Origin of the sequence: Microbacterium sp. 70-16 (assembly GCF_001898315.1) — a bacterium.
GTDB lineage: Bacteria > Actinomycetota > Actinomycetes > Actinomycetales > Microbacteriaceae > Microbacterium.
On sequence record NZ_MKTQ01000014.1, the window covers coordinates 509,106 to 564,441 of the forward strand.

The 55,336-nt window shown below is 69.6% G+C and carries 54 protein-coding genes and 4 tRNA genes (2 of these 58 only partly in view); 24 read left to right on the forward strand and 34 right to left on the reverse strand.

The features are described 5' to 3' along the window. Positions 1-654, reverse strand: partial view of an Rne/Rng family ribonuclease gene (locus tag BGO46_RS07375; RefSeq protein ID WP_292676272.1) — the 5' end (the start) only. 1,815 nt of this gene lie to the left of the window's left edge; the window shows 654 of its 2,469 coding nt (coding positions 1-654); its start codon is at positions 652-654; its stop codon lies off the left edge, out of view. Positions 655-950: 296 nt separating this feature from the next. Here BGO46_RS07375 and BGO46_RS07380 point away from each other — a divergent pair, with 296 nt between their 5' ends. Further along, positions 951-1,568: a vitamin K epoxide reductase family protein gene (locus BGO46_RS07380; RefSeq protein WP_292676270.1), complete on the forward strand. Its 618-nt coding sequence runs from the start codon at positions 951-953 to the stop codon at positions 1,566-1,568. A 366-nt stretch (positions 1,569-1,934) separates the two neighbouring features. Here BGO46_RS07380 and ndk read toward each other — a convergent pair whose 3' ends face one another. From ndk to ileS, 4 genes are read right to left on the reverse strand one after another with little or no spacing between them, the layout of a single operon-like run. Then, complete coding sequence (gene ndk, locus BGO46_RS07385) at positions 1,935-2,348, reverse strand: nucleoside-diphosphate kinase (RefSeq protein WP_292676269.1); 414 nt, start codon at positions 2,346-2,348, stop codon at positions 1,935-1,937. Position 2,349: 1 nt separating this feature from the next. Then, positions 2,350-2,778, reverse strand: a complete 429-nt coding sequence (locus tag BGO46_RS07390; RefSeq protein WP_292676267.1) for a DUF4233 domain-containing protein — start codon at positions 2,776-2,778, stop codon at positions 2,350-2,352. Further along, on the reverse strand, positions 2,775-4,127 hold the full coding sequence (locus BGO46_RS07395; protein WP_292676266.1) for a folylpolyglutamate synthase/dihydrofolate synthase family protein: 1,353 nt from the start codon (positions 4,125-4,127) through the stop codon (positions 2,775-2,777). The genes BGO46_RS07390 and BGO46_RS07395 overlap by 4 nt, the downstream gene beginning before the upstream one ends. Beyond that, positions 4,124-7,525, reverse strand: coding sequence for an isoleucine--tRNA ligase (ileS, locus tag BGO46_RS07400; RefSeq protein WP_292676264.1), 3,402 nt, complete (start codon positions 7,523-7,525; stop codon positions 4,124-4,126). Before ileS ends, BGO46_RS07395 begins: the two co-directional genes overlap by 4 nt. A gap of 233 nt (positions 7,526-7,758) precedes the next feature. On the opposite strand from ileS, the gene BGO46_RS07405 reads away from it, so the two are divergent. The 3 genes from BGO46_RS07405 (at position 7,759) to BGO46_RS07415 (ending at position 11,124) form a co-directional block, all read left to right on the forward strand. Further along, positions 7,759-8,208, forward strand: coding sequence for a hypothetical protein (locus BGO46_RS07405; RefSeq protein WP_292676262.1), 450 nt, complete (start codon positions 7,759-7,761; stop codon positions 8,206-8,208). A 77-nt stretch (positions 8,209-8,285) separates the two neighbouring features. Further along, entirely contained in the window at positions 8,286-10,874 is a 2,589-nt protein-coding gene (gene valS / locus BGO46_RS07410) for a valine--tRNA ligase (protein WP_292676258.1), read from the forward strand. A gap of 1 nt (position 10,875) precedes the next feature. Further along, positions 10,876-11,124, forward strand: a complete 249-nt coding sequence (locus tag BGO46_RS07415; RefSeq protein ID WP_292676255.1) for a hypothetical protein — start codon at positions 10,876-10,878, stop codon at positions 11,122-11,124. Between the two features lie 8 nt (positions 11,125-11,132). Here BGO46_RS07415 and BGO46_RS07420 read toward each other — a convergent pair whose 3' ends face one another. From BGO46_RS07420 to BGO46_RS07430, 3 genes are read right to left on the reverse strand one after another with little or no spacing between them, the layout of a single operon-like run. After that, the gene (locus BGO46_RS07420; protein ID WP_292676252.1) at positions 11,133-12,521 is read right to left on the reverse strand and encodes an MFS transporter; all 1,389 of its coding nucleotides are present in this window, start codon (positions 12,519-12,521) and stop codon (positions 11,133-11,135) included. After that, on the reverse strand, positions 12,518-12,640 hold the full coding sequence (locus BGO46_RS07425; RefSeq protein WP_292676249.1) for a hypothetical protein: 123 nt from the start codon (positions 12,638-12,640) through the stop codon (positions 12,518-12,520). The genes BGO46_RS07420 and BGO46_RS07425 overlap by 4 nt, the downstream gene beginning before the upstream one ends. After that, complete coding sequence (locus tag BGO46_RS07430) at positions 12,637-13,248, reverse strand: helix-turn-helix domain-containing protein (RefSeq protein ID WP_292676247.1); 612 nt, start codon at positions 13,246-13,248, stop codon at positions 12,637-12,639. The genes BGO46_RS07425 and BGO46_RS07430 overlap by 4 nt, the downstream gene beginning before the upstream one ends. 91 nt (positions 13,249-13,339) lie before the next feature. Between BGO46_RS07430 and BGO46_RS07435 the strand changes: the two genes are divergently transcribed. Further along, positions 13,340-15,397 carry a M3 family metallopeptidase gene (locus tag BGO46_RS07435; RefSeq protein WP_292676244.1) on the forward strand — a complete coding sequence of 686 codons (2,058 nt, stop codon included), beginning with the start codon at positions 13,340-13,342 and terminating at the stop codon, positions 15,395-15,397. 111 nt (positions 15,398-15,508) lie between these two features. Here BGO46_RS07435 and clpX read toward each other — a convergent pair whose 3' ends face one another. The 5 genes from clpX to BGO46_RS07460 form a co-directional block, all read right to left on the reverse strand. Beyond that, on the reverse strand, positions 15,509-16,777 hold the full coding sequence (clpX, locus tag BGO46_RS07440) for an ATP-dependent Clp protease ATP-binding subunit ClpX (protein WP_292676241.1): 1,269 nt from the start codon (positions 16,775-16,777) through the stop codon (positions 15,509-15,511). Positions 16,778-16,931: 154 nt separating this feature from the next. Further along, positions 16,932-17,609: an ATP-dependent Clp protease proteolytic subunit gene (locus BGO46_RS07445; protein ID WP_292676239.1), complete on the reverse strand. Its 678-nt coding sequence runs from the start codon at positions 17,607-17,609 to the stop codon at positions 16,932-16,934. 20 nt (positions 17,610-17,629) lie between these two features. After that, positions 17,630-18,214 carry an ATP-dependent Clp protease proteolytic subunit gene (locus tag BGO46_RS07450; protein ID WP_292676237.1) on the reverse strand — a complete coding sequence of 195 codons (585 nt, stop codon included), beginning with the start codon at positions 18,212-18,214 and terminating at the stop codon, positions 17,630-17,632. Between the two features lie 163 nt (positions 18,215-18,377). Continuing rightward, complete coding sequence (gene tig / locus BGO46_RS07455) at positions 18,378-19,904, reverse strand: trigger factor (protein WP_292676234.1); 1,527 nt, start codon at positions 19,902-19,904, stop codon at positions 18,378-18,380. Positions 19,905-19,976: 72 nt separating this feature from the next. Then, positions 19,977-20,050 (reverse strand) — tRNA-Pro (locus BGO46_RS07460). Positions 20,051-20,176: 126 nt separating this feature from the next. Here BGO46_RS07460 and BGO46_RS07465 point away from each other — a divergent pair. After that, a tRNA-Gly gene (locus BGO46_RS07465) sits at positions 20,177-20,250 on the forward strand. Between the two features lie 184 nt (positions 20,251-20,434). Here BGO46_RS07465 and BGO46_RS07470 read toward each other — a convergent pair. After that, positions 20,435-20,971 (reverse strand): gamma carbonic anhydrase family protein, encoded by a 537-nt coding sequence (locus BGO46_RS07470; RefSeq protein ID WP_292676232.1) that lies wholly within the window; start codon positions 20,969-20,971, stop codon positions 20,435-20,437. 179 nt (positions 20,972-21,150) lie between these two features. On the opposite strand from BGO46_RS07470, the gene BGO46_RS07475 reads away from it, so the two are divergent. Further along, positions 21,151-21,636: a DNA starvation/stationary phase protection protein gene (locus BGO46_RS07475; RefSeq protein WP_292676229.1), complete on the forward strand. Its 486-nt coding sequence runs from the start codon at positions 21,151-21,153 to the stop codon at positions 21,634-21,636. Between the two features lie 114 nt (positions 21,637-21,750). Here BGO46_RS07475 and BGO46_RS07480 read toward each other — a convergent pair whose 3' ends face one another. The 4 genes from BGO46_RS07480 to BGO46_RS07495 are packed head-to-tail and all read right to left on the reverse strand — an operon-like array spanning position 21,751 to position 25,514. Next, on the reverse strand, positions 21,751-23,214 hold the full coding sequence (locus BGO46_RS07480; protein ID WP_292676504.1) for an amidohydrolase family protein: 1,464 nt from the start codon (positions 23,212-23,214) through the stop codon (positions 21,751-21,753). Positions 23,215-23,264: 50 nt separating this feature from the next. Next, a complete protein-coding gene (locus tag BGO46_RS07485; protein WP_292676227.1) occupies positions 23,265-23,927 on the reverse strand; it encodes an FMN-binding negative transcriptional regulator in 663 nt (220 codons plus the stop codon). Positions 23,928-23,967: 40 nt separating this feature from the next. Further along, positions 23,968-24,972 (reverse strand): DNA-formamidopyrimidine glycosylase family protein, encoded by a 1,005-nt coding sequence (locus BGO46_RS07490; protein WP_292676224.1) that lies wholly within the window; start codon positions 24,970-24,972, stop codon positions 23,968-23,970. Continuing rightward, entirely contained in the window at positions 24,972-25,514 is a 543-nt protein-coding gene (locus BGO46_RS07495; RefSeq protein ID WP_292676221.1) for a ribose-5-phosphate isomerase, read from the reverse strand. Before BGO46_RS07495 ends, BGO46_RS07490 begins: the two co-directional genes overlap by 1 nt. A 57-nt stretch (positions 25,515-25,571) precedes the next feature. Between BGO46_RS07495 and BGO46_RS07500 the strand changes: the two genes are divergently transcribed. The 6 genes from BGO46_RS07500 (at position 25,572) to BGO46_RS07525 (ending at position 33,695) form a co-directional block, all read left to right on the forward strand. Next, the gene (locus BGO46_RS07500; RefSeq protein WP_292676218.1) at positions 25,572-25,937 is read left to right on the forward strand and encodes a metalloregulator ArsR/SmtB family transcription factor; all 366 of its coding nucleotides are present in this window, start codon (positions 25,572-25,574) and stop codon (positions 25,935-25,937) included. Further along, positions 25,934-27,622: a SulP family inorganic anion transporter gene (locus BGO46_RS07505; protein ID WP_292676215.1), complete on the forward strand. Its 1,689-nt coding sequence runs from the start codon at positions 25,934-25,936 to the stop codon at positions 27,620-27,622. The genes BGO46_RS07500 and BGO46_RS07505 overlap by 4 nt, the downstream gene beginning before the upstream one ends. Before the next feature lie 75 nt (positions 27,623-27,697). Then, a complete protein-coding gene (pepN, locus tag BGO46_RS07510) occupies positions 27,698-30,244 on the forward strand; it encodes an aminopeptidase N (RefSeq protein ID WP_292676212.1) in 2,547 nt (848 codons plus the stop codon). A gap of 179 nt (positions 30,245-30,423) precedes the next feature. After that, positions 30,424-31,515, forward strand: a complete 1,092-nt coding sequence (locus tag BGO46_RS07515) for a mechanosensitive ion channel domain-containing protein (RefSeq protein ID WP_292676209.1) — start codon at positions 30,424-30,426, stop codon at positions 31,513-31,515. Then, positions 31,512-31,982, forward strand: coding sequence for a globin (locus tag BGO46_RS07520; protein ID WP_292676206.1), 471 nt, complete (start codon positions 31,512-31,514; stop codon positions 31,980-31,982). The genes BGO46_RS07515 and BGO46_RS07520 overlap by 4 nt, the downstream gene beginning before the upstream one ends. A gap of 42 nt (positions 31,983-32,024) precedes the next feature. Then, positions 32,025-33,695: an FAD-binding dehydrogenase gene (locus tag BGO46_RS07525; RefSeq protein WP_292676204.1), complete on the forward strand. Its 1,671-nt coding sequence runs from the start codon at positions 32,025-32,027 to the stop codon at positions 33,693-33,695. A gap of 74 nt (positions 33,696-33,769) precedes the next feature. Here the strand turns inward: BGO46_RS07525 and BGO46_RS07530 are convergent, their stop codons facing one another. Beyond that, positions 33,770-34,441: a hypothetical protein gene (locus tag BGO46_RS07530; RefSeq protein ID WP_292676201.1), complete on the reverse strand. Its 672-nt coding sequence runs from the start codon at positions 34,439-34,441 to the stop codon at positions 33,770-33,772. A gap of 96 nt (positions 34,442-34,537) precedes the next feature. On the opposite strand from BGO46_RS07530, the gene BGO46_RS07535 reads away from it, so the two are divergent. Beyond that, positions 34,538-35,383: an acyl-CoA thioesterase II gene (locus tag BGO46_RS07535; RefSeq protein ID WP_292676502.1), complete on the forward strand. Its 846-nt coding sequence runs from the start codon at positions 34,538-34,540 to the stop codon at positions 35,381-35,383. Between the two features lie 14 nt (positions 35,384-35,397). Here BGO46_RS07535 and BGO46_RS07540 read toward each other — a convergent pair whose 3' ends face one another. The 4 genes from BGO46_RS07540 to BGO46_RS07555 form a co-directional block, all read right to left on the reverse strand. Beyond that, positions 35,398-35,874 carry a thioesterase family protein gene (locus tag BGO46_RS07540; RefSeq protein ID WP_292676199.1) on the reverse strand — a complete coding sequence of 159 codons (477 nt, stop codon included), beginning with the start codon at positions 35,872-35,874 and terminating at the stop codon, positions 35,398-35,400. Beyond that, positions 35,874-37,553 carry an energy-dependent translational throttle protein EttA gene (gene ettA, locus BGO46_RS07545; protein WP_292676197.1) on the reverse strand — a complete coding sequence of 560 codons (1,680 nt, stop codon included), beginning with the start codon at positions 37,551-37,553 and terminating at the stop codon, positions 35,874-35,876. Before ettA ends, BGO46_RS07540 begins: the two co-directional genes overlap by 1 nt. A gap of 77 nt (positions 37,554-37,630) precedes the next feature. After that, a complete protein-coding gene (locus BGO46_RS07550; RefSeq protein ID WP_366246804.1) occupies positions 37,631-38,125 on the reverse strand; it encodes a hypothetical protein in 495 nt (164 codons plus the stop codon). 73 nt (positions 38,126-38,198) lie between these two features. Beyond that, on the reverse strand, positions 38,199-38,798 hold the full coding sequence (locus BGO46_RS07555) for a single-stranded DNA-binding protein (RefSeq protein WP_292676192.1): 600 nt from the start codon (positions 38,796-38,798) through the stop codon (positions 38,199-38,201). Between the two features lie 240 nt (positions 38,799-39,038). Here BGO46_RS07555 and BGO46_RS07560 point away from each other — a divergent pair, with 240 nt between their 5' ends. Continuing rightward, a complete protein-coding gene (locus tag BGO46_RS07560) occupies positions 39,039-39,284 on the forward strand; it encodes a DNA mismatch repair protein (RefSeq protein ID WP_292676189.1) in 246 nt (81 codons plus the stop codon). Between the two features lie 7 nt (positions 39,285-39,291). Here the strand turns inward: BGO46_RS07560 and BGO46_RS07565 are convergent, their stop codons facing one another. Further along, on the reverse strand, positions 39,292-40,707 hold the full coding sequence (locus BGO46_RS07565) for a PLP-dependent aminotransferase family protein (RefSeq protein WP_292676186.1): 1,416 nt from the start codon (positions 40,705-40,707) through the stop codon (positions 39,292-39,294). A gap of 61 nt (positions 40,708-40,768) precedes the next feature. Here BGO46_RS07565 and BGO46_RS07570 point away from each other — a divergent pair, with 61 nt between their 5' ends. Continuing rightward, on the forward strand, positions 40,769-41,410 hold the full coding sequence (locus BGO46_RS07570) for a hypothetical protein (protein ID WP_292676183.1): 642 nt from the start codon (positions 40,769-40,771) through the stop codon (positions 41,408-41,410). A gap of 50 nt (positions 41,411-41,460) precedes the next feature. Here BGO46_RS07570 and BGO46_RS07575 read toward each other — a convergent pair whose 3' ends face one another. Together BGO46_RS07575 and BGO46_RS07580 are read right to left on the reverse strand one after the other, a co-directional pair. Further along, a complete protein-coding gene (locus BGO46_RS07575; RefSeq protein WP_292676182.1) occupies positions 41,461-41,670 on the reverse strand; it encodes a methyltransferase in 210 nt (69 codons plus the stop codon). 166 nt (positions 41,671-41,836) lie between these two features. Then, entirely contained in the window at positions 41,837-42,412 is a 576-nt protein-coding gene (locus BGO46_RS07580) for a diguanylate cyclase (protein WP_292676179.1), read from the reverse strand. Between the two features lie 96 nt (positions 42,413-42,508). Here BGO46_RS07580 and BGO46_RS07585 point away from each other — a divergent pair, with 96 nt between their 5' ends. Further along, on the forward strand, positions 42,509-42,991 hold the full coding sequence (locus tag BGO46_RS07585) for a MarR family transcriptional regulator (protein ID WP_292676176.1): 483 nt from the start codon (positions 42,509-42,511) through the stop codon (positions 42,989-42,991). Positions 42,992-43,017: 26 nt separating this feature from the next. Here the strand turns inward: BGO46_RS07585 and BGO46_RS07590 are convergent. Further along, a tRNA-Arg gene (locus BGO46_RS07590) sits at positions 43,018-43,089 on the reverse strand. Between the two features lie 60 nt (positions 43,090-43,149). On the opposite strand from BGO46_RS07590, the gene orn reads away from it, so the two are divergent. The 5 genes from orn to BGO46_RS07615 all read left to right on the forward strand — a co-directional run bounded on the left by orn (position 43,150) and on the right by BGO46_RS07615 (position 45,095). After that, positions 43,150-43,773 (forward strand): oligoribonuclease, encoded by a 624-nt coding sequence (gene orn, locus BGO46_RS07595; RefSeq protein WP_292676174.1) that lies wholly within the window; start codon positions 43,150-43,152, stop codon positions 43,771-43,773. A gap of 34 nt (positions 43,774-43,807) precedes the next feature. Continuing rightward, positions 43,808-43,883 (forward strand) — tRNA-His (locus BGO46_RS07600). A gap of 77 nt (positions 43,884-43,960) precedes the next feature. Then, the gene (locus tag BGO46_RS07605; RefSeq protein WP_292676171.1) at positions 43,961-44,302 is read left to right on the forward strand and encodes a metallopeptidase family protein; all 342 of its coding nucleotides are present in this window, start codon (positions 43,961-43,963) and stop codon (positions 44,300-44,302) included. Next, positions 44,293-44,601, forward strand: a complete 309-nt coding sequence (gene clpS, locus BGO46_RS07610; protein ID WP_292676500.1) for an ATP-dependent Clp protease adapter ClpS — start codon at positions 44,293-44,295, stop codon at positions 44,599-44,601. The genes BGO46_RS07605 and clpS overlap by 10 nt, the downstream gene beginning before the upstream one ends. Continuing rightward, a complete protein-coding gene (locus BGO46_RS07615; RefSeq protein WP_292676168.1) occupies positions 44,598-45,095 on the forward strand; it encodes a DUF2017 family protein in 498 nt (165 codons plus the stop codon). The genes clpS and BGO46_RS07615 overlap by 4 nt, the downstream gene beginning before the upstream one ends. A 31-nt stretch (positions 45,096-45,126) precedes the next feature. Here BGO46_RS07615 and BGO46_RS07620 read toward each other — a convergent pair whose 3' ends face one another. The 6 genes from BGO46_RS07620 to gatC all read right to left on the reverse strand — a co-directional run bounded on the left by BGO46_RS07620 (position 45,127) and on the right by gatC (position 50,711). After that, the gene (locus BGO46_RS07620; RefSeq protein WP_292676165.1) at positions 45,127-45,699 is read right to left on the reverse strand and encodes a hypothetical protein; all 573 of its coding nucleotides are present in this window, start codon (positions 45,697-45,699) and stop codon (positions 45,127-45,129) included. Further along, positions 45,683-46,003: a hypothetical protein gene (locus tag BGO46_RS07625; protein ID WP_292676162.1), complete on the reverse strand. Its 321-nt coding sequence runs from the start codon at positions 46,001-46,003 to the stop codon at positions 45,683-45,685. Before BGO46_RS07625 ends, BGO46_RS07620 begins: the two co-directional genes overlap by 17 nt. A 22-nt stretch (positions 46,004-46,025) precedes the next feature. After that, positions 46,026-47,285, reverse strand: coding sequence for a DNA polymerase IV (locus BGO46_RS07630; RefSeq protein WP_292676160.1), 1,260 nt, complete (start codon positions 47,283-47,285; stop codon positions 46,026-46,028). An 89-nt stretch (positions 47,286-47,374) separates the two neighbouring features. Continuing rightward, positions 47,375-48,904: an Asp-tRNA(Asn)/Glu-tRNA(Gln) amidotransferase subunit GatB gene (gene gatB, locus BGO46_RS07635; RefSeq protein ID WP_292676157.1), complete on the reverse strand. Its 1,530-nt coding sequence runs from the start codon at positions 48,902-48,904 to the stop codon at positions 47,375-47,377. Beyond that, positions 48,904-50,415 carry an Asp-tRNA(Asn)/Glu-tRNA(Gln) amidotransferase subunit GatA gene (gene gatA, locus BGO46_RS07640; protein WP_292676153.1) on the reverse strand — a complete coding sequence of 504 codons (1,512 nt, stop codon included), beginning with the start codon at positions 50,413-50,415 and terminating at the stop codon, positions 48,904-48,906. Before gatA ends, gatB begins: the two co-directional genes overlap by 1 nt. After that, positions 50,412-50,711, reverse strand: coding sequence for an Asp-tRNA(Asn)/Glu-tRNA(Gln) amidotransferase subunit GatC (gene gatC / locus BGO46_RS07645; protein ID WP_292676150.1), 300 nt, complete (start codon positions 50,709-50,711; stop codon positions 50,412-50,414). Before gatC ends, gatA begins: the two co-directional genes overlap by 4 nt. Before the next feature lie 90 nt (positions 50,712-50,801). Here gatC and BGO46_RS07650 point away from each other — a divergent pair, with 90 nt between their 5' ends. Next, positions 50,802-52,502: a long-chain-fatty-acid--CoA ligase gene (locus BGO46_RS07650; RefSeq protein ID WP_292676147.1), complete on the forward strand. Its 1,701-nt coding sequence runs from the start codon at positions 50,802-50,804 to the stop codon at positions 52,500-52,502. Here the strand turns inward: BGO46_RS07650 and ligA are convergent. Continuing rightward, positions 52,486-54,822, reverse strand: coding sequence for an NAD-dependent DNA ligase LigA (ligA, locus tag BGO46_RS07655; protein WP_292676145.1), 2,337 nt, complete (start codon positions 54,820-54,822; stop codon positions 52,486-52,488). The genes BGO46_RS07650 and ligA overlap by 17 nt on opposite strands. 59 nt (positions 54,823-54,881) lie before the next feature. Between ligA and BGO46_RS07660 the strand changes: the two genes are divergently transcribed. Beyond that, positions 54,882-55,336, forward strand: partial view of a GNAT family N-acetyltransferase gene (locus tag BGO46_RS07660; RefSeq protein WP_292676142.1) — the 5' portion only. Its footprint extends 109 nt past the window's final position; only the first 455 of its 564 coding nucleotides appear in the window; it begins with the start codon at positions 54,882-54,884; its stop codon lies beyond the right edge, outside the window.

Below are 55,336 nucleotides of genomic sequence, written 5' to 3' on the forward strand. Positions count from 1 at the left end.
CGTCGAGCCCTTGATGCGCTGCGGCTCGGTGATGAGCTCGACGGCGCGCTGGCGCGGCGGACGGCCGCCACGCTCGGTGCGCTCGGCCGCGGGCTGGTCCTCACTGTCGGATGCCGCGGCGGCGCCGCCACGACGACGGTTGCGTCGGCGGGCGCTCGACCCCGGCTCACCGGGCAGACCCGGCATCCCCGGCTCGTCGCGGTCGTCGCCACGTCCCGGACGCGCCGGGAGCGCGATGATCTCGGGCGCGTAGAACATGAGCTGCGTCGAGACCTGCGAGACGAACTCCTCGGGCAGCAGGCCCAGAGAGACGGCGGTCACGGGGGCTGTGGGGGCCTCCTCGGCTACCTCGCCTACCTCCACCTCGGCGGGCTCTGCGGCCTCGGCGATCGCGATTTCTTCCGCGACGACGACTTCCTCCGCAATCTCTTCCGCGACGACCGCGTCCTCCGCGACTTCCTCGGCGACAGCCGCGTCATCGACGATGCTCTCCGCATCGGCCACGACCTCGGCATCCGCCTGGTCCTCGCCGGCGACGATGGCATCCGCTTCGGCGACGACCTCTGACGCGGCGGCCGTGTCAGCCTCCGGAGTCAGAGGCTGTTCAGCGTCATCGTGGGCGAGTTCGACATTGTCATTGTGCTCATCAGCCATCACTGGCGTACTCCTTGCGAGTCGGCTCCGCGGGCCGGCCCGGGCAAATCTGGCGACGTCGCTCCGGTCCGGAGGTGTCGCGTACTCGTACGGTCTGCAGACTCACCCGCTCGTTGGCGGGGCTCGTACTGCGAAGGGCGTTCATCGCCCGAAGTCTTCGGTGATGCCGGGTCGCGGCGCGGCCGCGAGGGCATCGGCCTTCATTATCGCACTTTCCGCTCGCGTTTGTGCGAAGGTGCGGATCCCGCGCGCGTGACACTCGGGTTCGTGCGCCGCAGCGGTGCGATAATCGCGGAATGCCGCAACGCACGATCGACACCCGTCCGAACGCTCTGGCTGTGTGGCTGGTGATCGCGGGAGTCATCGGCTGGGTGGCTGCCTTCGCGCTCACGGTCGAGAAGTTCCACGCGCTCGCGAACCCCGATGCCGGACCCGCGTCGTGCGACTTCAGCGTCGTCGTGCAGTGCACCGAGAACCTCAACTCGCCGCAGGGCAGCGTCTTCGGGTTCCCCAACCCGATCCTGGGGCTCACCGGCTGGGTCGCGCCGATCGTCGTCGGCATGGCGATCCTCGCCGGGGCGCGGTTCGCCCGCTGGTTCTGGTGGGCCTTTGCGGCCGGGATCACCTTCGCCTTCGGGTTCGTCGTGTGGCTCATCGGCCAGAGCATCTACATCCTCGGCACGCTGTGCCCGTGGTGCATGGTGACGTGGCTCGTGACGATCCCGACGTTCTTCGCCGTGATGGTCCACCTGCTCCGCTCGGGCGTCGTCTCGCGCGCGCCGCGCGTGCGGGCGATCGGCGCTGCCCTCAAGCCGTGGGTGCCGCTCATGACGGTGCTGACCTACGCGCTCGTGCTGCTGCTCGCCCAGCTGCGCCTGGATGCCATCCCCCAACTGCTCGACATCATCTTCTGACGCCTGTGCGGGGGCGCGCGCTGCGCGGGTTGCGTGCTCTGCGAGGCATCCGCCCCGTACTGCAAACGAGGTGGCGCGGCCGACCAGTTGGATGCCTCTGAGCTGGTCCGGCGCGCCACCTCGATCTGCGGCGCGCAGACGAGGTGGCGCCGCAGACCAGATGGATGCCCCTGAGATGGTCCGGCGCGCCACCTGCGTCCGCGCCGCGTACCCCCTGGCGCACCCGAGATGGGTGGCGCAAATGAGCACATGGATGCCCCCGAGGGGCGCATTCGCGCCACCGATACCCGGGCGCTACCGAAACCCGGGCGCCACCCAAACCCGGGGCCCCGCCCAGACCCGCCCGGCGCTCACGCGCCGGCGGGCTCAGAACCAGATCGCGAGCTCGCGCGCGGCGGAATCGGGGCTGTCGCTGCCGTGCACGAGGTTCTGCTGCACCTTCAGGCCCCAGTCGCGGCCGAAGTCGCCACGGATCGTGCCGGGCGCGGCGGTCGTCGGGTCGGTCGTGCCGGCAAGCGAGCGGAAGCCCTCGATGACACGGTTGCCCGCAAGGCGGATCGCCACCGACGGCCCCGACATCATGAACTCGAGCAGCGGCTCGTAGAACGGCTTGCCCTCGTGCTCGGCGTAGTGCTTCTCGAGCAGCTCGCGGTCGGGCTCGACGAGCTTGATGTCGACGAGGGCGTAACCCTTCGCCTCGATGCGGGCCAGGATCGCGCCGGTCAGGCCGCGCGCGACGCCGTCCGGCTTGACGAGGACGAGGGTCTCTTCCGTGGGCATGTCAGTCTCCGTTCGTTGCGGCGCGTGCCGCGTTGCGGCGGTCGAGCGTTCCGCCTTTGATCGTCGCATACGCGTACATCGCACCGAAAATGACCGCCACGATCGCCAGCGCCGGCACGAGCAGCGCGCCCAGCAGGACGATCCCCTGCAGCACCCATCCGAGGACGATCCCCCAGCGGTGACGCAGCAGGCCCGTCGTCGCGATCATGAGGATGGCGAGCACGGTGCCCGCGACAATCCCCCACCACGGCTCGAGGCCGCCGGGCGTCTGGCGCAGACCGTAGATCACGAGCCCGCCGAGGAAGACGATGATCGACTCGAATCCCAGCACGATGGCGCCGAGCGACTCCGCCGCCCCGCGCGCACGCCGCTGACGCGGCGCAGCCGCGCCACCCTCCGGTGCCGAGCCCGGCTCAGACGACGCACTCACGCCTGCCACCCGTCCTTCCAATCCTCCGCGGCGGCAAGCTGCACGGCCTCGCCAGCAAGCACGACGCTACCGGCGATGACCACGGCACGACGATCGGATGCCGAGGCCCACTCGCGCGCCGCGTCCGCGGCTTCGGCGAGGTCGCGGTGCACGCTCACGCGCCCGCCCGCCGCCTCGACGAGGTCGGCGACGGTGTCGGGCTCGGCGGCGCGGTCGGACTCGGGGGCCGTCGCGAACACCTGCGCGGCGACGGGGACGATCGCCGACACGATGCCGGGGATGTCCTTGTCGGCGAAGGCGCCCAGGACGATGCCCCACTCATCGAAGTCGAACGAGTCTGCCAGCGCCGCGACCAGGGCGCGGGCGCCGTGCGGGTTGTGCGCGCTGTCGACGAGCACGGTCGGCGCGACGCCGACCAGCTGCAGCCGACCGGGCGAGGTCACCTGAGCGAGGCCGTCGGCGAGCACGTCGGGCGCGAGCGCCTGCGATCCCGCGCCGATGAGCGACTCGACGGCCGCGATCGCGAGCGCCGCGTTGTGCCCCTGGTGGGCGCCGTAGAGCGGCAGGTAGAGCTCGTCGTAGGTGCCGGCGAGCCCGCGCACGCTGATCTGCTGCCCGCCGACGGCGAGCTGCTGCGCCGTCAGGCCGAACTCCGCGCCGTCGACGGCGAGCGTCGCGCCGCGCGCGGCCGAGGCATCCTTCAGCACCGCGAGCGCCGCAGAGTCCTGCTGCGCCGAGACGACGGCGGCGCCGTCCTTGATGATCCCCGACTTGACGGTCGCGATCTCGCTGATCGTGTCGCCCAGCTTGTCGGCGTGGTCGATGTCGATCGGCGTGATGACCGCGACGTCTCCGTCGGCGGTGTTCGTCGAGTCCCACGAACCGCCCATGCCGACCTCGATCACGGCGACGTCGACGGGGGCGTCGGCGAACGCGACGAACGCGAGCACCGTCAGCAGTTCGAAGAACGTGAGCGCCGCGTCGCCGGATGCCGCCAGTTCCGCGTCGACCATGTCGACGAACGGGCTGATCTCGTCCCAGGCATCCGCGATCAGAGCGTCGTCGATCGGCTCGCCGTCGATCATGATGCGCTCGGTGTACCGCTCCAGGTGCGGACTCGTGAACAGCCCCGTGCGCAGGCCGTGTGCACGCACGATCGACTCGACGATCCGCGCCGTCGACGTCTTGCCGTTGGTGCCTGTCACGTGCACGACGCGATACGTGCGTTGCGGGTCATCGAGCAGCTCGAGCACACGCCGCGTGCGCTCGACACGCGGCTGCACCCACCGCTCACCCTGCCGGGTCAGCAGCGCCGAATAGACGGCGTCGGCGCGCGAACGGTCGCTCATGCGGGGGCTCCGATCCGGGTGACGGCGATCGTGATGTCGCCGGTGTTGGCGTAGGTTCCCGCGGCGAGGGTTGCGGTGTGCTCCGCGTCGATCGTACGGCCGGATGCCAGCACCGAGCCCTCCCCCAGCAGCACGACGTCGTCGGGCCCGACGACGGCGTAGTCCAGCGCGAGCGTCTCGGCCGCAACCCCGGCGACCTCGAACGCCGAGGCCACGGCACGCGCGTCGTCTTCACCGGCGAACAGCAGCTGCAGGCGGATCCGGTCGCTCACGTCGAACCCTGCGGCCTTGCGCGTGTCCTGCACGGCGCGGATCACGTCGCGCGCGAGCCCTTCGGCCTCGAGTTCGGGCGTCGTCGTCGTGTCGAGCAGCGTGAAGCCGCCTGCGCGCAGCAGTGCGATCGCGGTGCCCTCAGCGACACCGCCTGCCTCGAGAGTGAGCTCGTACTCGCCCGCCTCGAGCGCGACGCCGTCGACCGTCACGACGTCGTCCTCGACGGTCCACAGACCCGCCTTGGCGCCCGCGATGACGTGCTGCACCTGCTTGCCCAGGCGCGGCCCCGCCGCGCGGGCGTTGACGGCGAGACGCTGGCTGATGCCGTACGTCTCGGCGAGCCCCTCGGTCAGCTCGACGAGTTCGACGCGCTTGACGTTGAGCTCTTCCCGCAGGATGCCCTCGAACTGCGCGAGCTCCTCGGCTCCAGCCACGGCGACCGTCAGCGTCGGCAGCGGCAGGCGCACACGCTTGCCCTCCTTCTTGCGCAGCGCGTTCGCGACCGACGACACCTCACGGACGGTGTCCATCGCGGTGCGGATGTCGGTGGATGCCGGGAAGGCGTCGGCGTCGGGCCAGTCCTGCAGGTGCACGCTGCGCCCGCCGGTGAGGCCCTGCCAGATGCGCTCCGAGACGAGCGGGATCAGCGGCGCCGCAACACGCGTGAGCGTCTCGAGCACCGTGTACAGCGTGTCGAACGCCTCGGTCGATGCGGGGTCATCCGAAACACCGACCCAGAACCGGTCGCGCGAACGGCGGATATACCAGTTCGTCAACGCCTCGGCGAAGTCGCGCAGGCGCGCCGCGGCCGTCGTCGAGTCGAGCGCCTCGAGGTCGGCGGCGACGTCGCGAACCAGCTCGCCCAGCAGCGCGAGGATGTACTGATCGAGCACGTCGGTCGAATCGGTGCGCCAGCGCGCCTCATAGCCGGCACCGTCAGCGCCACCGGAGGCATTCGCGTACGTCGCGAAGAAGTACCACGCGTTCCACAGCGGCAGCAGGAACTCGCGCACACCCGCACGGATGCCTTCCTCGGTCACGACGAGGTTTCCGCCGCGCAGCACCGACGATGCCATCAGGAACCACCGCATCGCGTCGGATCCATCGCGGTCGAACACTTCGCTGACGTCGGGATAGTTGCGCAGCGACTTCGACATCTTCTGCCCGTCGCTGCCGAGCACGATGCCGTGGCACGCGACGCCCGAGAACGCGGGGCGGCCGAACAGCGCCACCGACAGCACATGCATGACGTAGAACCAGCCGCGGGTCTGCCCGATGTACTCGACGATGAAGTCGGCCGGCGCGTGCGTGTCGAACCACTCGCGGTTCTCAAACGGGTAGTGCACCTGCGCGTACGGCATCGATCCCGAGTCGAACCACACGTCGAAGACGTCCTCGATGCGGCGCATCGTGGACTGCCCCGTCGGGTCATCCGGGTTCGGTCGGGTCAGGTCGTCGATGTACGGACGGTGCAGGTCGACCTCGCCCGCCTCGTTCACCGGCAGCCGGCCGAAGTCGTTCTGCAGCTCGTCGAGCGAGCCGTACACGTCGATGCGCGGGTACTCGGGGTTGTCGCTGCGCCACACCGGGATCGGCGAGCCCCAGAAGCGGTTGCGGCTGACCGACCAGTCACGCGCGCCCTCGAGCCACTTGCCGAACTGGCCGTGCTTGACGTTCTCGGGCGCCCAGGTGATCTGCTCGTTCGCGGCGAGCAGGTCGTCCTTGAAGTCGGTCACGCGGATGAACCAGCTCGACACCGCCTTGTAGATGAGGGGGTTCCGGCAACGCCAGCAGTGCGGGTAGGAGTGCTCGTAGCTGGCTTCGCGCAACAGGCGGCCCTGCGCGCGCAGCAGCCGGATGAGCGGCCGATTGGCATCCATCCACAGTTCGCCGGCGACGTCGGTGACCTGAGGCAGGAACTTGCCGCCGTCGTCGAGGCTCATGATGAGCGGGATGCCCGCAGCTTCCGTGACCCGCTGGTCGTCCTCGCCGTAGGCGGGAGCCTGGTGGACGATACCGGTGCCGTCGCTCGTCGTCACGTAGTCGTCGACGAGGATGCGCCACGCGTCGCCGGTGCCCCACGTCTCGGCATCCGCGTAATAGTCGAACAGCCGGTCATAGTGCACATCGGCGAGGTCGGCACCCACGATGCGGCGCTCGACGGCGCCCTCCGCGTCGGCGGCGCTCTCGTAGCCGAGGTCCTTCGCGTGACCACCGAGCAGATCGGATGCCAGAAGGTAGCGATGCGCCGCTGCCTCTTCGCTGTCGGAGTGCACGTCCGCGGCGCCGTTCGGCCCGCCGGGAACGACGACGTACTCGATGGCCGGTCCGACGGCGAGCGCGAGGTTCGTCGGCAGGGTCCACGGCGTCGTCGTCCAGGCGAGGGCGCGCACGCCGGTCAGACCCAGCGCCTCGGCCTTCTGTCCGACGAGCGGGAAGGTCACCGTCACCGACGGGTCCTGGCGCATCTTGTAGACGTCGTCGTCCATGCGCAGCTCGTGATTGGACAGCGGCGTCTCATCACGCCAGCAGTACGGCAGCACGCGGTAGCCCTCGTAGGCCAGGCCCTTGTCCCACAGGCCCTTGAACGCCCACAGCACCGACTCCATGAACCCCGTGTCAAGCGTCTTGTAGCCGCGCTCGAAGTCAACCCAGCGCGCCTGGCGCGTGACGTAGTCCTCCCACTGCTGGGTGTACTCGAGCACCGATGCCTTCGCCTTGGAGTTGAAGACGCCGATGCCCATCTCGACGATCTCCTCCTTCTCGGTCAGGCCCAGCTGCTTCATCGCCTCGAGCTCGGCGGGCAGACCGTGCGTGTCCCACCCGAAGACGCGGTCGACCTTCTTGCCGCGCATCGTCTGGAACCGCGGGAAGAGGTCCTTCGCGTAGCCCGTGAGCAGGTGCCCATAGTGCGGCAGGCCGTTGGCGAACGGCGGGCCGTCGTAGAAGACCCACTCGTCAGCGCCCTCGCGCTGCGAGATCGACGCACGGAAGGTGTCGTCGCTCTCCCAGAACGCGAGCACGTCGCGCTCGATCTCGGGAAAGCGCGGGCTCGGTACGACGTCGGCCGCCGGGCCGAACGCGGAACTGGTCCCCGAGCTTGTCGAGGGGCGGGGGTAGGTCATGTCACTCCAGCAGGTTGCGGTGCTTCCTGCGAGGACGATCGTGAGACCGCGGTACCACCCCGCTTGCTCTCTTCATCTTTCGAATCCGAGGGCCACTCATCTGCGGCTGTGACGGGCCTGCCCCGCGCGGTTCTAGTTGGTCCCCGAGCTTGTCGAGGGGCCGTTCTTCCGCGAGCTCCCCGGTGATGGCCGGATCACAGCTGGTGGAACCAGTGTACGCGTAGAGTTCCCCAATGGCCCGCCGCAGTTCTACCCTCCAGCTGCCGCGCATCATCGACCCGGAACTCCCCGACGTTCTGGACGACGCAGGCATCCTCACGCCGCGCATGAACGTCGTCGGCGTGCAGCTGGACCTGCTCACGGGGCAGGTGCACGCGTCGCACAGTTCGTTGGCCGAGAGCCTGATCCCGTCGGCGCGACTGAACGACGTGCTGTTCGATGACTGCGAGATCGGGACGCTGGATCTGCCCGAGGCACAGCTGTCGCGCGTGCAATTCCTGCACAGCCGGGCCGACGAGGTCGATACGCGCGGCCTGCACGCCGCCGACCTGGACCTGCGGGGTCTCGAGGCGTTGTCGTTCACCGATCCGCGCGGCCTGGCCGGAGGGACCCTCTCGCCGCACCAGGCACAGTTCCACTCCGCGGCTTTCGCGAGAACGCTCGGCATCCACGTCGAGCCCTGATCCGGGTAGAATCGCGGGACAACCCACACTCAGGCACGCTCACACAGTGCCGCCTATATCGCTCGAGGAGATCCACCATGGCCGACGCACAGATTCCCGACAAGCCGGCTCTGGAAGGCCTCGAGCAGAAGTGGGATGCCGCGTGGAGCGCCGCCGGAACGTACCTGTTCGACCGTGACGCCGCCAAGGCCGCTACTGAAAAACTGGGCCGCGCGGGTGTCTACTCGGTCGACACTCCCCCGCCGACGGCATCCGGCTCGCTGCACATCGGCCACGTCTTCTCGTTCACGCACACCGACGTGAAGGTGCGCTACGAGCGCATGCAGGGCAAGACGGTCTTTTACCCGATGGGCTGGGACGACAACGGCCTGCCGACCGAGCGTCGCGTGCAGAACTTCTACGGCGTGCGCTGCGACCCGTCGCTGCCGTACGACGCCGACTTCACCCCACCCTTCCACGGTGACGCGAAGAGCCTCAAGCCGGCCGACCAGGTGCCGATCAGCCGCCGCAACTTCATCGAGCTGTGCGAAGAGCTGACCGTCGAGGACGAGAAGGCGTTCGAGGCGGTGTTCCGCCAGCTCGGCCTGTCGGTCGACTGGACGCAGACCTACCGCACGATCTCGGACGAGACGATCCGCACGAGCCAGCTCGCGTTCCTGCGCAACCTCGAGCGCGGCGAGGCGTACCAGTCGCTCGCTCCGACCCTGTGGGACATCGACTTCCGCTCCGCGATCGCGCAGGCCGAGCTCGAAGACCGCGAGCAGCAGGCGAGCTACCACCGCATCGCGTTCCACAAGACCGACGGCTCGGGCGACATCCACATCGAGACGACGCGCCCCGAGCTGCTCGCCGCGTGTGTCGCCCTCGTCGCCAACCCCGACGACGAGCGCTACCAGCCGTACTTCGGCAAGACGGTGCGCACCCCGATCTTCGACGTCGAGGTGCCCGTGCTCGCGCACCACCTCGCCCAGCAGGACAAGGGGTCGGGCATCGCGATGATCTGTACCTTCGGCGACGTCACCGACATCATCTGGTGGCGCGAGCTGGACCTCCCCAACCGCACGATCCTCGGTCAGGACGGCCGCATCCTCGCCGACGCCCCCGAGGCGCTCGTGACGGATGCCGCGAAGAGCGCGTACGCCGAACTCGCGGGCCTGACTGTCTTCAGCGCGAAGAAGAAGATGGTCGAGATGCTCGAGGCATCCAGCGAGCTGCTCGAGATCTCGAAGCCCTTCAGCCACCCGGTGAAGTTCTATGAGAAGGGCGACCGTGCGCTGGAGATCGTCTCGACGCGCCAGTGGTACCTGCGCAACGGCGCGCGTGACGCGGACTTCCGCGACAAGCTCATCGCGCTCGGGGCCGGCATGGACTGGCACCCCGACTTCATGCGCGTGCGCTACGAGAACTGGACGAACGGCCTCACGGGCGACTGGCTGATCTCCCGCCAGCGCTTCTTCGGTGTGCCGATCCCCGTCTGGTATGCGCTCGATGAGAACGGCGAGCGGGTCGAGGACGGTGTCATCGTGCCCGACCTCGCGACCCTTCCGGTCGACCCGACGACCGATGTGCCCGCCGGGTACACCGAGGCCCAGCGCGGCGTCGCGGGCGGGTTCGAGGGCGAGAAGGACATCTTCGACACGTGGGCGACGTCGTCGCTCACACCGCAGCTCGCGGGCGGCTGGCAGCGCGACGACGAGCTGTGGAACCTCGTCGCGCCGTTCGACCTGCGCCCGCAGGGGCAGGACATCATCCGCACCTGGCTGTTCTCCACGATGGTGCGCTCGGCGCTTGAAGACGACCGTGCGCCGTGGACGGATGCCGCGATCTCGGGCTTCATCGTCGACCCCGACCGCAAGAAGATGTCGAAGTCGAAGGGCAACGTCGTGACGCCCGCCGACATCCTCGAGGCGCACGGCACCGACGCGGTGCGGTACTGGTCGGCCTCGAGCCGGCTCGGCACCGACGCCGCGTTCGACCCGCAGAACCCGACGCAGGTGAAGATCGGCCGCCGCCTCGCGATCAAGGTGCTCAACGCCGCGAAGTTCGTGCTGTCGTTCCCCGTGCCCGAGGGCGCCGAGGTCACACACGCTCTGGATGCCGCGATGCTCGCGACGCTCGATCAGGTCGTGCGCGACGCGACGAAGGCGTTCGAGGCGTACGACCACGCCCGCGCGCTGGAGATCACCGAGGCGTTCTTCTGGACGTTCTGCGACGACTACCTCGAGCTCGTGAAGGAGCGCGCCTACAACCAGACCGACGTGGGCCAGGCATCCGCCGCCCTCGCCCTGCGCCTGGCCCTGTCGACGCTGCTGCGCCTGCTCGCGCCGGTGCTCGCGTTCGCGACGGAGGAGGCGTGGTCGTGGTTCGAGGAGGGCTCGATCCACACCGCCGCGTGGCCGACGCCGCTCGAGATCGAGGGCGACCCGACGGTGCTGTCCGCCGCGAGCGCGGCCCTCATCGGCATCCGCCGCGCGAAGACCGAGGCGAAGGCCTCGCAGAAGACGCCCGTCGCCCGCCTCGTGCTGCGCGGTGATGACGCGACGATCGCCGCGCTCACGCTCGCCGAGGGCGATCTGAAGGCCGTCGGTCGCATCGCCGAGCTGGACCTGATCGGCGGTGGCGACACGCTCACCGTCGACACCGTCGAACTCGCTCCGGAGGTCTGACATGCAACTCGGCACGCGATGGACCAGCGGTGACGAGCCGCCCGCGGCGGTGCCCGCGACTCTGCGCCCGCAGATCGCGGCCGTCGACCGGTCGATTCCGGCCGACGACCTCGGTCAGCCGCGGCCGCGGTGGACGCTCACGTTCCTCGAGGGTCGGCCGATCGCCGAACTCGACACGGGCGTGATCGTCGAGCAGCTCGCGGACGGCTCGGTCGTCGTCCGTCACGACGACGAGGACGAGTTCGCCTGAGTCTCTGATCAGGCGGGGCGGTCGGCGCTGGTCTGGTCGATGCTGTCGGTCGCGCCCGGCTGGTCGGTAGCGTCGGGGTGATCGGGCTGGTCGGCTCTGTCGGGCTGGTCGGCGAACGCCTTGCGCGTGCCGCCGATCAACAGGGGCGCAGCCACGAGCGCCGCGAGCGCGGCAACGCCACCGCCGACGAGGAACGGCAGCCGCAGGTCGACGCGACCGAGCCAGCCGCCGAGCAGCGTCGCGACGGGGAAGAGACCCCACGTCAGGGTGCGGATGACGCCCAGCACGCGACCGAAGATCTCGGGCGGCACGATCTGCTGGCGCAGGCTCCCCCACGGCACGTTCCACACCGACACGGCGAACGCCGAGGCGGCGAAGGCGACGACGGCCATCCAGACGTTCGGGGCGAGGCCCGTCAGCAGCAGGGTCACACCGCCGACCAGGATCGCCGAGAACATCACGATGCCTCGCCCGAAGCGGGCGACGAGCCGCGAGGCGACGAGGGAGCCTGCCAGCGCTCCGATGCCGATGCCGGCGGTGATGAAGCCGATCGCGGCGACCGGCACCTCGAGCAGGTCGAGGAAGAACAGCAGGATGACCGCCTGCGCGAACGACAGCGACGAACCGATGAGCGAGGTGAAGACGACCATCGCGCGCAGATAACGGTGGCGCCACAGGTAACGCAGCGCTTCACTCGTGCGCACGTGCGTGGGTGCGGATGCCGCGCTGCCACCGGGGCCGTCGCCTTCGCCTGTGCCGTCGCCTTCGCCTTCGCTCGGGCGATGCAGCACACGAGCCGCGCTCACCGGGAGCAGCAGAGCCAGCACGACGGGCACGAGGTAGCCCGCCGAACCCAGCCACAGCGGAAGCGTCAGCGACACGGCGAACAGCACGCCGGCGATCGGCGTCGCGACGAAGCTGTCGATTGTGATCTGCGCCGCCTGCATCCATCCGTTGGCACGATCGAGCTGGTCGCGGCGGACGACACCCGGGATCACGGCGTTGGTCGCGTTGTCGAACAGCGTCTCGCCAAGACCGAAGATCAGCGTCGCGACGAACAGCGTCCACAGGCTCATGCCGCCCGTGACGCCGAGCACCGACAGCCAGACCGCGACACCGCCGCGGATGATGTTCGCCGCGGCCATCACGAGCCGCCGGTCGACGCGGTCGACGATCATGCCGGCCGGCAGCCCGAACACGAGCCACGGGAGGTACGCCAGGGCGCCGATGACCGAGATCGCCAGCGGATCCTGCGTCAAGCTGATGGCGACCAGCGGCACGGCCGTGCGGCCGAGGCCGTCGGCGAGATTGCTGAAGGCGGCGGCCGTCCACAGCTTGCCGAAGTCGCGGCCGAGCGGCCGCCGCGCAGTGCGTGCGCGGGGAGCTGCGCTGGTCATCGCGGCAGGATGTGCAGCGCGTGCAGGGCGCCCTGATCGCGCGCAGCCTGGTCGCATTCCGCAGACGACGCGGGACGTGGTGGCACGATCCGGGTCATCATGGTGCTTGTGCGGCTCATGATGCACCTCCTTCTTCTGGCAGTGGGAACACATCGGTGCGGATGCTGATGGGGCGCAGCCCCTCACGCTTCTGGTCGCGGTACTTCGTGTTGAACTCGTCGATGACCTGCTGCAGGTGTGAGATGAGCTCGATCGTCTGCTCGTGAGTGAGCCGCAACGTCGCCGTCGAGATCATCGCCTCTTCTTCGTCGAGGACGTCGGGGTTTGCGAGCGACGTCGCCATGTAGCGCATGAGCTGCTGGTGCCGGCGAGTGAGGAACTCGGTCATCACGACCTGCGTCGCCGCCTTGCCCGACGGAGTCTTCATGGCTTCGGGGTTGGTGAACGAGATCCCGCCCTTCGGGCGCTCCCACCACCGCTCCCGGCCTGTGCCGCGGTCATCGACCTCACGGATGAGGTCGTGCTTCGCGAGCGCCCGCAGGTGATAGCTCGTCGACCCCGACGACTCCCCCGTCATCGACGCCAGCGTGCTCGCCGTCTGCGGCCCGTACTGCGACAGGATGTCGTAGATCTGCACGCGCAACGGGTGCGCGAGGGCGCGCAGCGCACCGGCATCCAGCATGCGCTCGGGACGATACGGCGTCGGCTGCGGGTTCTCGTCGGTCATGATGCAAAGATACCTTTGCAATCACTCTCTTGCAAGCATTTCTTTGCAATTGATTCTTTGCATGTGCGAGCCCGCCGTCTACGCTGAAGGAATGACGGATGCCGTGACCAATCCCCTGCTCGCCTCCAGCACGCTCCCTTACGGGCTGCCCGACTACCGCGACATCCTCGCCGAGCACTATCTGCCCGCGTTCGCCGAGGCGTTCACGCAGCACCGCCGCGAGATCGACGCGATCACGCGGGTGCGCTCCATGCCGACCTTCGAGAACACGCTCGTTCCGCTGGAGCGCTCGGGTGAGCTGCTCGGCCACGTCGCGCGGACCTTCTACACGGTCTCCTCCGCCGACGCGACGGAGGACATCCAAGCGATCGAAGAAGAGCTCGCTCCCCTGATGTCGGCGCACGAGGACGCGATCCAGCTCGACGGACAGCTCTTCTGGCGCATCAAGGCCGTGTACGACCAGCTCGACGATCTCGACCTGCCCGCCGAAGACCGCTATCTCGTCGAGCGCCACTTCCGCGAGATGAGCCACGCCGGCGCGGGCCTCGACGACGCGCAGAAAGAGCGGCTCACCGAGCTCAACCAGCGGCTGTCGATCCTGACGACGACGTTCGAGAAGAACCTGCTCGCCGACACCAACGACCTCGCCGTCGTCTTCGACGATGCCGCCGAGCTCGACGGTCTCACCGAGGGCGAGCTGTCGGCCGCGGCCCAGAACGCGGAAGACCGGGGCCTTTCGGGCCGCTACGTCGTCACACTGACGCTGTTCACGGGGCATCCGTATCTGTCGACCCTCACGAACCGCGAGAGCCGTCGCCGCCTCATCGAGGCCTCGCGTGCGCGCGGCTCGCGCGGCAACGACAACGACAACCGCGACGTGCTGCGCGAGATCGTGCGCCTGCGCGCCGAGCGCGCGGCGCTGCTGGGCTACGACAGCCACGCCGCCTACATCACGAGCGACGAGACCGCCGGGTCGCCCGAGGCCGTGCATGCCCTGCTGCGCAAGCTCGCCGTGCCCGCCGCGGCGAACGCCCGGCGCGAGCAGGCGGCTCTGCAGCAGATCGTGGATGCCGAGGCGGCGCCCTTCGCCCTCGAGGCGCACGACTGGGCGTTCTACACCGAGCGCGTGCGCGAAGCCGAGTACGACCTCGACCGCACAGCGCTGCGCCCGTGGTTCGAGGCGGAGCGCGTGCTGCAGGACGGCGTGTTCCGCGCCGCGACGCAGCTGTACGGCGTCACGTTCACCGAGCGCGCCGACCTTCCGGCGTACCACCCCGACGCGCGCGTGTTCGAGCTGCACAATGCCGACGGCGGCGCGCTCGGGCTGTTCATCCTCGACCTCTACACCCGCGACACGAAGCGCGGCGGGGCGTGGATGAACTCGATCGTGTCGCAGTCGCGCCTGCGCGGCACGTCGCCGATCGTCGTCAACAACCTCAACGTGCCCAAGCCCGCGCCCGGCCAGCCGACGCTGCTGACCCTGGACGAGGTCACGACGATGTTCCACGAGTTCGGGCACGCGCTGCACGGGCTGTTCGCGACGGTCACCTATCCGCATTTCGCCGGGACGGCGGTGTTCCGCGATTTCGTCGAGTTCCCCAGCCAGGTCAACGAGATGTGGATCCTCTGGCCCGAGGTGCTCACCGAGTACGCGCGGCACGTCGAGACCGGCGAGCCGCTGCCGCAGGAGGTCATCGACAAGCTGCACGCGTCGGAGGCGTTCAACCAGGGCTTCGCGACCAGCGAGTATCTCGCGGCGTCGTGGATCGACCAGGCCTGGCACTCGCTCAGTGCGGCGGATGCCGCGGCATCCATCGACGTCGCGGAGTTCGAGGCGGCGGCTCTCGCCGACATCGGGCTCGACAACCCCGTCGTCCCGACGCGGTACTCGTCGACGTATTTCGCGCACGTGTTCTCGGGCGGATACAGTGCCGGCTACTACTCGTACATCTGGAGCGAGGTGCTCGACGCCGACACCGTCGAGTGGTTCAAGGAGAACGGCGGCCTCACCCGCGCGAACGGCGACCGCTTCCGCGAGCGCCTGCTGGGCGTCGGCGGCTCAAAGGACCCCCTCGAGGCATACCGCGACTTCCGCGGCCGCGACGCCGACATCGCCCCGCTGCTGAAGCGCCGCGGGCTCGACGGCTGACGCGCCGCTCGGGGGTTCGCGCGTTCGCGTTCATCCGTCCCCAACTGCCGGGTGGATGCCCGCGCAGCCGCACAACGGGACGGATGAACGCGCCGCGAACGTGAGCGAGCGTCAGGCGCTCTTGCGTTTGCGCTCCAGGACGAGCGTCGGGGCGGCGCCCTCGGTGACGGCGGCGCGGGTCACGATGACCTTCGCGACGTCTTCGGTCGAGGGGATCTCGAACATGATCGGGCCGAGGACGTCCTCGAGGATCGCGCGCAGGCCGCGCGCGCCGGTCTTGCGCGCCACGGCGAGGTCGGCGATCGCGCGCAACGCGTCGTCTTCGAACTCGAGCTCGGCGCCGTCAAGTTGGAACATGCGCTGATACTGCTTCACGAACGCGTTCTTCGGGCCCGTGAGGATCTCGATGAGCGCCGCCTGGTCGAGCGGCGCCACCGACGTGACGACAGGGAGTCGACCGATGAACTCGGGGATCAGGCCGAACTTGTGCAGGTCTTCGGGCTCGACCTCGCTGAACAGGTCGAGCTCCTTGCCCTTCTCTTGCAGCGGAGCCCCGAAGCCGACGCCGTGCTTGCCGACGCGCGACGAGATGATGTCTTCCAGACCCGCGAACGCGCCGGCCACGATGAACAGCACGTTCGTCGTGTCGATCTGGATGAACTCCTGGTGCGGATGCTTGCGTCCGCCCTGCGGCGGAACCGACGCGACCGTGCCCTCGAGGATCTTCAGCAGCGCCTGCTGCACGCCCTCACCCGACACATCGCGCGTGATCGAGGGATTCTCGGCCTTGCGGGCAATCTTGTCGACCTCGTCGATGTAGATGATGCCCGTCTCGGCGCGCTTGACGTCGAAGTCGGCAGCCTGCAGCAGCTTGAGCAGGATGTTCTCGACATCCTCACCGACGTAACCGGCCTCGGTGAGGGCAGTGGCGTCCGCGACCGCGAACGGCACGTTGAGGCGCTTCGCGAGCGTCTGAGCGAGGTACGTCTTGCCGCAACCGGTAGGCCCGAGCAGCAGGATGTTGCTCTTGGCGATCTCGACCTCGTCGGCGCGCTGCTCGGCGGGCTGCAGAGTGCCGTGCGCGCGCACGCGCTTGTAGTGGTTGTAGACGGCGACCGAGAGGGCCTTCTTCGCGGCATCCTGCCCGACGACGTACTCTTCGAGGAACGAGTAGATCTCACGCGGCTTGGGCAGATCGAAGTCGGCGACGGCGCCCTCACCCGACTCGGCCATGCGCTCTTCGATGATCTCGTTGCACAGTTCGACGCACTCGTCGCAGATGTAGACGCCGGGGCCGGCGATCAGCTGCTGCACCTGCTTCTGGCTCTTGCCGCAGAAGGAGCATTTGAACAGGTCGGCGCTCTCACCGATACGAGCCATGGTGCCCCTCCTCAGAGAACTCTCAAGATGCTGTTCGAGCCTAACCGCTGGCTGCGACATCCGGCGGATTTGCGGCACGATGCGTGCACAAGAAAACGCGGATGCCCCGCCGCAGCCGGGCTGTGACGGGGCATCCGATGTGATCAGTCCGCGATCAGGACGTGATCGCAGCCGGAACGCGCTTGCGCGTCGTGAGCACCTGGTCGACGATGCCGTACTCCATCGCCTCTTCGGCCGAGAGGATCTTGTCGCGGTCGATGTCCTTGTTGACCTGCTCCTGCGAGCGGTTGGTGTGCCGCGCCATGGTCTCCTCGAGCCACGTGCGCATGCGCAGGATCTCAGCAGCCTGGATCTCGATGTCGGATGCCTGGCCGTGCCCGGACTCGCCGACGGCAGGCTGGTGGATGAGGATGCGGGCGTTCGGCAGCGCGAGCCGCTTGCCGGGCGCACCTGCCGCGAGCAAGACCGAAGCAGCGGATGCCGCCTGGCCGAGCACGACCGTCTGGATCTGCGGCGAGACGTACTGCATCGTGTCGTAGATCGCGGTCATGGCCGTGAACGAGCCACCGGGCGAGTTGATGTACATGATGATGTCGCGGTCGGGGTCCTGCGACTCGAGCACGAGCAGCTGGGCCATGACGTCGTCGGCGGAGGCGTCGTCGACCTGCACCCCGAGGAAGATCACGCGGTCTTCGAACAGCTTGTTGTACGGGTCCTGGCGCTTGTAGCCGTAGGCGGTGCGCTCTTCGAACTGGGGCAGGATGTAGCGGCTCTGCGGCAGCTGCAGCCCGGCGGCCGAGTGCTGGGGGGCGCCGAAGGCGGGGGTGTTCATGCGGAGTGTCTCCTTCGGGTTCAGTTCTCGGTGCCGCCGCCGCCGATGACGTCGGTCGCGGACTCGCGGATGTGGTCGACGAAGCCGTACTCGAGCGCCTCGTCGGCGGTGAACCAGCGGTCGCGGTCGCCGTCGGCGTTGATCTGCTCGACGGTCTTGCCGGTCTGGGCGGCGGTGATCTCGGCAAGACGGTTCTTCATCGAGACGATGAGCTGCGCCTGCGTCTGGATGTCGCTCGAGGTGCCGCCGAAGCCGCCGTGCGGCTGGTGCAGCAGCACGCGGGCGTTGGGCGTGATGTAGCGCTTGCCCTTCGTGCCGGCGGTCAGCAGCAGCTGCCCCATCGAGGCGGCCATGCCGATGCCGACGGTGACGATGTCGTTGGGCACGAACTGCATCGTGTCGTAGATCGCCATACCGGCGGTGATCGAACCACCGGGCGAGTTGATGTAGAGGTAGATGTCCCTCTCGGAGTCTTCGGCCGCGAGCAGCAGGATCTTGGCGCAGATCTCGTTGGCGTTCTCGTCGCGCACCTCCGACCCGAGCCAGATGATGCGGTCCTTCAGCAGCCTGTCGAAGACGCTCGTCGCGACAAGTGGTTCAGCCATGGGTACTCCTGATTCCGGGTTTCGGTTCGTCAACGAATCTACCGACGTGCGCGGGGGCACCTGCCCGTGTTCGCCGTCGGCGGAGAGCGTGTCGGCGACGCCGGCCCGAGAACGACGAAGGGCCGGATGCCGAGGCATCCGACCCCTGTCGATTCGACGCGTCTTACTCGGCGTCGGCCTTCTTCGCGGGAGCCTTGCGCGCGGCCGGCTTGCGGGCGGCGGGCTTCTTCTCCGCTGCGGGCTCGGCGGCAGCGTCGTCGGCGGGCGCCTCGTCGGCAGCAGCCTTCTTCGCGGCGGGCTTGCGGGCCGGGGCCTTCTTGGCCGCAGGCTTCTTCTCGGCCGGAGCCTCGTCAGCGGCAGCCTCTTCGGCGGCAGCCTCAGCCGCGGGGGCCTCTTCGGTCTCGTCCTCGTCGTCGACGGCGACGAAGCCGGTCAGGTCGACCGCCTTGCCGTTGGTGTCGACGACCGTGACCTTGCCGAGCGCGATCGCGAGCGCCTTGTTGCGGGCGACCTCGCCGACCATGGCGGGCAGCTGGTTGCCCTGCTGCAGCGCGTCGACGAACTCCTGCGGAGCCATGCCGTACTGCGCAGCCGACTGGATGAGGTACTGCGTCAGTTCGTCCTGCGAGACCTGCACATCGTGCGCCTCGGCGAGCTTGTCGAGGATCATCTGGGTGCGGAACTGCTTCTCGCTGGCCTCGGTGACCTCGGCGCGGTGGACGTCGTCCTCGAGACGACCCTCACCCTCGAGGTGCTGGTGCACCTCGTCTTCGACCAGCTGCGCCGGGACGGGGATGTCGATCTTCTCGATGAGGGCCTCGATCAGCTTGTCGCGCGCGGCGGCACCCTGCACGAACACCGACTGCTCGCTGACGCGGGCGACCAGGCTCTCGCGCAGCTCGGCGATGGTGTCGAACTCACTGGCGATCTGGGCGAAGTCGTCGTCGGCGTCCGGCAGCTCGCGCTCCTTGACAGCCGTGACGGTGACCGAGACCTCGGCCTCGTCGCCGGCGTGGTCGCCGCCGACGAGCTTCGAGCGGAACGTGGTGTCCTCACCGGCGGTCAGCGAGTCGATGGCCTCGTCGATGCCCTCGAGCAGTTCGCCCGAGCCGACCTCGTACGAGACGCCCTCGGCGCGGTCGATCTCGTTGCCGTCGATCGTGGCGACGAGGTTCAGCTCGACGAAATCGCCGGTCGCGGCGGGGCGGTCGACCGTGACGAGCGTGCCGAAGCGGGCGCGCAGGCGGTCGAGCTCGGCGTCGATGGCGGCGTCGTCGGTCTCGACGGCGTCGATCTCGACGGTGAGGTCGGCGAGCTCGGGCAGGTCGAACTCGGGACGGACGTCGACCTCGACCTCGACCTTGAGGTCGCCGGAGAAGTCCTTCTCGTTCGGCCACTCGATGACCTCCGCGGCCGGGCGGCCGACGGTGCGCACCTCGTTGGCGGTGACGGCCTCGCGGTAGAAGCCGTCCAGGCCCTCGCTGACCGCGTGCTCGATGACGGCGCCACGGCCGACGCGCTGGTCGATGATCGGCGCGGGGACCTTGCCCTTGCGGAAGCCGGGGATCTGGATGTCCTGCGCGATGTGCTCGTAGGCGTGCGCGATGCTCGGCTTCAGCTCTTCGGGCGTGACCGAGATGTGCAGCTTCACCCGGGTGGGGCCGAGCTTCTCGACGGTGCTGGTGACCATGCCTGTTCGTTCTCCTCTTGTTCGGCCGCGCGCATGCACGTCCGTGGGTCTGGGGTCTGTGGGGCCGATGTGTCGGGGCGACAGGATTTGAACCTGCGGCCTCCCGCTCCCAAAGCGGGCGCTCTACCAAACTGAGCTACGCCCCGGAGCGCGCACGCGAGCGCGCGTCGAAAACCGGCTCGGATCAGTCTAGCCGACCTCACCGGGCGCACCGCGAGACGAGCGCGTGCGACTGTGTATTACGATGGGTCGGTACTCGGGAGAGAACGCCCGGGGATGTAGCTCAATGGTAGAGCCTCAGTCTTCCAAACTGATGGCGCGGGTTCGATTCCCGTCATCCCCTCCAATGTCCCCGTGGTCGGCCGCAGGCCGGGCGCGGGGACATTTGCATGGATGCCGGAGGCACGGGCATCCTGCACCTTCGGCAAAAAGGTGGTGCGAATGCCTAGCTCAGCACCCGCGAGGTGGTCATTTGCGCCACCTATTTCTGGCAGCGCAACAGCGCAGCCGCGGCGCAGCCACGCGCGCCGTCACGCGGGCGACGCACCGGCGTGGTTCGCGGAGTGCTCGCGATAGATCTGGGCATTGTGCAGGATGCCTGCACGCTCGCCCTCTGTCAGTGCACGCCGCACCTTTGCGGGCACCCCGGCGACAAGCGATCCGTCGGGGACGACAGTGCCCTCGAGCACGACCGCTCCCCCGGCGACGAGGCATCCGGCGCCGATGACCGCGCCGGAGAGCACCACACTGCCCATGCCGATGAGCGACCCGTCGCCGATCGTGCAGCCGTGGACGACGGCGTTGTGGCCGACCGAGACGTCGCGGCCGATGACCACGGGCGAAGCCGAGTCGACGTGTACCGAGACGTTGTCCTGCAGGTTGCTACCCGCTCCGAGCGTGATCGACGCACTGTCGCCGCGCACGACGGCGTTGTACCAGACGCTGGATCCCTCCTCCAGAATCACGTCGCCGATCACGCGCGCTCCGGGCGCGACGAAGGCGGTGGGATCAAGCTGCGGCGTGTGGCCCGCAACGGTCAGGATCGAGGCGTCATCGGCGATCGTCATGCCCCCGAGCGTACCCGCGCGGATGCCCCGAGCGTACCCAGGCGACGGCCGCTGAAGAGCCCCGATTTCCGCCTCCGATCAGCCCTGTAAGCCCAGCCTTTGCTTGCTTGCGGAATTGTTCCGGCTGAGTAGCGTTGTCTTCAACGGGGCACGAATGGCCCCAGTGGAGGAGCAGAGAAATGACCAAGACGCAGACGATTTCGATGACGGCAACGAGCCCCGAGGCATCCGCCGGCACCGCCCAGTTCCTCACGCCCGTCGTCCTCGGCCTGCAGGCCCTGGCCGTCAACGGCAAGCAGGCGCACTGGAACGTGCGCGGCGCGAACTTCATCGCGATCCACGAGCTGCTGGACTCTGTCGTCGACCACGCGCAGGGCTTCGCCGACCTCGCCGCAGAGCGCATCGTCGCCCTCGGCCTGCCGATCGACGCCCGCCTGGGCACGGTCGCCGAGAAGACCAACCCGACCGCCGTCCCCGCCGGCTTCACGCAGTGGCAGGACGAGATCACCGCGGTCGTCGCCGACATGGATGCCGTCATCGCCGACGTCCAGGCCGCGATCGACGGGCTCGATGAGAGCGACCTCACCAGCCAGGACGTCGCGATTGCGATCAAGGCAGGCCTCGAGAAGGACCGCTGGTTCCTCTCCGCGCACCTCGCCGCGTGACGCACAGACACTGACACAGACGGATGCCCCGGGCCGAGCGCCCGGGGCATCCGTCTGTCTGCGGCCCGTGAAGGATCGCCCGCCAAAGCCGCCGCGCGCGGGCGGCGCCCCACCTCACGCCACGTGCGTGAGCCGTCCCTCGAGAAGCGTCGCCGCCACCCCGGTCGCCCGCAGCGCGGGCTCGTCGGCGGTGAGCGGGTCGCGGTCGACAACGATCAGGTCGGCAGTATCACCGGGCATGAGCGACGTGCGCGCATGCGATCCCTCGGCCGTTGACGCGGCCAGCGCCGTCGCGGCATCCACGCCCTGTTCCGGATGCCACGCGGGCCGGCCGTCGCGCGTCCGGTGGATCGCCGCGGCCATCGCTGCCCACGGGTCGAGCGGCGCGACAGGCGCATCCGAGCCGAATAGCAAGGTCGCGCCGGCGTCGGCGAGCGCGCGCAGCGGATACGGGATCGCCGTCTGGGTCGCCCAGATCGAGTCGGTCAGGTCGCGGTCGTCGATCGCGTGCTCGGGCTGCACGCTCGCGCTCACGCCGAGGCGCGCAAAGCGCGGAATGTCGGCGTGGGCGACCAACTGCGCGTGCTCGATCGTCCCGGTCGCACCGGTGGCGGCGAACGCGTCGAGGGCGTGCGAGTTCGCGACGTCACCGATCGCGTGGACGGCGCAGGCGAGCCCGCCACCGGTGGCCGCCGTCATCAGTTCGAGCAACTCGTCGGGCGCGATCGTCAGCAGTCCGTGGTTGTGCGGATCGCCGGGGTAGGGGTGCGACGTCGCCGCCGTGCGCGTACCGAGCGACCCATCGGTGATGAGCTTGAACGCGCCGACGCGCACGAGGCCCGCGGCATCCAGCGCGTCGCCCGTCTGCAGGCCCGCGGCCAGCGCCCGCTCGAGCTGGGCGGGGTAGATGCCGAAGCGGATGCGGGTCGTGTCGAACCCGGCGTCGAGGCGGCGCGCCCACGCTTCGGCGTTCCAGGCCATGTCGAAGTCGACGACGCCGACGATCCCGCGGGCCGCGGCCGCCTGCAGCGTGTCGCCGACGAGCCGATCGCCGACGGCGGGGTCGGCCGCGTTGAGTCGCCGCGAGATCTCGAACGCCGGCTCTTCGCGCAGGAAGCCGGATGCCTCGACGGGCATCCCTTCGCGCCGGAACGCCGCCGAGTTCAGCCACACGCTGTGCACGTCCGCGTTGATGAGGTAGGTGGGCACGTCTCCCGTGACCTCGTCGAGCATCGCGAGCGTGGGGGCATCCGCCCACAGCGCGTCGCGGAAGCCCGTGCCGATCCGCCGGCCGTCGCTGAGGACGGGTGCGCGCCCCATGAGCCCCGCCGCCTGGGCGGCGGAGGCCGACTCTCCCAGCGGCTCGCGCTGCGCGACGAGCGCCCACTGCACGGTGTGCACGTGGTGGTCCCAGAGCCCCGGCAGCACCCAGCCGCCGGCCGCGTCGACGACGACCCCGGTGCGCGGCAGGGCGCGCGCGGGCGCGATGTCGGTGATGCGTCCGCCCGCCAGGTGCACGTCGACGACGTCGTCACCGAACGGGTCGAGGCGGTCGCCGCCGGTGAGTCGCGCGTTCACGATCACGTCGGCGACCGCGCCACGCTCTGCGCGGGCCGAGGAGCGACCGCTCAAGAGCCGGCTCCGTGCGCCGCGCGAGCGGCGCGCAGCGCCTCGTGGGCGCGACGCATCTCGCCGGGCAGACGCGGGTCGGCGTACGGGCCGCTGCCCGCCTCGAGTTCCGCGATGATCGTGTCGACGACCTCGTCGGTCTTGTTCTGGCTGAGCTTGCGCTTGGCGACCACCTTCGTCGGGGTCAGGCGGAACCCGACCGTGCCGCGCTCGAGGCGCCGCACGTAGTCCTCGTCGTTCGGCGGCTCCCACATCAGCCGCGGCTGCGGCATCGACTGCTCGAACCGCGCGACGAGGCGATCGAGCACCCGCAGGTTCTCCTCGGCGGTGAGCACTTCGGGGATGCCGCTGAGGTGCACCGACACGAAGTTCCACGTCGGCACGTTCGGGCCGTCGTCGTACCAACCGGGCGAGATGTACCCGTGCGGCCCCTGCACGATGACCAGGAGCTCGCGCTCCCCCATCCCGTGGATCGCGTCGTCGGGCTTGCCGACGTGCCCGACGATCGACAGGTCGTCGCGGTCTTCGTCCAGCAGCACGGCGTAGTGCGAGGCGACGAGTCCGTCGTCGGTGGCGCTGACGAGCGTCATCCAGGGATTCTGGTCGATGACGCGGCGCAATTCTGCCACGTCGGTCATCGCGAAGCTCGGGTTCTGTCTCACCGGTCGACCTCCAGTTCGGTTCCAGGCCGCAGCGGCGCGGCTACTTCTGACACGACGGGCACCAGTACAGCTTGCGCGACGCCATCTCTTCGAGCACGATCTCGGTGCCGCAGACGCGGCAGGGCAGCCCGGCGCGGTGGTACACCCAGTGACGATCGTCGCGGTGCGCCATCGCCCGCCGGTAGGCCTCGGGGTCGAGGTCATCCATGGTCATCATCTGACCGGTCTCGACGCCGATCTGCAGCAGTCGCGTCCAATCGCGCCAGATCTCCCGCACGACCTCTTCGGGCACGAGCTTGCCGGGCGTGTGCGGGTCGAGCAGCGCGCGGTACAGCAGCTCGGCGCGGTACACGTTGCCGATGCCGCTCACGACACTCTGGTCCATCAGCAGCAGCCCGATCGGCGTCGGCTTGCGCCGCACCGTCGCGGTGAACCGCTCCTCGCCCTCGGCCAGGTCATCGACGAGCGGATCGGGCCCGAGCTTCGCGATCGTCGCCGCCACCTCGTCTGGCGTCTGCAGCTCGCACGCGGTCGGGCCGCGCAGGTCGGCGCACGTGGTCTCGGTCAACAGCCGCAGGCGCACCTGCCCGACGACCGGCGGCGGCCACTCGTCGATGGCGGCGTCGTCGAGGTCGCGGGTCTGCTCGCTCATCCGCACGTGACCGCGGGCCTTCCGCGGGGCCCCTATCGACGTGAGCGAGTTCTCGCCCGCGGCATCCAGCACCGGCGCGGCGTCCAGGTCGGTGCCGCGCTGATTGGTCTGCCCCATCCGCCCGTTGGCGGAGGCGATCGTCGGGTCGACGATGATCTCGCCGGCGAAGTCCCACGCACCGTACATCCCCAGGTGCACCCGCAGCCACAGGTCGCCCTCGAACTCGAGGAACATCTGCTTGCCCACGGCACGCACGCGCTGAGCCTCACGGCCGGAGAGCACCGCAGCACCCTCGGCGAAACGGCCCTGCGGGCTGGATGCCTCGACCGCGCGCCCCACGACGTTGCGGTCGAACTGGCGCGCGATGCGATGGACGGAATGCCCCTCGGGCATCAGCCGGCTTCGGGGTCGATCGCGTCCGCCGACTCGCCGCCGAGTACCGCGGGGCCCGTGGCGCGCGGGTCGGGCTGTAGCGAGCCGTCAGCCTCGTACGCCGCGAGCTGCGCGATGCGGCGCGCGTGGCGCTCCTCGCCCGAGAACGGCGTCTCGATGAAGCGGTCGATGAAGGTCACGGCCTCTTCGAACGTGTGCTGACGCGCGCCGATCGCGATGACGTTGGCGTCGTTGTGCTCGCGCGCGAGTTCAGCCGTGGAAAGGTTCCACACGAGGGCGGCGCGGATGCCCGTGACCTTGTTGGCCGCGATCTGCTCGCCGTTGCCCGAACCGCCGAACACGATGCCGAGCGTCTCGATACCGGCGGCCTGGTCGCGCACGACCGCCTGGGCGGCACGGATGCAGAAGGCCGGGTAGTCGTCGAGCGGGTCGTATGAGATGGGGCCGTGGTCCACGACGTCGTGTCCCTGCGCGGCCAGGTGCTGCTGCAGCTGGGTGGAGAACTCGAGCCCCGCGTGATCGGTCGCGATGTGGATGCGCATGCGTCCATCCTAGGGATCCGCCGCGCCGGTGGAACCTCACGATATGATGATTCCATCATGCCATTCAGTCAGCGTCAGCGGCCCCTGTATGAGGTGAAGGCGAACCTCTTCAAGGGCCTCGCGCATCCGTTCCGCATCCGCATCCTCGAGCTGCTCGCCGCGTCGGCTGAAAGCAGTGTCGCCGACCTGCAGTCGGCGACGGGCCTCGAGGCATCCCACCTGTCCCAGCACCTCGCGGTGCTGCGCCGGCACCGGCTCGTCACCTCCGAACGGCGCGGCAGCCACGTCTACTACCGCCTGAGCGACCCCGCCGTCGCACGGCTACTCGCCGCCGCGCGCGAGCTGCTGCTCGGCGTGCTGGCGACCGACGGCGAACTGCTGCGCGACGCCCTCGACCTGCCCGCGATCGCGGAGACGGCATGACGATGACCGGGTCTCTGCCCACCGCCCCGCGCCGCAGCGCCCTCGCGTCGCTGCGCGCGCTGCTACCCGCGCGCGCCGACTACGCACAGCTGCGCCGCACATGGCGCGGTGACCTGCTCGCCGGTCTGACCGTCGGCATCGTCGCGCTGCCCCTGGCCCTCGGGTTCGGCGTCAGCTCGGGGCTCAGCGCCGAGGCGGGCCTGGTCACCGCCGTCGTCGCCGGGCTCATCGCGGCTGTCTTCGGCGGTTCGCACGTGCAGGTCTCCGGTCCGACCGGGGCGATGGTCGTCGTGCTCGTCCCCATCGTCGCGTCGCACGGCGTCGGAGCCGTCGCGGCCGTGAGCCTGCTGGCCGGGATCATCGTCGTGGTCGCCGGCGTGCTGCGGCTGGGCCGTGCGGTGTCGTACATCCCGTGGCCCGTCATCGAGGGGTTCACGGTCGGCATCGGCGTCATCATCTTCGCCCAGCAGATCCCCGCGCTCGTGTCGCCGCACACGGCAGCGGCATCCGAGCACAGCTCGAACGCGATCGTCGCCGCCGTGCAGTCCTTCGCGCACCTCGACCCCGTCTATCTGCTGTGGGCGCTCGGCGCCGTCGCGATCGTCGCGGCCTGCATGCTGGGCGCGCCGCGCATCCACCGCGCGATCCCCGGGTCGCTCGTCGGGATCATCGTGGTCACGGTGCTGACGCTCGTGCTGCTGAGCCCGCTCGCCCGCATCGGCGTGCTCCCCTCGACGCTGCCCGCGCCGGCGCTGCCGACGCTCGACTTCGAGACCCTCAGCGCACTCTTGGTGCCCGCCGTGACGGTCGCCGCCCTCGCCGCGATCGAATCGCTGCTGTCGGCGCGCGTGGCATCCGCTCTCGCCGACACCGGCACGTACGACCCCGACCGCGAGCTCGTCGGTCAGGGTCTGGCATCCATCGGCTCATCGCTGTTCGGCGGGATGCCCGCGACGGGCGCGATCGCGCGCACCGCCGTCAACGTGCGCTCGGGCGGACGCACCCGCCTGGCCTCCGTGACACACGCCATCGTGCTGCTGCTCGTCGTGCTGGCCGTCGCCGGACCGGTCGGGCAGATCCCGCTCGCGGCGCTCTCGGGCGTCCTGATGATGACAGCCGTGCGCATGGTGCACATCGACACGGTGCGGGCGATCCTGCGGTCGACGAAGGCGGATGCCACGGCGTTTGTCGCGACAGCCCTCATCACCGTTTCGTTCGACCTTATCGTCGCCGTCATCATCGGCGTCGTCTTCGCCGGAGTCTTCGCGCTGCGCAGCCTCTCCCGGGCATCCGCGGTCCGCCGCGATCCGCTGACCGGCGACCCGCAGCCCGGCGACGAACGCATCGCGATCCTGCATTTCGAAGGCCCCCTGTTCTTCACGGCGGCCGACCGCGTGTTCGCGCAGGTCGAGGGCATCCGCGACGTCTCCGTCGTCATCCTGCGCATGAGCCAACTCGAACTCGTCGACGCGACCGGTGCCCGCATGCTCGGCGACATCGTGCAGGCGCTCGAGCGGCGCGGCATCACGGTGCTCATCAAGGGCGTGCAGCCCCGCCACGAAGACCTCTTCCGCACGGTCGGCGTGCTCGACTCGCTGCGCCACCACAACCACTTGTTCACCGAGCTGCCGCCCGCGATCGAGCACGCGCGCAGTCACGTGCGCCGCGAATCGTCGACCGCGTAGGCTTGCAGAGTTGCCGTCGGCGCCAGCAGCGCCGGTCTGCGACAGCCCACACCCCTCACCCACGGGAGTCCCGCAGTGCCTGGAGAGAACCTCACCCGCATCGAGGCGCAGGAGCGCCGCGCGATCGTCGACACGCAGTCGTACGACGTCGCCCTCGACCTGACGAAGGGCGCCGAGGTCTTCGGATCGCGCACCGTCGTCCGCTTCACCGCCGCCGCGGGCGCGTCGACGTTCATCGACCTGATCGCCGGCGAGGTGCGCGAGATCACGCTCAACGGCCGGTCGCTCGATGCCGCGACGGTGTTCGCCGATTCGCGCATCGCGCTCGACGACCTCGCCGAGACCAACGAGCTCGTCGTCGACGCCGACTGCCTGTACACCAACACCGGTGAGGGCCTGCACCGCTTCGTCGACCCGGTCGACGGCGAGGTGTACCTGTACTCGCAGTTCGAGGTGCCCGACTCGCGGCGCGTGTTCGCCGTCTTCGAGCAGCCTGACCTGAAGGCGACGTTCGCCTTCACCGTCACCGCGCCGTCGGCGTGGAAGGTCGTCTCCAACTCCCCCACGCCCGAGCCCGTCTCGACGCGCGAGGGCATCGCGACGTGGGCGTTCGAGCCCACCCCGCGCATCTCGTCGTACATCACGGCGATCGTCGCCGGCCCGTACGAGCAGACGTTCTCTGAGCTGACGAGCGCGTCGGGCCGGGTCATCCCGCTCGGCGTCTACGGCCGCAAGAGCCTGTGGCAGCACCTCGACGCCGACTACATCTTCGACAAGACGCGCGAGGGCTTCGCGTACTACGAAGAGAAGTTCGGCGTCCCGTACCCGTTCGCGAAGTACGACCAGCTGTTCGTCCCCGAGTTCAACGCGGGCGCGATGGAGAACGCGGGCGCCGTCACGTTCACCGAGACGTACGTGTTCCGCTCGAAGGTCACCGACGCCGTCAAGGAGCGCCGCGTCGTCACGATCCTGCACGAGCTGGCGCACATGTGGTTCGGCGACCTCGTCACGATGAAGTGGTGGAACGACCTCTGGCTCAACGAGTCGTTCGCCGAGTGGGCGTCGACCATCGCGACCGCCGAGGCCACCGAGTGGACCGAGGCGTGGACGACCTTCAACGCGATGGAGAAGACCTGGGCCTACCGCCAGGACCAGCTGCCCTCGACCCACCCCGTCTTCGCCGAGATCAACGACCTCGACGACGTGCAGGTCAACTTCGACGGCATCACGTACGCGAAGGGCGGCTCGGTGCTCAAGCAGCTTGCCGCCTGGGTCGGCATCGACGCGTTCTTCGGCGGTGTCGGCGCGTACTTCCGCAAGCACGCGTGGGGCAACACCGAGCTTGCCGACCTGCTCGTCGAGCTCGAGGCCACGAGCGGCCGCGAACTGACCACCTGGTCGAAGAAGTGGCTCGAGACGGCCGGAGTGAACACCCTCTCCCCCGAGCTGAAGACGGACGCCGACGGAAAGCTCACGCGCTTCGCGATCGTCCAGACCGCTCCCGCCGACTACCCGACGATCCGCCCGCACCGTCTCGGTGTCGGCTTCTACAACCTCGAGGGCGACGCCCTGGTGCGCACGCACCACGTCGAGCTCGACGTCGACGGCGACCTGACCGAGGTGCCCGAGCTCGTGGGTCTCGCTCGCCCCGACCTCGTGCTGCTCAACGACGAAGACCTCGCCTACGCGAAGATCCGCCTCGACGACCGCTCGCTGCAGACCGCGATCGCCCACCTCGGAAAGATCAGCGACCCGCTCGCGCGGTCGCTCGTGTGGGGTGCCGCATGGGACCAGACCCGTGACGCCGAGGCATCCGCTTCGGACTACGTCGACCTCGTGCTGAGCAACATCGGCGCCGAGACCGAATCGACGACCGTGCGCACGACGCTCGCGCAGCTGCAGCTCGCCGCGAACGCGTACGTGTCGCCCGAGAAGCGTGACGCGACGCGCACGAAGGTCGCCGACGGTCTGTGGGCGCTGGCGCAGGCGGCGGATGCCGGCAGCGACAGCCAGCTGCAGTTCGTGACGACGTTCGCGAGCGCCGCCGCGACGCCCACGCAGTGGGAGGTCGTGCGCACCCTGCGTGACGGCGCGATCGCGCTCGAGGGTCTGGAGATCGACGCCGACCTGTCGTGGGCGCTGCTCGTGTCGCTCGCCGCGGGTGGGCTCGTCACGACCGCCGACATCGACGCCGCCCTCGCCGCCGACAACACCGCCAAGGGCGGCGAGTTCGCCGCGCAGGCCAAGGCGGCACTGCCGACGGTCGCCGACAAGCAGGCATCCTGGTCGTCGCTGATCGACTCGGCCGATCTGCCGAACACGGTCGTGCGCTCGGCCGCGCTCGGATTCGTGCACCCGGCCGGCGTCGAGGCGCTCGAGGCGTTCGTCGCCCCGTACTTCGACATGCTGCTGCCGATCTGGAACGGCCGCACCTACCAGATCGCGAACTACCTGATCACGGGGCTCTATCCGGCGCCGCTCGCCAACACCGCGCTGCGCGACGCAACGCGCGCGTGGCTGCAGGCGAACGCCGACGCACCCGCGGCCCTGCAGCGTCTCGTGAAGGAGAACGTCGCGGGCGTCGAGCGCGCCCTTGCCGTGCAGGAGCGCGACGCGCAGTAACACCCGCTGAGCTCGTCGAAGCGCCCGGGGCCCTGGTCCCTGAGCCGGCATCCTTCGCCTGGCAGTTGTGGCGGACTCCCGGGCGCGGAGGCCGCCACTGCTGCCATCCCGACCCGCGGTGCGACGCCGTCCGGCGATGCTCAGCCGCCGCATCGGCATCCGTAACTAGGATCGTGGGGATGCAGATCTTCACCGACAGCAGCTCGGGCGACACGCCCGCCATCGTCGACCCCGACGTGTGGGCGAGCATCCTCGCGTGGCTCGGAGACGCCGGCCTGAAGCTGCTGTCGGTCGCGGGGATCGTCGTCGGCGCGATCCTGCTGGCGTGGCTGCTGCGGCTCGTGATCCGGCGCGTCGTCAAGCGCATCGTCGAAGGCGCGAAGAGCAAGGCCAACGTCGACGACACACAGGCGCTCGAGCGCTCACCGCTCGCGAGCGTCCGCGTCGTGCAGCGCACGCGCACGCTCGGATCGATCCTGCAGAACATCGTCAACGTCGCGATCGTGATCATCGCGACCATGCTGATCGTGTTCGTCGTCAACAAGGACATCCTCAGTTCCCTGACGCTGCTGACGGCCGCGATCGGCGCGGGCCTCGGCTTCGGCGCGCAGAACATCGTCAAAGACGTGCTCAACGGCATCTTCATCGTCGCCGAAGACCAGATCGGCATCGGCGACGTCGTCGACCTGGGCCTGGCGACCGGCGTCGTCGAGTACGTGGCGATCCGGGTGACGCACGTGCGCGACGTCAACGGCACGCTCTGGTACGTGCGCAACGGCGAGATCACCCGCATCGGCAACATGTCGCAGGGCTGGTCGCGCGTCATCATCGACCTCGCCGTCCCCGTCGACGCCGACATCCGTGCCGTCGAGAAGGCCATGCACCACGCCGCCAAGAGCGTCTTCACCGACCCGAAGTGGCGTTCGCGGGTGATCGAGCAGCCCGAGGTCTGGGGGCTCGAGTCGATCACGGGCGACGCCCTCGTCATCCGCCTCGTGATGAAGACGCGCGCCAACGCGAAGGACGACGTCGCTCGCGAACTGCGCATGCGCCTCAAGCACGCGATGGACGAGATGGATATCACCCTGCCCGCCATGAACACGATCACCCTTTCGGGTCTCGAGGGCGCCCAGCGAGTGCGCGGCGCCAATCCGCCCAAGACGAAGCCGATCACCACCGCCGACGCGAACCCCGTGTGGAAGCCGAAGTCGACCGGCACGAAGAAGGGCGCGCAGGCATCGGAGAGCGATTCCGAAGAGGAGACGACATGACGGATGCCTCATCGGCAGACACCCCGCCGAGCAGCTTCTACGACGAGGTCGGTGGCCACGACACGTTCGTGCGCCTCGTCGATGTCTTCTACCGCGGCGTCGCCGACGACGAACTGCTGCGCCCGATGTACCCCGAGGAAGATCTCGGCCCCGCCGCGGAGCGGCTGACGCTCTTCCTGGAGCAGTACTGGGGCGGCCCCACGACATACAGCCAGCAGCGCGGCCACCCGCGGCTGCGGCTGCGCCATCAGCCCTTCCACGTCGACCCGGCGGCCCGCGACCGCTGGCTCGCCCACATGCGCACCGCCGTCGACGAGCTCGGCCTGTCGCCGCTGCACGAGGCCACCCTGTGGGACTATCTCGAGCGCGCCGCACACGCGATGGTGAACACCTTCGAGCCGGCGGGCATCGGCCCGACACCCCCAGCAGCCTCCGCGCACCTGCCGTTGCACCCTGAGACCGACTGACCCCATCACCCCGCGCCCGCCAAACGACGAAGGAGTCGTCACATGCCTGCACCCACCACTCACCACCGCGCCGACGTGCTCGTCATCGGATGGGGGCTGGCCGGTCTCGTCGCGGCAAGTGAAGCGGCATCCGCTGGCAAGAGCGTCATCATCGTCGACCAGGAGCCTCGGCCGAATCTCGGCGGGCAGGCGTTCTGGTCGTTCGGCGGGCTGCTGTTCATCGACTCTCCCGAGCAGCGTCGATTCGGCATCTCGGATTCGCTCGAACTCGCCCGGCAGGACTGGTTCGCGACGGCCGGGTTCGACCGTGACGAGGACCATTGGCCACGCCAGTGGGCCGAGGCGTACTTGAACTTCGCGCACGGCGAGAAGCGCGCGTGGCTGCGCGAGAAGGGCGTCGGGTTCTTCCCCGTCGTCGGCTGGGCCGAGCGGGGCGGCTACACCGCGACCGGACCCGGCAACTCGGTGCCGCGGTTCCACATCACGTGGGGCACCGGCCCCGGGCTCGTCGCACCGTTCCAGGCCGCGGTCGAGCGTGCCGAAGGCGAAGGTCGTCTCACGATCCTGCCCCGCCACAAGGTCGCGAGCCTCACGGTGACCGACGGCACCGTCACCGGAGCTACCGGAGACATCCTCGCGCCGTCCGGTGCCGCGCGCGGCGTCGCGACCTCGCGCGAGGTCGTCGGAGCCTTCGAGATCACGGCGGCGGCCACGATCGTGGCCTCGGGCGGCATCGGCGGCAACCACGAGCTCGTCCGCGCGCAGTGGCCCGAGCGCCTCGGCACGCCGCCCGAGCACATGGTCACGGGCGTGCCCGCCTATGTCGACGGATCGATGCAGCCCGTGTCGGCCGCCGCCGGCGCGCACCTGATCAACGGCGACCGCATGTGGCACTACGTCGAAGGCATCCAGAACTGGGATCCGGTGTGGCCGCAGCATGGCATCCGCATTCTGCCCGGACCGTCGTCGATCTGGCTGGATGCCACGGGCGCCCGCCTGCCCGTGCCGCTGTTCCCCGGTTTCGACACGCTGGGCACGCTCGCACACCTGCGCCAGACCGGGTACGACCACTCGTGGTTCGTGCTGTCGCAGCAGATCATCGAGAAGGAGTTCACCCTCTCGGGCAGCGAGCAGAACCCCGACTTGACCGGCAAAGACCTGCCCCTGCTGCTGAAATCCCGCCTCGGCAAGGGTGCGGCAGGTCCCGTGCAGGCGTTCCTCGACCACGGCGCCGACTTCATCGTCCGTCGCACGCTCGACGACCTCATCGACGGGATGCGCGCGCTGCCCGGCGGTGACGTGCTCGACCCGGCTCGCGTACGGTTCGAGGTCGAGGCCCGCGATCGCGAGATGGACAACGACTTCACGAAGGATGCCCAGATCGCGATGCTGCGCTCGGCCCGCGCGTATCGCGGCGACAAGCTGATCCGCACGGCGACGCCGCACAAGATCCTCGATCCCGCCGCGGGTCCGCTGATCGCGGTGAAGCTGCACGTGCTTACCCGCAAGTCGCTCGGCGGCATCGAGACCGACCTGTCCGGTCGCGCTCTCGGCGTGGGCGGCGCCCCCGTGCCGGGACTGTATGCGGCCGGCGAGGCCTCAGGCTTCGGCGGCGGCGGCGTGCACGGCTACCGGGCGCTGGAGGGCACGTTCGTCGGTGGATGCCTGTTCTCGGGTCGGGTCGCCGGCCGCGCGGCAGCGGCCGCCGTCTGACCACAGGCCGTCTGTCGGGCTCCTGGCGGTCAGGCGCCGTGTAGCGGTCGGTCAGGCCGCCGCACGCCGGGCGGTCAGGCCGCGGGGCCGGTCGCGCGCACGGTCGTGAGTCCCGACCGGACGGTGTCGCGGGTGAGGACGTGCCCGCGCGTGAGGCTCACGCGCGTCCACGGCCCGTTGCGGCGGATCACGGCGGACTCCTGCCCGCCGATGAACCCGAGTGCGAACGCGGCGAAGGCGACGCCTCGAGGCAGCTGTGCGAGCGCATCGTCGGGGGCTCCCCACACGGCCGAGCGGACGGCGTGGACGGCATCCTCACCGGCATCCGTAGGCACCTGCTCGGCGACGGCGGCGATGCCCCACTGGGCGCGCGAGGCGAGGTCGGATGCCGCGAGCTCGCCGTCTGCCGACCAACCCGCGCGCGGCGGCGACACACCCGCCCACGTCGCCGTCACGGCTGTCTCGGGCAGCGTCAGGGCGAGCGGATCGGCCGAAGCCTGCAGCGTCGACGCGTCGACGACAAGGTCGCACACGAGTTCGGGGTCCACGCGCACGATCCGCATGCCCAGGATCGTCGGCGTCGCCTCGAGCAGCGTCCGCGGCGCGAGCGGCGCAGATGTCAGCACGAGCGCGCCGCCCTGCGCCTTCACGCGCAGCGCGCCGTCGCCGAGGCGCGCGGCACGCTGGGCGAAGACGAGAACGTCGGAGGCGGTCGGGGCGTCGGGGAAGAGCAGGCGTTGCGACATCCGCCCTAAACTACCAAGCGGACCACGCACGCGGCGGACAGGAGCACGGTGAGCGAGACGACGGGCACGGAGCAGAACCCGGATCCTGTCGCGCGGATGCTCGACGTGCTCGACCTCGATTCGAGTGCCGCGCGCACGACGGAGGACATCTTCACCGGATCGTCGCAGGCGATGCCGTCGGGCCGCATCTTCGGCGGCCAGGTGCTCGCGCAGGCGATCATCGCCGCCGACCGGACGACCGCCGACGATCGCGTCCCGCATTCGATGCACGGGTACTTCCTGCGCCCGGGCGACGCATCGCAGGGCATCACGCTGTCGGTCGACCGCATCCACGACGGCCGGTCTTTCTCGACGCGGCGCACGCAGGCCTACCAGCAGGGCGTCCCGATCTTCTCGATGATCGCCTCGTTCGAGCACGAAGACCCGGGTCTGGACCACCAGGCGACCGCGCCGGAGGGCGTGCTCTCGCCCGACGAGGCGCGCGCGCACGCGTTCGCGGGCGCCGAGCACCCGCTGTCGCGGCGACTGCTCGCCGGCAGCGCGATCGAGGTCGTGCACGCCGACGGCGCGATCTACGACGCCGTGCCCGGCGAGCACGTGCCGCACCAGAACGTGTGGGTGCGCACGCGCCGCCCGATCGGCGACGACCTCGCCGTGCACCGCGCGGTGCTCGCGTACCTGAGCGACCTGACGATCCAGGAGTCGGTGCTGCGCGCGCACGGCGTGCCGTGGGCGCAGGCGGGCCTGAAGGTCGCCAGCCTCGACCACGCGATGTGGTGGCACCGCCCCGCGCGCGTCGACGAGTGGCTGCTCTACGCGCAGGAATCGCCCAGCGCCCGCGGCGGCCGGGGCCTGGCCACCGGTCGGATCTTCACGCGTGACGGCGTGCTCGTCGCCTCCGTCGCGCAGGAGATCATGGTGCGCGTGCCCGACGCCGACTGATCAGCGCCGACGGATCAGTGGCGACGGAACTCGACGGCTTCGCCGAGATACGGCTGCCACGCGGCGCGCATCCGGTCGCTCAGTCGGATCGGCCGGAACGACTGCGCATCGACGAGGACCACCGACGAGGATGCCCGGGCGTACAGCTTCTGCGCCTCGTCGCTGGTCGGGCTGAACACCTCGTAGCAGACCTCGACGCTGGATCCGCCGAGCTTGCTGAACCACATCTGCACGTCGAGCGGCTCACGCCGGTAGGGTACCGGCGCGAGGTACTCGATCTCCTGGTGCGCGATGAGCGTCAGCTCACCGGCATCCAGCCCCGTCTCGAGCACCGCGGTGTCGGGGGCATCCTCCCCCGCGACGGGGCTCCAGAACACGCGCACGCGCGCCTCTTCGAGGAGCTTGAGCATCGTGGCGTTGTTGACGTGGTTGAACGCATCGAGATCGCCCCACCGCAGGTGGATCGGGACGTGGATCCGGCTTCGGGACATCAGTCGCGCGTCAGCTTGCGGTGGGTCGAGCGGTGCGGGTTCGCGGCATCCGGACCGAGGCGCTCGATCTTGTTCGCCTCGTACGCCTCGAAGTTGCCCTCGAACCAGTACCACTGGTCGGGCTCTTCATCGGTGCCCTCATAGGCGAGGATGTGCGTCGCGATGCGGTCGAGGAACCACCGGTCGTGCGTGATGACGACGGCGCAGCCGGGGAACTCGAGCAGCGCGTTCTCGAGCGAGCTCAGGGTTTCGACGTCGAGGTCGTTGGTCGGCTCGTCGAGGAGCAGCAGGTTGCCGCCCTCCTTGAGCGTCAGCGCGAGGTTGAGACGGTTGCGCTCACCACCGGAGAGCACGCCTGCCTTCTTCTGCTGGTCGGGCCCCTTGAAGCCGAACTTCGAGACGTAGGCGCGCGAGGGGATCTCGGTCTTGCCGACCGTGATGATGTCGAGGCCGTCGGAGACGACCTCCCACAGCGTCTTGTTCGGGTCGATGTTGGCACGGCTCTGGTCGACGTAGCTGATCTTGACGGTCTCGCCGACCTTCAGGTCGCCACCGTCGAGCGGCTCGAGACCGACGATCGTCTTGAACAGGGTCGTCTTTCCGACGCCGTTCGGGCCGATCACACCGACGATGCCGTTCGGCGGCAGGCTGAAGCTCAGGCCGTCGATGAGCGAGCGGTCGCCGAAGCCCTTCTTGAGCTTCTTCGCCTCGATCACGACGCTGCCCAGGCGCGGGCCCGCGGGGATCTGGATCTCTTCGAAGTCGAGCTTGCGCGTGCGCTCGGCCTCGGCCGCCATCTCTTCGTAGCGGGCCAGACGTGCCTTCGACTTCGTCTGACGGCCCTTGGCAGAAGAGCGCACCCACTCGAGTTCGTCCTTGAGGCGCTTGGCGAGCTTGGCATCCTTCTTGCCCTGGATGTCGAGGCGCTCGGCCTTCTTCTCGAGGTAGGTCGAGTAGTTGCCCTCGTAGCCGATGAGCCGGCCGCGGTCGACCTCGGCGATCCACTCTGCGACGTTGTCGAGGAAGTACCGGTCGTGGGTGATCGCGATGACCGCGCCCTTGTACGACTGCAGGTGCTGCTCGAGCCAGAGCACGCTCTCGGCATCGAGGTGGTTGGTGGGCTCGTCGAGCAGGAGGAGGTCGGGCTTCTGCAGCAGCAGCTTCGCGAGGGCGACGCGGCGGCGCTCACCACCGGAGAGCTTGGTCACGGGCTCGTCGCCCGGAGGCGTGCGCAACGCGTCCATGGCCTGCTCGAGCTGCGAGTCGAGGTCCCAGCCGTCGGCCGCGTCGATCTCTTCCTGCAGCACACCCATCTCAGCCAGCAGCGCGTCGAAGTCGGCGTCGGGATCGGCCATCTGCGCGGAGATCTCGTTGAACCGGTCGAGCTTGCCCTTGATCGCGACGCCGTCCTGGATGTTCTCCAGCACGGTCTTGGTCTCGTCGAGCTCGGGTTCCTGCATGAGGATGCCGACGGTGAAGCCCGGTGTGAGCTTCGCCTCGCCGTTGGAGGGGGTGTCCAGGCCCGCCATGATCTTCAGGATCGTGGACTTACCGGCGCCGTTCGGACCGACCATGCCGATCTTCGCGCCCGGCAGGAACGACATCGTGACGTCGTCGAGGATCAGCTTCTCGCCCACTGCCTTGCGGGCGCGGACCATGGAGTAGATGTATTCGGCCATAACGGCCCCAGTCTACGGGGCACCCAGCCGAACGGATGCCTTCAGCTCACCAGTCGATGGGGCTCAGTCGATGGGGCTCACCAGTCGATGGCGCGCGTCTGCCCGACGAGGCACGTGCCCGTCGGTGTGAGCGGCAGCACCAGCGCCGTCGGTACGGCGACCGACGGGCCGACCTGGCCGACGAGGCACTCGCCTGCCCACCGCACCGAGAATTGGATCGAGTCGGCGGCGTTGCCCACCGTCGTGAGATCCTGCGTGACCTCCATCGCGTCCTTCGGGAAGCCCGCCGTCACGAGCGCGTCGATGTAGGCGCGGCCCTGCACGCTGGCATCCGTCGCGGCAACGGCGTTCATCACCTCGGTGAACAGCGGCAGGTTGTCGGCCGCCGTTCCGTCGGGGACGAGCACCGCACTGGTCGCTGTCGGCGTGGGCGTCGCGCTCGGCTGCGAAACCGACGCGGTCGGCGACGAAGTCGGCTCGGTCGTCGGGGTGCAGCCGGCGAACACGAGTGCGCCGATGACGAGAAGCGTCATCACGAGGGGTCGAGACGAGGACAGATCGGATCGGCGCACCCGTCGAGTCTAAAACGGTCGCACGGCGCGGCCGCGCCACGGCTTCACCACGGCTCCACCACGGGCGGAGCGCTCAGAACGGCGTCGGGTCGTCGCCCCACGCTCCTGCCGCCACCAGTTCGGGCGCGTCGACCGGCGGCGCTCCGGCCGCGTCCTCGGCTGGCACGGTCGCCGTGCGCGCTTCGACGGCTTCCAGCGGAGGTCGCGAGTCGAGTGCGCGAGCGGCCTCACCGGGCGTCGCCCACGCGTCGGCCCCGACCTGAGGGGCGGGCCCGGACTGCGCGCCTGCCCCGACCTGCGGGGCGGCCGACGACGACGTCGCGGCCGCGTCGCGCACGAACGACGCGACACCGAACTTGAGATCGGGACCGAGAGCGCTCGCCTCGAGATCGACGGTCACACCACTGTGGCCGTTCGAGTCCCATTTGCGGACCTTGAGCTTGCCCATGACGATGACGCGCTGACCGCGCTGCAGCGAGGCGAGCGCGTGCTCGGCGAGCCGTCGAAAGACGGCGACGTCGTAGTAGTTGGTGTGGACGTCGGTCCACGTGCCGTTCTCGAGCCGGCGCTCCGTGCTGGCGAGCCCGAACGTGGCCATCACGACTCCGTTCGAGAGTTCGCGTCGCTCGGGCGCCGAGGTGAGGTTGCCGGTCACGGCGATGAGATCTGACATGGCGGTTCCTTTCGTCGATGACCGCGGTCCCTCCGCGGCCCTGCTCCGGCGCCCGCGTGCCCTGTCGGACGCCGGAGCAGGGCCAGCATGTTCCGTCGCGGCACCCCGTGGGACGGCACACCCGCGATCTGTGGGCAGTTTCGGAAATTCGTCGATTGTGGAGGAGGCGATGAAACCGATCCACGCGCGGCCCTCAGCAATGTCGGCGGTCGTACCTATGTTCGAAGCAGGAGGTCCGACATGACACTCATCGATGGCTTCACCACCCCGACCGTGCGCGGAGTGACGCTGCGAGCCGTATCCGCACGGCGCTGGCGTGTGCTCGACCGCACAGGCCGCATCCTCGGTCACCTGCGCGCCGAGGCGGTCAGCGCGGGCACCCGGTTCCACGCCGAGCGCTTCGACCTCGCGGGGCGCCGATTGCGCGAGCTGGGCGCGTTCTGGACCGCCGTGGAGGCCGTGGAATGCTTGCGCTACCTGCGCTGAACCGGCGTCACACCAGCGCCTCGAGCAGGTCGCCCGCGGCCACGGGCGCCGCCGCACGGACGGTGGGCCATGCGTCGGCGAGCACGCTGACGGCGCGGCACAGGTCGGGCACGGGGGCAGTGAACGGGATGCGCAGATGCCGATCGTGCGTGCCGTCGACGGCGAACCGCGAGCCTGCCGACAGATACACACCGCGCTCGCGCGCCGCGAGTACGAGTCCCGAGCTGAGCGGGGCATCCAGCTCGACCCACAGCGCGACGCCTCCCCCGACCTGCGGAACGCGCCACGCAGGCAAGCGCGTGGCGAGTTCGTCGACGAGGGCGTCGCGGCCGGCGCCCAGCACGTCGGCCCGTTGCGCGAGCACCTCGGGCATCCGCTGCAGCGCGCGCACGGCGACCGCCTGTTCGAACTCGGGCGTACCGAGGTCACGAGGCGGGCGGGCGGCGATGACGCGGGCCACCAGGTCGGCGTCGGCGCGGATCCACCCGATCCGCAGTCCGCCCCACACGGTCTTTCCGAGCGAGCCGATGCGGACGACCTCGTACGCGGCGAATGCCGGCGCCGACGGCTGCGTGCCGATCGCCAGTTCGGCCGTCGTCTCATCGACGACGAGCACCGTACCCGCCCCCGCAGCGGCGAGCGCGAAGGCATCCTCCTCTGCGGCTGTCATGATGCGGCCGGTCGGATTCTGGAATCTCGGCATGAGGTAGGCCAGGCGCGGTGTCGTGCGAGCGAACGCCTGCGTCGCGCGATCGATGTCCCAACCGTCCTGCGTCGACACGGGCACGCCGACCAGGCGCGCACCCGCGCCGCGCAGCGCTTCCGCCGCGTGCGGGTAGGTGGGGGTCTCGATGAGCGCGCGATCGCCGCGTCGCAGCAGCGTCTGGGCGAGCAGATGGATCGCGGACTGCGCACCGGTCGTGACCATCACCTCGTCGGGACTCGTCGGCACACCCGCCGCGCTGTATCGGTCGGCGATGGCGCAGCGCAGCGCCAGCGACCCACGGATGTCGTAGCCGGAACGCGCGACGAGCGACGCGGCATCCGCGGCCACCTCGCTCATCACTCCGGCCAGCCCCGGCCACGCGGCAGGACTCGCCTGCTGAAGATCGATGGCGTCGGCCTCGACGGCGACAAGCCCCGGTTCGCGCGCGGGCTGCGGCATCGTCACACTGCCCGACCCACGCAGGCTCTCGATGTGCCCGCTGTCGCGCAAACTGCGGTAGGCCGCGGCGACCGTCGTGCGACTCATTCCGAGCGCGGCGGCGAGCTCGCGTTCGGCGGGCAGCGCCGTGCGTGCCGCGATGCGATTGTCCAGGGACAGCAGGCGGATGCCGTCGGCGAGCGCCTCGTACGCCGGCTCGCGCGTGCGCCAGCCGCCGAGAGCGGCCGCGAGCGCACGAGCCGTGATGCGGGAATCCATGCGGCCACGATAGTGCAATTGGACTGGTGCACGAAGTCCAATCATGCGGTGAACTATCCACATGCTCTCTCGCGTCATCCGTCTGTTCGTCGGCCTCCTGCTCTACGGTGCCGGGTGCGCGATCATGGTGCGCGCCGGGATCGGTGTGGACCCCTGGACGGTGTTCGCGGAAGGTGTCTCCCGCCAGACTGGTGTCGGCATCGGCTGGGTGACGAACATCGTCGGCTTCCTCGTGCTGCTGCTGTGGATCCCGTTGCGTCAGAAGCCGGGCCTCGGCACGATCGCCAACATCCTGCTCGTGGGCACGAGCATGCAGGTGACGCTTGCCAACGTGCCGGCAGCGCACGGCGAGGGCTGGCTCGGATTCGTGTGGCAGGTGACTGTCTTCGTCGGCGGAATGGCGCTCGTGGCCATCGCGTCAGGCCTTTACATCGGCGCAGACTTCGGCGCGGGCCCGCGCGACGGCCTCATGACCGGGATCCACGCACGCTGGGGCTGGCCCATCTGGGCCGCACGCCTCGCCGTCGAGGCGACGGTGCTCGCGGCGGGGTGGCTGCTGGGTGGCACGGTGGGACTCGGCACCGTGATCTTCGCCGCAGGCATCGGCCCCCTCGTGCATCGCGCGCTGCCCTTGCTACGCCCGCGGGCGGGCAGGGCGATGCCGCGCTCCGCTGCGCGAGCAGCGCAGAATGCCCGGGCCTGAGCGCTCCGCGCTCCCGGAACCGAGCGCTCCGCGCTCCCGGAACTGAGAGCTCAGTGCTCCCGGAACTGCGGCCAGTCCGAACCCGGCGGGAGGTGCCCGTGCAGGGCATTCTTCGCGATATCCATCGTCGGGTACGTGCCGAGACTGGCATCCGCGCCCGCAATGGTGGCGGTGTAACCGGCGTCGTCGCGGCGGATGGTTCCGACGACGCTCCCCTCTGAGCCGTAAGCGACCCAGAGGCTGGACGATGTGGTGCTCATGGTGACTCCTCTCGTCACCTGCGACGCTACGCCGCAGCCGGCCAAACCGCCACCGTCCACGTCACGGTGCGACCCGGATAACGGCGGTGAGACGACTCCGGCCCGGCGACACCATGGTCGACCGGGCCGGAGCGTGTCAGCGCATTAGCCGGAGCGCGTCAGCGCCTTACTTGACCAGTGCGAACCCGGCGGTCCAGCTGACCTTCTCGCCGACGGCGAGCGTCAGCTGAAGGAAGCCGAGAGCCTCGAGCTCGTGCGCACGCGAGAGCGCACCGGCGTCGACGGCCGAGACGCCGCCGGCCTCGACGGCGGCGATGAGCGCGGCCTTGGCATCTGCGTCGTCACCGGCGACCAGCACAGTGGTCTTCTCGCCACCGACCGTGCCCGAGACGAGGGTCGCGGCGAAGTTGGTGTTGAACGCCTTGAGCACCTTCGCCTCGGGGAACGCCTGCTGCAGCTGCGCGGCGGCCGAGCTGCCCGCCGGCACGACGAGCGAGTCGAACGTCGAGAAGTCGAGCGGGTTGGTGATGTCGACGATCGTCTTGCCGGCGAACTGCTCGCCGTAGGCGGCGGTGATCTGCGCGATCGAGGGGTACGGCACCGCGAGGACGACGATGTCACCGGCGATCTGCTCGCCGGTCTGGGCGCTGCCGATGTGCTGGATCGAGGCGCCGCTGCGGGCGAGGATGCCGGCGATGGCCTGGCCCATGTTGCCGGAACCGAAGATCGTGATGGTGCTCATGTGAGGTGTCTCCTTGTCGTTTTGTTGTATCTACAACTGTCAGATGGAACACGGCTCCCCGGATCCCTATTCCCACTTTCTCCATAGGATCGACAGATGAGCACCTCGCGCTTCTACACGCCCGACGAACTGGCGACGTGGGTGCCTTTCGCCGCTCTCCTTGAGCTGCTGCCCCGCGAGCTCGACGGCCAGTTGCTGCGTGACGAGGACCTCACGCATTTCGATTACTTCACGCTCTCGATGCTGACCAACGCGAAGGAGCACCGCCTGCGGATGACCGAGCTCGCCTCGATGACCAATGCGACACTCCCCCGCCTGTCGCACGTCGTCACGCGGCTGGAGAAGCGCGGCTTCGTGCGGCGCGAACCGTGCGCCGACGACGCCCGGGCGACGAACGCCGTCATCACCGCCGAGGGGCGCAAGAAGGTGCTGCACGCGACGACGGGCCACGTCGCGAACGTCCGGCGCATCTTCCTCGACGCGCTCACTGCCGAGCAGGCGCGAGAACTGCGGACGATCACCCGCGCCGTGCTGGAACGGGTCGACCCCGAGGGCAAGATGGCGGCGACCCAGCGCTGATCGCACTGTCGGACCTACGCAGAAGGTGCCCCCGGCAGGATTCGAACCTGCGACCAACGGATTAGAAGGCCGTTGCTCTTCCGCTGAGCTACGGAGGCGCGTACCCAGCGTATCGTCCCGCGCAGGTGGTGTCGGAAGCGCTCGTTAGGATGATCAGCATGGTGAGTGCCGCAGAGAATGACCGTCTCGTCTGGATCGACTGCGAGATGACGGGCCTCGACCTCGAGGTCGACGAACTCGTCGAGATCGCCATCGTCGTTACCGACTTCGAACTGCAGCCGCTCGACCCGGGCTTCCAGATCGTCATCAAGCCGGATGCCTCGGCGCTCGCCAACATGAACGAGTTCGTCACCAAGATGCACGAGACCTCGGGTCTGCTCGCCGAGATCCCGAACGGCGTCAGCCTCGCCGAGGCCGAGTTCGAGGCGCTCGAGTACATCCAGCGCTTCGTGCCCGAGGGCAAGGCACCGCTCGCGGGTAACACGATCGGCACCGACCGCATGTTCCTCGCGAAGTACATGCCGCGCATCGACCGCTGGCTGCACTACCGCAACGTCGACGTGTCCAGCATCAAGGAGCTCTCGCGCCGCTGGTATCCGCGCGCCTACTTCAACGCGCCCGCCAAGGACGGTGGACACCGCGCCCTCGCCGACATCCGCGAGTCCATCCGCGAGCTCGCGTACTACCGCCAGGCCGTTTTCGTGCCCGATCCCGGACCCACGAGCGACGAAGCCCGCGATGCCGCGGCGTCGGCCGTGTCGTCGTACAGCTCGGGCGTGTAATACAATCGTCTGGTTGCCTGGAGACAGGCACATGGTGGCTATAGCTCAGTTGGTAGAGCACCGCGTTGTGGTCGCGGGGGTCGCGGGTTCAAGCCCCGTTAGCCACCCCATCCGCAACAGCCCGGATCCGCAACGGATCCGGGCTGTTGCGTTCTGTCAGCGGGTAGCGTTGAGGACGATGCTCGAGATGGATGCCCCACAGTTCGAAGCGCTCGTCGCCGACGAACTCGATCGCCTGCCCGACGACATGGTCGACGGTCTGGACAACATCGTCTTCGTCGTCGAAGACCGCCCCGAGGACGGTTCCCTCGACCTGCTCGGGCTCTACGACGGACTCGCCCTCACCGAACGCGCGCAGTACGGCCTCGGCGACCTGCCCGACCGCATCATCGTCTACCGCGAGCCGCATCTCGACGTCTGCGACGATGTCGACGAGCTGCGCGACGAGGTGCACACGACGCTCGTCCACGAGATCGCGCACTTCTACGGCATCGACGATGACCGCCTGCACGAGCTGGGCTGGGCATGATGGCCGCCGTGGCATCCACCCTGCCCCTTGAGCGCACCGATCTCGACGCGGCGTCTGCGACCGCGGGGCCATGGCAGACCGTCGTATGGAACGACCCGGTGAACCTCATGAGCTACGTGACGTACGTCTTCCGCACCTACTTCGGCTACTCGCGCGACCGGGCCGAGCAGCTCATGCTCGCCGTGCACCACCGCGGCCATGCCGTGGTCGCCGAGGGCGCGCGCGAGCAGATGGAACTGCACGTGCAGGCGATGCACGACTACGGCCTGTGGGCCACGGTCCGGGAGGGCGAGGCATGACGAAGCTGCTCATGGAGATGTCGCTGCTCGAAGCCGCGCACCTGACCGGCCTCGTCGAGCAGTTCGCCGAATTGATCGCCGGCACGGTGGATGAGGACGGCCTCGACGACCCCGCGATCCTGCGGCTCGTCCCCGACGCCTATCGCGACGATGCGGAAGCTGCTGCCGAGTTCCGCGGTCTCACGCAGGGCGACCTGCTCGACCGTCGCCGTGATGACGCCGGGCTCGTGCTCACGACGCTGCAGCGCGACGGCGTCACCCTGCATCCGGGCGATGTCGCCGCTGCGGATGCCACGTCGGCGTTCGTCGTCGAGTTGGACGCGCCCGCGGCATCCGCCTGGCTGCGCACCCTCACCTCGATCCGCCTCGTCATGGCGACACGGATCGGCATCTCCTCCGACGACGAGCAGGGCGACCCGGACGACCCGCGCGTGGGCGTTTACGAATGGCTCGGCTTCCGCCTCGAGGGGCTGCTGCAGGCGCTCGAGGACTGACCCGCCGGGGGCCCGGGACTGCCCGTCCGACTCAGGGCACGTCGATGATGATCGTGGCGAGATCGCGCGGGGCATCCGCGGTCAGGTGCACGTCCTCCTGCGCAGCCCAGCGGTCCCAGTGCGGGCGATACGTGTCGCCGTCGCGCGCGAGCGCGCGCTCGCGACGCGACGCGGTCGGCGACTCCAGCCACACACGGATCGGCGCGAGCACAGCGGATGCCGGTGTCAGCACGCCCGATCCCTCGATGATGACCGGCGTCGTGGCATCCGTCACCATCGTCTCCCCCGGCTCGGCGCGCGCCCAGTCCCACCGCCGCCAGTGCGCGGATGTGCCGTTCGCCAGGGGTTCGAGGATCTGTTCGCGGACGATCTCGGCGCCAGCGGCAAGTCCGTCCCATCCGGGATAGACGTCGTCGAGCGCGACGATCTGCACGTCACCGCTCCAGCGCTCTCGCAGGAGCGCGGCGAGGGTCGTCTTGCCGGCGCCGGACCGTCCGTCGATGAGGATGACGGCGCGCGCGAGGCCGGCTGCGACCACGGCATCCTGCACCGTCTCGGCGGCGCGACGGATCGCCGCGTCGAACGCGTCAGCGCTTGAGGGCACGGATGATGCGGCTGAGGACGCGACCGGCGACCCACACGAACGGAATGCCGACCGCGATGAGCGAGATGAGGTTCGGCTCGAATCGCAGGTCATCGCCCTTGCGGATGTACGCGCCCACGGGGATCGCGGCGCCGCCACCGCCACCACCGCTTCCGCTGCCGGGCTCTTCGCCCGCGCCGAACCCGTGCCACGACAGGGCGACGGGGATGATGCGGATGCCGTCGACATCCTGCTGCTCGCCATAGACGCTCGTGACGCCGATGGATGCGGTCTGCTTGCCGAGTTCCAGTGCGAGATTGGGCATGCTCCCACCGTAGTCGTGGGAGTCAGTGCTCGCGAGGGAGCCGTGGGTTCGTGGGCAGCGCGTTCACGTCGCGCCGCGGGCCGAGCGTGCTCGCGCGGGTCACCGCTCCCCCGCCGAAGCGCTCGCGGGCATCGTCGAGGGCCGTGTCGACGCGGCGCCAGTCTTCGTCGTCGTCCCACAGTGCAAGACCGCCGGTTCCGCCCGGACGCAGCTTCTCGGCGCGTACGCCGATGAGGCGCACGGGTTGGCTGAGCTCGACGGCATCGAACAGCCGCGTCACGACGTCACCGATGCGCTGGCCCACATCGGTCGGCTCGGGCAGCGTGCTCGCGCGCGAGATCGTCGTGAAGTCGGCGTAGCGCAGCTTCAATGCGACCGTCGCCGCCTCCCAGCCGCCGTCGCGCAGGCGCGCCGCGACCCGGTCGGAGAGGCGTCGCAGCTCGCTGCGCAGGGTGCCGGCATCCGCGATGTCGTGCAGGAAGGTCTCTTCGTGGCCGATGCTCTTCTCGATGCGCTCGGTCTCGACCGTGCGCGGGTCCTCTCCGTGCGCGAGCTGCCAGATGCGTGCCCCACCCGCGGGCCCCAGGGCGCGTTCGATGACGCGCTGCGGCGAGGCGAGGATGTCGGAGACGAGCCGGATGCCTCGCGCCTCCAGCGCCTCGGCCGCCTTCGGCCCGACGCCCCACAGCGCGCGCACCGGCAATCCCGCGAGGAACTGTGCCGTCTCGGGCTCGCTGACGATGAGCAGGCCGTCGGGCTTGGACAGCGTCGAGGCGATCTTGGCGACGTGCTTGGTGGCGGCCACCCCGATGCTGCAGACGAGGCCCGTCTCGGCCTTGACGCGCGCGCGCAGCATCCGGGCGATCTCGCCGGGCGATCCCCACAGCCGCCGCGCACCGGACACGTCGAGGAACGCCTCGTCGATCGACAGCGGCTCGACGAGCGGCGTGACGTCATGGAAGATCGCCATCACCTGGCGCGAGAGGGCGGCGTAGCGCTCGAAGTGCGGCACGACGACGATCGCGTGCGGGCACAGGCGCAACGCTTGCGCGACGTTCATCGCCGAGCGGACGCCGAAGCGGCGCGCCTCGTAGGTCGCGCTGGAGACGACTCCGCGCCCCTCCATGCCGCCGACGATGACGGGCTTGCCGGCGAGCGACGGGTCGTCGAGCACCTCGACGGACGCGTAGAAGGCATCCATGTCGACATGCAGGATGCGGGTGCCGGTGTCATCGGCATCCGCCGCCGATACCCGCCTTCCGCTCCCGTCGCCGCGTCCCACGCACCCATCCTCCCCCACCCCACCGACACGCGGGAGATGGGGCGCACGCCGCGGCACGGGGCCGGGGCGGCGCGAGGGATGCCGCGGGGTCAGCCCGCGGCTCGCTCGAGGACGAGCTCGCGCACGCGCGCGGCATCGGCCTGGCCGCGCATCGCCTTCATGACGGCGCCGATGACGGCACCGGCGGCCTGCACCTTGCCGTCGCGGATCTTCTCGAGCACGTCCGGCTGGGCCGCGAGGGCCTCGTCGATCGCGGCGATCAGCGCACCATCGTCCGAGACGACCGCGAGCCCGCGGGCGTCGACGACCTCTTGCGGCGTGCCCTCACCGGCGATGACGCCCTCCAGCACCTGGCGCGCGAGCTTGTCGGTGAGCGAGCCGGCGTCGACGAGCTGCTGCAGCGCCGCGACGGATGCCGGTTCGATGAGCGACGATGCCTCGACGCCCTCCGCGTTCGCGAGCCGCGAGATCTCGCTCATCCACCACTTGCGGGCGGATGCCGGCGATGCGCCGGCGGCGACGGTCGCCTCGACCTCGCTCAGCAGCCCCGCGTTGACGACACCCTGGAAGTCGATGTCGGCGAAGCCCCAGGCATCCTTCAGCCGGCGACGGCGTGCGGCCGGCGGCTCGGGCAGCGCGGCGCGCAGGCTCTCGATCAGCTCGGTCGACGGCGCGACGGGCAGCAGATCGGGCTCGGGGAAGTAGCGGTAGTCGTCGGCATCCGACTTCGGACGACCCGGAGAGGTCGTGCCGGTGTCCTCATGCCAGTGGCGCGTCTCCTGCGTGATCGTGCCGCCCGCGGCGAGGATCGCCGCCTGCCGCTGGATCTCGTAGCGCACGGCGCGCTCGACCGACCGCATCGAGTTGACGTTCTTCGTCTCGGTGCGGGTGCCGAGCGGTGCGACAGGCTCACCGGCCGCAGCGCGCGGGCGGATCGACACGTTCGCATCGCAGCGGAGGTTGCCGCGCTCCATGCGCGCCTCCGAGATGCCGAGACCGATCACGATGTCGCGGATCGCGCGCACGTACGCCGCGGCGAGCTTCGGAGCGTTCGCCTCGGCGCCGTAGATCGGCTTCGTGACGATCTCGACGAGCGGCACGCCCGCACGGTTGTAGTCGACGAGCGAGTACTCGGCGCCCTGGATGCGACCGGTCGCACCACCCATGTGGGTGAGCTTGCCGGCATCCTCTTCCATGTGCGCGCGCTCGATCGGGATCTCGAACGTCGTGCCGTCTTCGAGTTCCACCTCGACCTGACCCTCGAACGCGATCGGCTCGTCGTACTGGCTGATCTGGTAGTTCTTGCCGAGGTCGGGGTAGAAGTAGTTCTTCCGCGCGAACCGGCTCGACGGCGCGATGTCGCAGCCGAGCGCGAGACCCAGCGAGATCGAGTACCGCACGGCGGTCTCGTTGACGACCGGGAGAGACCCGGGCAGGCCCATGTCGACAGGCGCAACGAGGGTGTTCGGCGCGGCATCGTGGTTCGACGGGTGCGCGGGGTTCGCGGCGGCCGAGAACATCTTGGTCTCGGTGTTGAGCTCGACGTGCACCTCGAAGCCGAGGACGGGCTCGAACCGCTCGAGCGCCTCGTCGAAGTCCATGAGTGCGACCTTGGCCATCAGCGGGCTCCTCCCAGCTGGGGGGCACGGTCAAGCAGCGGACCACCCCACGAATCCACGAGCAGTGCCTCGAGCGCCGCACCGACGCGGTAGAGGCGGGCATCCTCGCGCAGTGGCGCGATGAACTGGATGCCGACGGGCAGTCCGTCTTCGGCGGCGAGGCCCGACGGGATCGAGATCCCGGGGACGCCCGCGAGGTTCACGGGGATCGTCGTGACGTCGTTGAGGTACATCTGCAGCGGGTCGTCGAGCTTCTCGCCGAGGCGGAACGCGGTCGTCGGCGCGGAAGGCGTCGCGATGACGTCGACCTGCGCGAAGGCGGTGTCGAAATCGCGCTGGATGAGCGTGCGCACCTTCTGCGCGCTGCCGTAGTACGCGTCGTAGTAGCCTGCCGACAGGGCGTAGGTGCCGAGAATGATGCGGCGTTTGACCTCGTCGCCGAACCCGATGTCGCGCGAGCGCGCCATGACGTCCTCGACCGTGCCGCCGGGCACGTCGACCCGCAGGCCGAATCGCACCGAGTCGAACTTGGCGAGGTTGCTGGATGCCTCGGCAGGCAGGATCAGGTAGTAGGCGGCGACGCCGTACTCGAAGTGCGGCGCGCTGATCTCGACGATCTCGGCCCCCTGCGCCTCGAGCAGCGCGAGCGACTCGCGGAATGACGCCGAGACACCCGCCTGGAAGCCCGAGTCGGGCAGCTCGCGGATGACGCCGACCTTGAGGCCCTTGAGCACCTCACCCGTGGCGCCCTCGCGCGCTGCCGCGGCGAAGGACGGCCAGGCATCCGTCAGCGACGTCGCGTCGTGCGGGTCGTGGCCGGCGATGACATCGTGCAGGAGCGCCGAGTCGAGCACGGTGCGCGAGACGGGACCGACCTGGTCGAGCGAGGATGCCAGCGCGATCGCGCCGAACCGGCTCACGCCGCCATAGGTCGGCTTGACGCCGACCGTGCCGGTGACGTGCGCGGGCTGGCGGATCGAGCCGCCGGTGTCGGACCCGAGCGCGATCGGCGCCTCGAAGGCGGCGACGGCCGCGGCAGAGCCACCGCCCGAGCCGCCCGGGATGCGGTCGAGGTCCCACGGGTTGTGGGTCGGTCCGTAGGCGGAGTGCTCGGTCGACGAGCCCATCGCGAACTCGTCCATGTTGGTCTTGCCGAGCGGCACGAGGCCCGCGGCGCGCGAGCGCGCGACGACCGTCGCGTCGTACGGCGAGAGGAAGCCCTCGAGGATCTTCGATCCGCTCGTGGAGGGCATGTCGGTCGTGACGAGCACGTCCTTGATCGCGAGCGGCACGCCGGCCAGCTCGCCCAGCTGCTCGCCCGCGGCGCGGCGGCGGTCGATGTCGGCGGCGACCTCGAGCGCGTGGTCGCTCACGTGCAGGAACGCGTGCACCTCGGTGTCGACGGCGGCGATGCGGTCGAGGTGGGCCTGCGTCGCCTCAACGCTCGACACCTCGCCCGCCGCGAGCTTGGCCGACAGGTCGGCGGCGGTCAGACGGATCAGGTCGCTCACTGCTCCTCCCCCAGGATCGCGGTGACCTTGAAGCGGTCCTCCGTGGCATCCGGCGCATTCTGCAGCACCTGCTCGACGGTCAGCATCTCGCCGACGACATCGGGACGGTAGACGTTCTGCAGCGGCACCGGGTGGCTCGTCGCGGGCACGTCGGGGGTCGCGACCTCCGACACCTTCGCGATGTTGTCGACGATCGCGGAGAGCTGGCCGGTCAGGCGCTCCACCTCGTGGTCGTCCAGCTGGATCCGGGCCAGCACGCCGAGATGGCGCACGAGATCAGGGGTGATTTCAGACACCACGCCAGTCTACTTGGGCCGCTCCGCACCGCCGGTCCGCCGTGGCGCGGCGGATGCGCCGGACAAACCCCCGTCGCTAGGCTGGCCCGCGTGACCACGTTCGAGCCACCACGCCCCTGGATCCGCAGCTACGCCGAGGGGGTACCCGCCGAGCTCGAGCCGGTCACCGGCACCCTGCTCGACATCGTCGCGGCATCCACTCGTGACTATCCGGACGCCCCGGCGCTGCAGTTCTTCGGCCGCGAGACGTCATACCGCAACATGTCGGATGCCATCGAGCGCGCCGCCGCGGGCCTGAAGGCCCTGGGTGTCGGCAAGGGCGACACGGTCGCGATCGTGCTGCCGAACTGCCCGCAGCACATCATCGCGTTCTACGCGATCCTGCGGCTCGGCGCGATCGCCGTCGAGCACAACCCGCTGTACACGCCGCGCGAGCTGCGCAAGCAGTTCGAGGACCACGGCGCGAAGACCGCGATCGTGTGGAGCAAGGTCGTCTCGACCGTGCAGCAGTTCCCGGCCGACCTCGCCGTGACGAACCTCATCTCGGTCGACGTCACGCGTGCGATGCCGTTCACGTTGCGCTTCGCGCTGCGCCTGCCGATCGCGAAGGCCCGCGAATCGCGCTCCGCGCTGACCGAGCGCACCGCCGGCGCGATCTCGTGGGACAAGCTCGTGCAGACGCCGCCGCTGCCGGAGAGCTTCCCCGGGCCCGCCACCGACGATGTCGCGATCATCCAGTACACGAGCGGCACGACCGGCACCCCCAAGGGTGCCGTGCTGACGCACCGCAACCTGCTGGCGAACGCGCGGCAGGCACAGGCGTGGGTGCCGTCGATCCAGCGCGGCAAGGGATGCGTCGTGTACGCCGTGCTGCCGATGTTCCACGCGTACGGGCTGACGCTGTGCCTCACGTTCGCGATGTCGATGGGGGCACGCCTCGTGCTCTTCCCCCGGTTCGAGCCCGACATGGTGCTCGAGGTGACCAAGAAGCACCCCGCGACGTTCCTGCCACTCGTCCCGCCGATCGCCGACCGACTGCTGAAGGCCGCGCAGGCCGAGGGGATCTCGCTCGCGGGCACCGAGGTCGCGATCTCGGGTGCGATGGCACTGCCGCACGAGCTCGTGGTGCCGTTCGAAGCGGCGACCGGCGGATTCCTCGTCGAGGGCTACGGACTGTCGGAATGCTCGCCCGTGTTGATGGCGAACCCCGTCGCTGGCAACCGCAAGCCCGGAACAGTCGGGTTGCCGCTACCGGGCACCGAGTGCCGCGTCGTCGACCCCGACCAGCCCACGGTCGACGTCGCCGCCGGTGAGCGCGGCGAGCTGCTCGTGCGCGGCCCGCAGGTGTTCCAGGGGTACTACGGCAAGCCCGAGGCGACGGAAGAGGTGTTCGTCGACGGGTGGTTCCGCACGGGCGACATCGTCCAGATCGACGAGGACGGGTTCGTCCGCATCGTCGACCGCATCAAGGAGCTCATCATCACGGGCGGCTTCAACGTGGCGCCCACCGAAGTCGAGAACGCGCTGCGTCAGCATCCGCACGTCGTGGATGCCGCTGTCGTGGGCCTGCCGAGCGAGCACTCCGGCGAGGAGGTCGTCGCCGCCGTCGTGCTCGACGGGTCGGGCGACGTCGACGTGGAGGCGATCCGGGACCATGTCCGGGGCATCCTCACCCCGTACAAGGTGCCGCGCCGGATCTTCGTCGTCGACGAGCTCCCCAAGTCGCTGATCGGCAAGGTGCTGCGCCGTCAGGTGCGCGAATCGCTGCTGCAGCTCACGACGGGAAGCTGAGCGCGCCGGGGCCCTGCTCGACGAGGATGCGGAACTGCGCGGCATCCAGGATGCGCACGCCCAGTTCCTCGGCCTTCGCGAGCTTGGAACCCGCGCCGGGGCCGGCCGCGACGAAGTCGGTCTTCTTCGAGACACTGGATGCCGCCTTGCCGCCCGCCGCGATGATGGCCTCCTGCGCGCCCTCGCGCGTGTAGCCCTCGAGCGTTCCGGTCGCCACGACGGTCAGCCCCTCGAGTACCCCACCGGCCGCGACGGCCGCACCAGGACCGGGATGCCCCGGGGTCGCCCACTGCACGCCCGCCTCCGTCCAGTGCTGCACGATCTCCTGGTGCCAGTCGACGGCGAACCACTCCCGCAGCGACTCGGCGATGATGCCGCCCACACCGTCGACGGCCGCGAGCTCTTCCGCGGACGCGGCACGGATGGCATCCAGCGACCCGAACCACTGCGCCAGCGCGCGCGCCGCGACCGGCCCGACGTGCCGGATGTTCAGCGACACGAGCAGCCGCCACAGCTCCTTCGTCTTGGCCTTCTCGAGTTCGGCCAGCAGCCTGATCGCCTGCGCCGAGGGCTGCGGACCCTCCAGCCCCTCCTTGCGCTCGGCGGGGGTCGGATTGCGTCGGAACGGGGCGCGCATCTTCGCGACGCCCTCCTCGTCCTCTTTCACGAGTCCCGTCTCAGCATCGCGCACAACGAGCTCGATCGGCACGAGTTGCTCGAGGGTCAGACCGAACAGGCCCGCTTCCGTCACGAGCGGCGGCGTCTCGGGGAACGACGGCTGCGTGAGCGCGGCCGCCGTCACCTCGCCGAGCGCCTCGACATCCAGCGCGCCGCGCGAGCCGATGTGCTCGACGCGGCCGCGCACCTGCGCGGGGCACGAGCGGGCGTTCGGGCAGCGCAGGTCGATGTCGCCTTCCTTCGCCGGCGCCAGCACCGCGCCGCACGACGGGCAGTGCACGGGCATGACGAACGCGCGCTCGGTGCCATCGCGCAGATCGACCACGGGGCCGAGCACTTCGGGGATGACATCGCCGGCCTTGCGCAGCACGACCGTGTCGCCGATCAGCACACCCTTGGCTTTCACGACGTCCTGGTTGTGCAGCGTCGCCTGCCGCACGACACTTCCCGCGACGTGCGCGGGCGCCATGACGGCGAACGGCGTCGCACGCCCGGTGCGGCCGACCGACACGACGATGTCGAGGAGCTTGGTCTGCACTTCCTCCGGCGGGTATTTGTACGCGATCGCCCAGCGCGGCGCGCGACTGGTCGCGCCGAGCTCGGCGTGCAGGTCGAGTTCGTCGACCTTGACGACGATGCCGTCCAGCTCGTGCTCGATGTCGTGCCGGTGCTCTCCGAAGTACGCGACGAAGTCCGCGACCTCGTCAATCGTGCGGCACACCTTCGTGTGCGGGCTCGTCGGCAGCCCCCACGCGGCGAGCAGGTCGTACACCTCGCTCTGCGCGGCGACCGGCGGGTTCGGCCACGCGCCGATCCCGTGCACGTACAGCGCGAGCGAGCCCACGCGGACGAGCCCCGCCTCGAGCTCGAGTCCGTCCTTCTTGTCGAGCTGCTGGCGCAGGCCACCGCTGGCCGCGTTGCGCGGGTTCGCGAAGGACGGGAACCGCCGCGCCGCCGCTGTGCGCGCCTTCTCTTCGTCGAACGGAGGCTTCGCGCCGGAGCGTGCCTCCCACCGCGACAGCGCTTCGCCGTAGGCGCGCTCGCGGAAGTCGGCCTGCGCCGCATTGAGCCGCTCGAAGGCGGCGACGGGGATGAACACCTCACCGCGGACTTCGACGAGAGGCGGATGCCCCGTGCCGCTCAACCGCGCGGGGATGCCCGCGACCCGCAGCGCGTTCTCAGTCACGATCTCGCCGACGCGGCCGTCGCCGCGCGTCGCGGCGGAGGTCAGCACGCCGGCCTCGTAGCGCAGGCTGATCGCAAGACCGTCGATCTTCAGTTCCGTGAGCCAGGCGACCGGTCGACCCGCCGCGGCCTGGGTCTTGGCGGCCCACTCGCGCAGCTCGTCGATCGAGAAGACGTTGTCGAGGCTCAGCATCCGCTCGGCGTGCTCGATCGTCGCGAGCCCCGTCGTGTCGGCTGCTCCGACGAGCTGCGTCGGCGAGTCCTGCCCCTGCAGCTGCGGGAAGAGCCGCTCGACCGCTTCGAGCTGGTGCATCCAGTCGTCGTACGTCGCGTCGTCGACCAGCGCGGTGTCGCGACCGTAGTACGCGTCGCGCGCGTCCATGATGAGTCCCGTGAGTCGCTCGGACTCGGCCCGGGCGTCTTCGAGGGTCTGCGGGAGGGTGTCGGCATCCGTCACCCCGTCAGTCTAGGCAGTGCCCCCGACACGGTGTCAGGGGTCGGGTTTACCCTCGGGGCATGGCCATCGAAGTGCTGCCGGCGACCGGACGATGGAACGATTTCGCCTCTTTCATGGTGCCGCGAAAACCCGGCGGAAGCGGATGCATCTGCATGGCGTACCGCGGCCGCGGTCTCGACACGGCCGGCCGCATCGCCTACATGCACGACGAGTGCGATCGTGGGCCCGGCCCCGGCGTGCTGGCGTACCGCGACGGCGTCGTCGCGGGCTGGGCGTCGGTCGCCCCGCGATCGACGTACAGCCGCCTGATGAACTCACGGACGATTCCGCTGCTCGACGATCAGGACCCCTGGTCAGTGGTCTGCTTCGTCGTCCGCGCCGGCCATCGCCGCCAGGGCCTGATGCACGACCTGCTCGACGGCGCCGTCGCGCACGCCGAGCGCAACGGCGCCGCGGTCGTCGAGGGCTACCCTGCCGACGCGGGCGGCGAGCGCCTCGACACGATCAGCGCGTA

Excerpts from the sequence above, each read along its gene's own strand:
- BGO46_RS07380 (WP_292676270.1), top strand. The coding sequence starts at position 951 with ATGCCGCAACGCACGATCGACACCCGTCCGAACGCTCTGGCTGTGTGG.
- ndk (WP_292676269.1), bottom strand. The coding sequence starts at position 2,348 with ATGCCCACGGAAGAGACCCTCGTCCTCGTCAAGCCGGACGGCGTCGCG.
- BGO46_RS07395 (WP_292676266.1), bottom strand. The coding sequence starts at position 4,127 with ATGAGCGACCGTTCGCGCGCCGACGCCGTCTATTCGGCGCTGCTGACC.
- ileS (WP_292676264.1), bottom strand. The coding sequence starts at position 7,525 with ATGACCTACCCCCGCCCCTCGACAAGCTCGGGGACCAGTTCCGCGTTC.
- BGO46_RS07405 (WP_292676262.1), top strand. The coding sequence starts at position 7,759 with ATGGCCCGCCGCAGTTCTACCCTCCAGCTGCCGCGCATCATCGACCCG.
- valS (WP_292676258.1), top strand. The coding sequence starts at position 8,286 with ATGGCCGACGCACAGATTCCCGACAAGCCGGCTCTGGAAGGCCTCGAG.
- BGO46_RS07415 (WP_292676255.1), top strand. The coding sequence starts at position 10,876 with ATGCAACTCGGCACGCGATGGACCAGCGGTGACGAGCCGCCCGCGGCG.
- BGO46_RS07420 (WP_292676252.1), bottom strand. The coding sequence starts at position 12,521 with ATGACCAGCGCAGCTCCCCGCGCACGCACTGCGCGGCGGCCGCTCGGC.
- BGO46_RS07425 (WP_292676249.1), bottom strand. The coding sequence starts at position 12,640 with ATGAGCCGCACAAGCACCATGATGACCCGGATCGTGCCACCACGTCCC.
- BGO46_RS07430 (WP_292676247.1), bottom strand. The coding sequence starts at position 13,248 with ATGACCGACGAGAACCCGCAGCCGACGCCGTATCGTCCCGAGCGCATG.
- BGO46_RS07435 (WP_292676244.1), top strand. The coding sequence starts at position 13,340 with ATGACGGATGCCGTGACCAATCCCCTGCTCGCCTCCAGCACGCTCCCT.
- clpX (WP_292676241.1), bottom strand. The coding sequence starts at position 16,777 with ATGGCTCGTATCGGTGAGAGCGCCGACCTGTTCAAATGCTCCTTCTGC.
- BGO46_RS07445 (WP_292676239.1), bottom strand. The coding sequence starts at position 17,609 with ATGAACACCCCCGCCTTCGGCGCCCCCCAGCACTCGGCCGCCGGGCTG.
- BGO46_RS07450 (WP_292676237.1), bottom strand. The coding sequence starts at position 18,214 with ATGGCTGAACCACTTGTCGCGACGAGCGTCTTCGACAGGCTGCTGAAG.
- tig (WP_292676234.1), bottom strand. The coding sequence starts at position 19,904 with ATGGTCACCAGCACCGTCGAGAAGCTCGGCCCCACCCGGGTGAAGCTG.
- BGO46_RS07470 (WP_292676232.1), bottom strand. The coding sequence starts at position 20,971 with ATGACGATCGCCGATGACGCCTCGATCCTGACCGTTGCGGGCCACACG.
- BGO46_RS07475 (WP_292676229.1), top strand. The coding sequence starts at position 21,151 with ATGACCAAGACGCAGACGATTTCGATGACGGCAACGAGCCCCGAGGCA.
- BGO46_RS07490 (WP_292676224.1), bottom strand. The coding sequence starts at position 24,972 with ATGCCCGAGGGGCATTCCGTCCATCGCATCGCGCGCCAGTTCGACCGC.
- BGO46_RS07495 (WP_292676221.1), bottom strand. The coding sequence starts at position 25,514 with ATGCGCATCCACATCGCGACCGATCACGCGGGGCTCGAGTTCTCCACC.
- BGO46_RS07500 (WP_292676218.1), top strand. The coding sequence starts at position 25,572 with ATGCCATTCAGTCAGCGTCAGCGGCCCCTGTATGAGGTGAAGGCGAAC.
- BGO46_RS07505 (WP_292676215.1), top strand. The coding sequence starts at position 25,934 with ATGACGATGACCGGGTCTCTGCCCACCGCCCCGCGCCGCAGCGCCCTC.
- BGO46_RS07515 (WP_292676209.1), top strand. The coding sequence starts at position 30,424 with ATGCAGATCTTCACCGACAGCAGCTCGGGCGACACGCCCGCCATCGTC.
- BGO46_RS07520 (WP_292676206.1), top strand. The coding sequence starts at position 31,512 with ATGACGGATGCCTCATCGGCAGACACCCCGCCGAGCAGCTTCTACGAC.
- BGO46_RS07525 (WP_292676204.1), top strand. The coding sequence starts at position 32,025 with ATGCCTGCACCCACCACTCACCACCGCGCCGACGTGCTCGTCATCGGA.
- BGO46_RS07530 (WP_292676201.1), bottom strand. The coding sequence starts at position 34,441 with ATGTCGCAACGCCTGCTCTTCCCCGACGCCCCGACCGCCTCCGACGTT.
- BGO46_RS07535 (WP_292676502.1), top strand. The coding sequence starts at position 34,538 with ATGCTCGACGTGCTCGACCTCGATTCGAGTGCCGCGCGCACGACGGAG.
- BGO46_RS07540 (WP_292676199.1), bottom strand. The coding sequence starts at position 35,874 with ATGTCCCGAAGCCGGATCCACGTCCCGATCCACCTGCGGTGGGGCGAT.
- ettA (WP_292676197.1), bottom strand. The coding sequence starts at position 37,553 with ATGGCCGAATACATCTACTCCATGGTCCGCGCCCGCAAGGCAGTGGGC.
- BGO46_RS07555 (WP_292676192.1), bottom strand. The coding sequence starts at position 38,798 with ATGTCAGATCTCATCGCCGTGACCGGCAACCTCACCTCGGCGCCCGAG.
- BGO46_RS07560 (WP_292676189.1), top strand. The coding sequence starts at position 39,039 with ATGACACTCATCGATGGCTTCACCACCCCGACCGTGCGCGGAGTGACG.
- BGO46_RS07565 (WP_292676186.1), bottom strand. The coding sequence starts at position 40,707 with ATGGATTCCCGCATCACGGCTCGTGCGCTCGCGGCCGCTCTCGGCGGC.
- BGO46_RS07570 (WP_292676183.1), top strand. The coding sequence starts at position 40,769 with ATGCTCTCTCGCGTCATCCGTCTGTTCGTCGGCCTCCTGCTCTACGGT.
- BGO46_RS07575 (WP_292676182.1), bottom strand. The coding sequence starts at position 41,670 with ATGAGCACCACATCGTCCAGCCTCTGGGTCGCTTACGGCTCAGAGGGG.
- BGO46_RS07580 (WP_292676179.1), bottom strand. The coding sequence starts at position 42,412 with ATGAGCACCATCACGATCTTCGGTTCCGGCAACATGGGCCAGGCCATC.
- BGO46_RS07585 (WP_292676176.1), top strand. The coding sequence starts at position 42,509 with ATGAGCACCTCGCGCTTCTACACGCCCGACGAACTGGCGACGTGGGTG.
- orn (WP_292676174.1), top strand. The coding sequence starts at position 43,150 with ATGGTGAGTGCCGCAGAGAATGACCGTCTCGTCTGGATCGACTGCGAG.
- BGO46_RS07605 (WP_292676171.1), top strand. The coding sequence starts at position 43,961 with ATGGATGCCCCACAGTTCGAAGCGCTCGTCGCCGACGAACTCGATCGC.
- BGO46_RS07615 (WP_292676168.1), top strand. The coding sequence starts at position 44,598 with ATGACGAAGCTGCTCATGGAGATGTCGCTGCTCGAAGCCGCGCACCTG.
- BGO46_RS07625 (WP_292676162.1), bottom strand. The coding sequence starts at position 46,003 with ATGCCCAATCTCGCACTGGAACTCGGCAAGCAGACCGCATCCATCGGC.
- gatB (WP_292676157.1), bottom strand. The coding sequence starts at position 48,904 with ATGGCCAAGGTCGCACTCATGGACTTCGACGAGGCGCTCGAGCGGTTC.